Origin of the sequence: Paenibacillus cymbidii (genome assembly GCF_004764705.1) — a bacterium.
Lineage (GTDB): Bacteria > Bacillota > Bacilli > Paenibacillales > NBRC-103111 > Paenibacillus_AN > Paenibacillus_AN cymbidii.
Genome location: NZ_SHLX01000021.1, coordinates 115,343 through 163,852, shown reverse-complemented (window position 1 = coordinate 163,852; position 48,510 = coordinate 115,343). Strand labels below are relative to the sequence as shown.

Genomic DNA, 48,510 nt, shown 5'->3' with positions numbered 1-48,510 from the left:
TGATTACAATCGCACTCGCATCCATTCGTCAATTGGTTACCTCACCCCGCATTTATGCGAAAAAAGGTACTACGAGCAACAGCAGATCGCTTAAATTGTGTGTCTACTTTCTTGACAAAGGTACATTTCGGCGAACGTCGGACGAAATAAGGCTGATTTCAGCCTTACAGCAGATCAGGATAACTACCGTCGCTTAACCTGACAATATGCCCCGGCCTTCCCCATCGCCCCCCGCCACCCCCGCCCTCAGTGCTTCAACAAAAAACGACCGCAATCGCGGCCGTTTTCCTCACATGAAGCGTTATGTATGCCAACCTGCGCTCAGCTCGTCGTTTCGTGGGCGATCGGCAGCAGCACTTCCGCGGTCGTCCCTTGGCCCAGCCTGCTTTCGAAGTGCAATCGCCCCTGATGCGCTTCCATGATTTTGTAGCAGATCATGAGGCCAAGCCCGGTGCCGTTCACCTTGGTCGTCATGAACGGCTCTCCGAGCCGGTTCAATTGCTCCTGCGGAATGCCCTGGCCTTGATCGGCGACGGTAACGGCGATGTAATCCTCGCTCCGACGCGTTACTTTCACATTCAAGCTGCCGCCTTGCGGCATGGCTTCGATGCCGTTTTTAATCAGATTGACGAACACCTGCTTCAGCTGATTTTCGTCGCAATTGACCGGAGCCAGGTCGGGCTCGATGTCGACCGTCATTTCGACGCTGCCGAGCAGCGCCTGCGGTTCGAGCAGCTTCACGATATCGGGAACAAGCTCGCTCATGTCGTGCGGCTGGAAGTTTCTTGGCTGCGGCTTGGCGAGAATCAGAAACTCGTTGACGATTTCTTCGATGCGCACGAATTCGGTGTCCATGATGCGGAAGTAGTCGGCGTAGCTCGGATCGTGGCCGAATCGTTTGCGGAAGAGTTGGAGGAAACCTTTGAGCGACGTCAGCGGGTTGCGGATTTCGTGCGCAAGTCCCGCCGCCAGCTGCCCGACGATGGAAAGCTTCTCGGATTTTTGCAGCAAATCCTGCTGCTCCCGCATTTCGGTGATGTCGGTGCCGATGGCGTATATTTTTTTGTGCTCGGTGAGCGCAGAGGAACTCCAGCGGATCAGCCGGTATTCGCCGCCGGCGGTCAGGTGCCGAAGCTCGAGGTTGACGATTGGCACGCCCTTGCCAAGCAGCAGGGCGGCGGTTTGTCCCGCTTGCACATCGTCAGGATGAACGATTGCAGCAAATTTGCGTTGTGAAAGCTCCTCCAGCGAAAAGCCGAATTTGTTCGTCCAGGCGGGATTAAGCGCGACGACCTTGCCGTCAAAATCGTATACGGCCAGCAAATCGAGCGTCATCGTAAAAAAGCGGTTGTGCTCTTCCTGCGTCGTCCGCTGTTCGGTTACGTCGCGAATCATCAATTGAAGCGCGCGGTTGCGGCTGCCTTCCGAGACGAATCCGCTGAGCTCGGCGATGCGCGGCGTGCCGTCGAAACGGATGATGCTGGTTTCGAAGCCGAGCAGCGGCTCCTTGTCGCCCCGCAGCGCCCGCAAACGGTGTCGCAGCTCCGGATGCTGCATCGGCAGAATGAAGTCGAATAACGAACGGCCGACGATCTGATCGGTTGTTGTTGCCGCGAGCAAACTCGCGCAGGCTGGATTGGCAAAAGAGATGATGTCGTCTTCGACGATGAGCACCGAGTCGGGGAACTGCTCGACCAGCTTCTTGTAGCTGCGTTCGCTGGCGTCGCCTCCGGGTGCGGAACGTTCCGCCAGAGGCGAGGGATGGAACAAAACAAGCAGGCACACGCGGCCGTCGTTTCCTTCCAGCGGTTCGACGGCGATTTCATAGGGTTGCTGGCGGTCTGCGGCCGTGTGGAAGCGTTGCCGAATCGGCTGACGGCGCGTTTGGGCTGCCTGAAGCGATTCCAGAACAAGATCGGCTTGGCCTTTTGGGAACAGTTCGCGGGGACTTCGGCCGATTGCAGTTGACGCGTTCGAGCCGATCATGGCGGCGAACGAGCGATTGGCCCACATGCATAAGAGCGTGGCCGCGGTATCCGGTTGGAATAGCGCGGCCGGAGTCGAAGCGTCATCCAGCAGAGCGGATAGTCCTGTCAAACGAGCTGCGTCCGTCAACGGTTTCACCTACCTTATGCTTATACTTAATATATCGGGCGCACACGCTTCTTTTCTAATATGTCCTTAAAAAATAGAAGCGAGAGGCGCATTTAATAGTAAGCAAAGCAGGAGCGGTTCCATCCTGGTTGTATGTTGTGTTGCGCGGAGGAGTTGCGGCGCTTCATGCCGGATATCCGGCCGCTCAAGGCAGCATGGAGAGAATCTCCGCAATGCCTTGCTGCGGATCGTACCCGCGCGGGCGCCGATTCGTCCGGGACAAATAGCTGATTTCGCCGGTTGCCGGATAATCGTCGACAAGCCCTTGCAGCCTGCCGTTCAACGCCGCAATCGAATCGATCCGTTCGCCGAAGCCGTTCTCGACGAAATAGTGACAGTTCTCTTCCTCCTGCCCGGGAATCGGGTCGTAGAACAGCATCGGGATGCCTTTGGCGATGCCTTCCGTGCACGTCATGCCGCCAGGCTTCGTGAACAGCATGTCGGCCGCGTCCATCAGCTTGTCCACATCCTTCGTAAAGCCGAACAGATGAATGTTGGGGTGGCGGTACCGCTCGTCTTCGGCGAGCTTCTGCCGCGCCTTCTCATTGCTGCCGAGGCAAATCAGCAGTTGCACCTGATCGCGCCAGTTCGTCAGCTCGTCCATGACGGGGCCTTCGCTTAACAGCCCCCAGCCGCCGCCCATCACGAGAAGTGTCGGCATGTCGCGCAAGCCGAAGTGATCGCGCACTTCCTTGCGGTTCTGCTGCACCCAAAATTTCGGATGAACGGGAATGCCGGTAACGGAAATTTGCCCGGCCGGCACGCCGCCTTCGACCATCTTCGATTTGACGTGCGGCGCCGGGACCAAATATTTATCCACCTGCGCGTCGATCCACGTTCCGTGCGCCGCATAATCGGTAATGACGCCGATCAGCGGGATCGCAAGTCCGGCCCGTTTAAGCCGGGAGACGACCGCGCTGGGAAACGGATGCGTGCAAACGATAAGGTCCGGCCGCAATTGACGAATAATATCGAGCGTCCGGGCGTAAAAAATACGATGAAGCGCCATCGAGGTCAGCCGGTTTAGTGTTTTTTCCTCTTGTTGGCGGTACAACATGCCGTATAGTCTGGGCCTCGAGGTTACCGTTTTGCGGTACGCCTTGAAGATCAGCGGCGCCAGCGTCGGATGCTGGAATGCGCCCAGCTCGAGGATGCGCGTTCTGACGCCGTCCGCTTGCCGCAGGCCCTCCGCCAGCGCGCCCGCCGCCTGCGTATGTCCGGAGCCGAAGCCTTCGGAGAACAGCAGGATCCGTTTCTTTTTCAAAGCGTTCACCTTTCTTTGCCGCGTTCTAAGGCTTGTCCTACCGCTTCCGATTCCTGCGCGAAAATCGCGTCAATCAAGCGCCGCGCAAGTCTTCTGACTCATGATAGCACGTTTCGAAAAGGGAGAAAAGCGAACCCCGGAAAGTTGTTGATATATGAATATGTCGGTGTTAGAATATAAAGATATTTATGACGTGAGTCAGGTTTGTTCACATTGCAGTGCACACCTTAGCTTACATCGCAGCAAACAACAGAAGGTGATGGCGTCAAAGTGCGGCAGACGCGCGGGTCAATTACGTTCCCGGCTGCGCCTATCCGCAAAATTTAACCGCTTACAAAATTGAATATTCACACCACGCGGCGGGAGATAACTTTATGGGAGAAAGGTTGGCAGGAATGATTCCTAAGGGTCTACCACAAAAGCAGGGTCTGTATGACCCCCAGTTCGAGCACGACGCATGCGGCATCGGTTTTGTTGCGAATATCAAGGGAAAGCCTTCCCACGAAATCGTACGCCAGGCGCTTACCGTGCTGTGCAATCTCGATCATCGGGGCGGGCAGGGCTGCGAGACTAATACCGGGGACGGCGCCGGTATATTGATGCAAATTCCGCACACCTTCCTGCAATCGGCTTGCGCCAAGCAGTCGATTGTGTTGCCGGATGCGGGCGACTACGGCCTCGGGATGCTTTATTTGCCCCAGGAGGCGTCTGTTCGCCGCGAGTGTGAGCTGATGCTCGAGACGATCGTTCGCGAAGAAGGGCAGACGGTGCTCGGGTGGCGGACGGTGCCGACGAACAACGAGACGCTGGGCGATTCGGCCCGATCTGCCGAACCGTTCGTGCGCCAGCTGTTCATCGGACGCGGCGCGAATACGGCGGCGGAGCTCGGTTTCGAGCGCAAGCTGTACGTCATCCGCAAGCGCGCGGAAGCGGCTGCCCGCGGCATGGAAGCGGCGGCTCCGTTCTATTTCTCCAGCCTGTCGAGCCGTACGATCGTATACAAAGGCATGCTGACGCCGGACCAGGTCGACGCCTACTACGTCGAGCTGCAGGACCCGTCGCTTGAGACGGCGCTGGCGCTCGTGCACTCCCGGTTCAGCACGAACACGTTCCCGAGCTGGGAACGCGCCCACCCGTACCGCTACCTCATTCACAACGGCGAAATCAACACGCTGCGCGGCAACGTCAACTGGATGCACGCCCGCCAGGCAATGTGCGAATCCGACTTGTTCGGGGACGATCTGGCCAAAATTTTGCCGATTATCGATAACGACGGAAGCGACTCGCAAATGTTTGACAACTGCCTCGAGTTTCTGATGCTCGCGGGACGTTCTCTGCCGCATGCGGCAATGATGATGATCCCGGAGCCGTGGTCGAAGCACGAGAGCATGAGCGACGAGAAGAAAGCGTTTTACGAATACCACAGCTGCCTGATGGAGCCGTGGGACGGGCCGGCGGCGATTTCGTTCACCGATGGCAAGCTGATCGGGGCCGTGCTCGACCGCAACGGCTTGCGGCCGGCGCGCTACTACGTGACGAACGACGATCTGATCGTGCTCGCCTCCGAAGTCGGCGTGCTGAACATCGCGCCGGAGCGCATCATCCGCAAGGAGCGCCTGCAGCCGGGACGCATGCTGCTTGTCGACACGACGGAAGGCCGCATCGTGGCCGACGAGGAGATCAAGGATCGCATCGTCAAGGAGCAGCCGTACCGCCAGTGGCTCGACGAGCATCTGGTCAGCCTGGAGGAGCTGCCGGAAGCGCCGGAAGTGCCCGAAGCGGACCACGAGACCGTGCTGCAGCGCCAGATGGCATTCGGCTATTCGTTTGAGGTCATGCGCAAGTTTCTTGAGCCGATGGCAAAACTCGGCGTCGACCCGATCGGTTCGATGGGCAACGATGCGCCGCTCGCCGTGCTGTCGGACCGCCCGCAGCTTTTATACCATTATTTCAAACAATTGTTCGCGCAAGTGACCAACCCGCCGATAGACTCCAACTTCGAAGAAATCATCACCGCACAAGGCACCACCCTTGGCCCGGAGCGCAACCTGATTCGCCCTGAGCCGCAAAGCTGCCGGCAAATCCGGATCAAATCCCCTTTCATCACGAACGAAGAGCTTGCCAAGCTGCGCCATGTGCAGCGCGAAGGCTTCAAGTCGGCGACGCTGCCGATTGTGTTCCCCGCGGCTGCAGGCGTAGCCGGGCTGGAACAGGCGATGGAGCAGCTGTACGCATCTGCGGACCGTCTCGTCGCCGAAGGCGTGAACCTGCTCATTCTTTCCGACCGCGGCATCGACGAGCAACACGCGGCCATTCCGGCGCTGCTCGCCGTATCCGGCTTGCACCATCACCTGATCCGCGTGGGCACGCGGACGCGCACGAGCCTGATTCTCGAGTCCGGCGAGCCGCGCGAGGTGCACCATTTTGCGCTGCTGCTCGGCTTTGGCGCCGGAGCGATCAATCCTTATCTGGCGCTGGAATCGCTCGACGATCTGATCCGCCAGAACGTGCTCAAGAACATCACGCACGACAAAGCGGTTTACAATTATATGAAGGCAGTCACGAAAGGCGTCGTCAAAGTGCTGGCGAAGATGGGCATTTCGACGATTCAAAGCTATCGCGGGGCGCAAATTTTCGAAGCGGTCGGCTTGAACAAGGCCGTCATCGACAAGTATTTTACGTGGACGGCGTCGCGCATCGAAGGCATCGGCCTCGATGTGATCGCGCAGGAAGCGCTCATTCGCCACAATCGTGCGTACTCGCAGCAGGCGGGACGCGATCGTGTGCTCGACGCGGGCGGCGACCTGCAATGGCGCAAGGACGGCGAGGAGCACTTGTACACGCCGGAGACGATCCACGCGCTGCAGACGGCGGTGCGGACGAACAACTACGCCATGTACAAGACGTTCACCAAATTCATTCTCCGTGACTCGGAAAAACAGTTCAATTTGCGCGGGCTGCTCAGCTTCAAGGAAGGGCGCACGCCGGTGCCGCTTGAAGAAGTCGAGTCGGTCGAATCGCTGTTCAAGCGGTTCAAGACGGGCGCGATGTCGTACGGCTCGATCAGCAAGGAGGCGCACGAGACGCTGGCGATCGCGATGAACCGCATCGGCGGCAAAAGCAACACCGGCGAAGGCGGCGAAAGCCCCGACCGGTTCACGCCGGACGCGAACGGCGATTTGCGCCGCAGCGCGATCAAGCAGGTGGCGTCGGGACGGTTCGGCGTCACGAGCAATTATTTGGTCAACGCGGACGAAATTCAGATCAAAATGGCGCAAGGCGCCAAGCCGGGCGAAGGCGGCCAGCTGCCGGGGGGCAAGGTGTACCCGTGGATCGCCGAAGTGCGCGGCTCGACGCCGGGGGTTGGCCTCATTTCGCCGCCGCCGCATCATGACATTTATTCGATCGAAGATTTGGCCGAGCTGATTCACGACCTGAAGAACGCCAACCCGCGAGCGCGGATCAGCGTCAAGCTCGTCTCCGAAATCGGCGTCGGCACGATTGCGGCCGGCGTAGCCAAAGGCAAAGCCGACGTCGTGCTGATCAGCGGCTACGAGGGCGGTACCGGCGCTTCGCCGCAAACGTCGATCCGCCATGCCGGCCTGCCATGGGAGCTGGGCCTGGCCGAAACGCACCAGACGCTTGTGCTGAACAACCTGCGCAGCCGCATCGCCGTTGAAACCGACGGCAAGCTGCTGACCGGCCGCGACGTTGTGATCGCCGCTCTGCTCGGCGCCGAAGAATTCGGTTTCGCCACAACGCCGCTGATCGCGATCGGTTGCATCATGATGCGCGTGTGCCATCTGGACACGTGCCCGGTCGGCGTCGCCACGCAAAATCCGGACCTGCGCAAACGGTTCGCCGGCGATCCGCAGCATGCGGTGAATCTGATGCATTTTATCGCGCAGGATGTGCGCGAATGGATGGCGCAGCTTGGCTTCCGCACGGTCGAAGAGATGGTCGGGCGCACCGACGTGCTCGAGCCGAAGCGGGCGATCGCGCATTGGAAGACAAAAGGCGTCGACCTGTCGGCGTTGCTGCATCGGCCGGATATGCCGGATACGGTCGGTCGTTTCTGCAGCGAGAAGCAGGATCACAAGCTCGATCAGTCGATCGACGTGAAAGAGCTGCTCGCGATTGCGAAGCCGGCGCTGGATAACAAGGAGCATGTGCACGCCATCCTGCCGATTCGCAACACGAACCGCGTCGTCGGCACGATTCTCGGCAGCGAGCTGACGCGCCGTTACGGGCTGGAAGGGCTGCCGCACGATACGATCCGGCTGCATTTTAACGGTTCGGCCGGCCAAAGCTTCGGCGCTTTCGTGCCGAAAGGCATCACGCTTTCGCTTGAGGGCGACTCCAACGACTACGTCGGCAAAGGGCTGTCCGGAGGCAAAATCGTCGTGTTCCCGCCGGCGCGCATTCCGTTCGTGCCGGAGGACAACGTCATCATCGGCAATGTGGCGTTTTACGGCGCGACGGATGGCGAAGCGTACATCCGCGGGCGCGCGGGCGAACGGTTCTGTGTCCGCAACAGCGGCGTGCGCGCCGTCGTCGAAGGTGTCGGCGACCATGGCTGCGAGTACATGACCGGCGGACGCGTCGTCGTCCTCGGCGCTACCGGGCGCAACTTCGCGGCAGGCATGTCGGGCGGCATCGCTTACGTGTACGACCCGGACAATGCGCTGCGCGGCCGCATCAATGCCGAGATGGTGCTGCTTGAGCAGATCGTCGAGCAATACGAGATGAATGAAGTGCTGGGCATGATCCGCAATCATCATAAATTTACCGGCAGCGAGCTGGCGCACCGCATTCTCGAGAACTGGGAAGAAAGCGTGCTGAATTTGGTCAAAATCATTCCGAAGGACTACAAGCGCATGTTCGAATCGATCGAGCGCGGCAAAAAGTCGGGCCTCAGCAACGAACAGGCGATTATGGTCGCTTTTGAAGAAAATACAAAAGACGTTTCGCGTGCCAGCGGAAACTAGAGAGGAGCGATCCGAACCATGGGCAAACCGACAGGTTTTATTGAGTATAAACGCGAAGTCCCGGCTGAAGACGACCCTCTGGTCCGCATCGGCCATTATAACGAGTTTCACCGGCACATGCCGGAAGAGAAGCTGCAGACGCAAGGCGCGCGCTGCATGGATTGCGGCATTCCGTTCTGCCATACCGGCAAGCTGATCAGCGGCATGGCCGCCGGCTGCCCGATTAATAACCTGATTCCCGAGTGGAACGACCTCGTGTACCGGGGGCACTGGCGGGAAGCGCTCGACCGGCTGCACAAGACGAACAATTTCCCCGAATTTACCGGCCGGGTGTGCCCGGCGCCGTGCGAAGGCTCCTGCACCGTCGGCCTGAACGACAAGGCCGTGACGATCAAGACGATCGAGCGCGCCATCGTCGACAAAGGCTTCGACGAAGGCTGGATCGTGCCGCAGCCGCCTTCGAGCCGCACCGGCAAAAAAGTGGCCGTCGTCGGCTCCGGCCCGTCGGGTCTCGCTTGCGCGGCGCAGCTCAACAAGGCGGGCCATCTGGTTACAGTGTTCGAACGCGCCGACCGTGTCGGCGGCCTGCTCATGTACGGCATCCCGAACATGAAGCTGGACAAAAAGGTGGTGCAGCGCCGCGTCGACCTGATGGCGGCGGAAGGCGTCACGTTCCGCACGAATACGGAAGTGGGCGTAAATTATCCGGCGGAGAATTTGCTCAAAGAGTTCGACGCGGTTGTGTTGTGCGGCGGCGCGACGAATGGCCGAGACTTGAAGATCAAAGGCCGCGAGCTGAAGGGCATTCACCTGGCGATGGAGTTTCTGCGCAAGAACACGAAGAGCTTGCTCGACTCCAACCACGAGGACGGCGAATATATTTCTGCGGCCGGCAAGGACGTTGTCGTCATCGGCGGCGGCGACACGGGCACCGACTGCGTCGGCACGTCGATGCGCCACGGCTGCAGCAACGTGACGCAGTTCGAGATTATGCCGAAGCCGCCGGAGTCGCGCGCGGCGAACAACCCTTGGCCGGAATGGCCGAAGGTGTACAAGATGGACTACGGCCAGGAGGAAGCGGCGGCGAAGTTTGGCGGCGATCCGCGGCAATATTTGATCAACACGAAAAAATTCGTCGGCGACGAAAACGGCCACGTGAAAGAGTTGCACACGGTGCTGATCGAGTGGAAGAAGGACGAAAACGGCCGGTTCGGGCCGGTTGAGGTGCCGGGCAGCGAACGCGTTATTCCGGCGCAGCTGGTGCTGCTCGCGATGGGCTTCCTCGGACCGGAGAACGCGGTGCTCGCGGGGCTCGGCGTCGAGCGTGACGAGCGTTCCAACGCGAAGGCGGAATACGGCAAGTTCGCGACGAACGTGCCGGGCGTTTTCACCGCAGGCGACATGCGCCGGGGGCAGAGCCTCGTCGTATGGGCGATCAACGAAGGCCGCGAAGCGGCGCGCGAGTGCGACAAGTTTTTGATGGGAGCATCCAATTTGCCGTAAGGCAAGTTGTGGCTATGGGGCCGCCCGAACGATCGGGCGGCTTTTTGCGCGTTTGCGCGCGGGCGGGGCGCATGGGCACGGACAAGGCAAAGCAGCCGAGAGGCGAGCGTGTAGAAGCACGGGTGAATGCGCGATTCGGCAGCTTAAGATGCCCCGCACCGTCAGCGCCGTCCCGCGCTCCGCTACCGCCACGTTCATGATTCGTTTCCCCGCCGCTGCTGTAAGACTGAAATCAGCCTTATTTCGTCCGCCACTCGCCGAACCGCAGCTGCAAGGCTGAAATCAGCCTTATTTCGCTCGCCGCTCGCCAAAATGCTGCTGTAAGACTGAAATCGGCCTTATTTCGCTCGCCGCTCGCCGAACCGCAGCTGCAAGGCTGAAATCAGCCTTATTTCACTCGCCGCTCGCCAAAACGCTGCTGCAAGGCTGAAATCGGCCTTATTTCGCTCGCCGCTCGCCGAACCGCCGCTGTAAGGCTGAAATCAGCCTTATTTCGTCTGCCCCGCGCTGCGTTAACGTGCGATAAGCTGAGACTCGCGCTCCTCGTCGAGGCGCATTTCCGTGATGGCGAGCAGAACCAGGAAAGACAAATACTGCTTGCGCTCGGGCACCCGGTTTCGCCAACTGGCCCGTGCAGTCAGCAAGCGTTCCCGGCAATTGTGAAGCCGTTCGATTTCCGTCATCTTCATCCTCTCCTCGTTTAGGATGTCATCCTTTCGGTATATTTCCTATTTACCCCAGAAACGACGGCTTTCAATCGCTTGTTGCCGCACAACGGACAATATTGACGGCGCCGGCCGATTCCGCTACGCTCGTAGTACCTAATACCAGACAGGAAAGGGGAGATGGCCGTGCCCGAACTGCACCTTGCGCCCCATCGCGCCGAAGCGGCATCAGCCGCGGCCATGGAGGCCGCTGTTACCGCGTTCGCCGCGGCGAACGAATGCGAACTGCTGCCCGCGGCCGACGGCTTTGTGCTGTTGCCGGAGGTAATGCAGCGCAAACACGGCGTGTTCGTGTTCCCGCTGGCGGGCGGCGGCGTCAAAGTATGCCGGGAGGAAGACGCGACGACGTGGGAGGACTACCTCATGGTGAAGCTGGCGCATGAATTGGCCGCCGAATGGGGCGGTGAGCTGCGCCTGGACGGCGAAGGCGAACCGTTCGACGTATCGCCGGCAAGCTTCGCCACGTTCGACCACTATGTGGAAACGGTGCTGGCATTCGACGACGACCTCGTCAAGCAGATGAAACGAACCTGGATATACGCGCACCGCAAACGGTTCATCCGCTGACGCCGCCCCTTCGAACGCTGTCAGGTCAAGCAGCCAATGATTGGGCCCGGTTCGGACGAAAAAAGCCGGAAAAGTCGGCTTATATCGTACCTACACTGCCCCTTCCCTCCCACATGTTGTCAGGTTAAGGCAAGTTTCAGCCTTACAGCGGCATTTCGGTGAGCGGCGGATGAAATAAGGCTGATTTCAGCCTTAGAGCGGGTGGCCAGGAGCTGCAGCGCATGAAACATGCGCTAAACGCGCCGTGGCGAGCGGCGGACGAAATAAGGCTGATTTCAGGCTTCCAGCAGATCGGGACAGCCATTACAGCTTAACCTGAACAACATTGCCCCCTCCCACCGCGGCATCGCAGGCCCTGCCAAGACAAGATGGCCTTTTTCATACCCGGCAGCCGCCCCGGCAAAAATCGATCATTATATGATTGTTTCCGTCATAGCGGACACCCTCCCCTGTATCTATAATGGGAGGTAAGCAAGCTGAGGAGGGACACAGGTGGGCGAGTGGAAAATGGCGTCATTGGGCGTGCTGGCCGATCGGGCGGCGCTTGAGAAACGTTGGCGATACGGATTGAATGTATTCGGATTGTATGTCGGAGAACTGTTGACCGACGCGGGCATCCCATGGCGGCTGCTGGACGATATTTCGCTCGTGCAAACGAATGAATTTGATATAGTGATTGTCGTCTGCACGGCGGAAGACGAGAAGTCGGCGCGCCACTTGGCGGCGTATGCCGAGCAGGGCGGCATCGTTATCGGCTGCGGCGGGCTGAACGAAATCGCCCGCCGGCTCGGCGCAATCCCCGGACCGGTCTATGCGTCCGGCTATGCGCATCTGCCTGCCGCGCTCGGAGACAGCCGCCCGCTGCGTTTCGCAGCGGCACAGCCGTGGGCAGCGGCGCCGGCGGCTGCCGAAGCGAGCGGCCGGCTTACGCTGGAAGCGCCGGACGGAGCGCCGCTCGGCGCTGCGTTGCAAACGTTTGCGCTCGGCGCCGGCTTTGTGCACCGCTGGGCGGTCGACATCCCGGCGACGATCGTCGCTTTGCAGCAAGGATACGGGCCGGTGCTCGGCGACGGTATTCCGGCGCCTGACGGCAGCGCCGCGATCGATGACGGTTTATTGAAGGCGGACGATCGTATCGCGCTTAGCTGGGAGTACGACCGCGCCTTCACGGAGACGGGGCAGCCGTATTTTGCCCACCCGTACGCGGATTTGTGGCGCGATGCGCTGATCGGGCATTTGCTGCGGACCGCATCGGCGGCCGGTCTAGTGCTGCCGTTCGTCGATCCGTGGCCGGACGGGATCCGGCAAGTGGCGATGATTTCGCACGATTCGGACCTGAATGCCGACGAAGCCGCGGACGCCACGCTGCAGGCGCTGGGGCGGCACGGTATTCAATCGACCTGGTGCATGCTTGAGCCCGGATACAGCCGGCCGGTATACGAGCGCATCCGGGCGGACGGCCATGAGCTGGCGTTTCATTACAATGCCGTGCACATGGAGGACCGGTATTGGGACGAGGCGGATTTCCGCCGACAGCTCGCCTGGTGTCGCGAGGCTACGGGTGCGGAGCGGATCGTTTCGAACAAAAACCACTACACCCGTTTCGAAGGGTGGGGAGAACTGTTTGCCTGGTGCGAAGCCGCCGGCATTCGGAGCGACCAAACGCGCGGTCCGAGCAAACGGGGCAATGTCGGATTTTTGTTCGGCACGTGCCGGCCTTATGTTCCGATGGCGTGGTGGGAGGAACGGAACCGGATGTACGATGTGCTGGAGATCGGCTTTTTGACGCAGGATCTCGGCATCGGCGCCTGGGCCGACACAAGCGTCATCGTGCCGTTTCTCGAGCAGACGGCGGCGGTTCGCGGCGTGGCCCACTTCTTGTGCCACCAGCATTATTTTCATACGCGCCCGGCAGAGCTGGAGGCAGCGCTCGAAATGATCGTGGAGGAAGCGCGCAAACGGAAGTTCGTGTTCTGGACGGGCGCCCGAATCGACGAATGGGTACGCGCCCGGCGCGCGGCAACCATAACGGGCATCGCGGCGGACAGCGGGCAACCGCTTGTCGAGGGCGGCAATACGCCGGAGGGGCTGGTTGTTTGGATCCCGCTGCCAATGGAGCGAGCCAACGCTTCTGCGACCGACGGCAGCGCTCAGCCGATCGAATACCGTTACAACCGTCCTTGCATCCGATATCGAAGGAACCCGGAGGGAACATTATGCGTTGGGATGTAGCGGTGCGACAGAAAACAAACGTACCCATGCCGGCGAAACCGGCCGCGGCCAAAGCTGTCGGCTTGCCGATCACCTCCAATCTGGCGTCGATGCAGTTCGTTGACGTCTGCCTGGAATGCCCCGACAGGGAGAACAGCTTTCGCACGAGTATCGTGATCGAGTGGAAAGGGGAGCGCACCGTCCACCTGCTGCTGCCCTCCGGCAAGGAGCCGGAGCTGACCGACAGAAAACAATTGTGGGAGCATCGATACGCCGTAGCGGGCGCACCTTCGATCGACAAGCTGACGGCGATCGCGCTGGTCGCCGGATATGCGACGTTTCCCGGCACGGTGCTGGAAATCGGGGAGGCCGAATGGCTGGAGCGCATCCCTCCAATCCGGGTGAACGAGGCGGAGGATTTGCTGGAAACGTTCATGAACCCGCGCTTGTGGGACGTATCCGAATGGAAGTATGTCGGCGACGACCAGCCGAAGCCTGCGGAAGCGGGTCTTAACGTCAGTTGGCTGGACGCCCAGATCTGGTACGTGGAGCAAGCGGACGGCATCCGCCGGCTTGCTTTTGAAAAAACCTACGATCAGGACATCGGCGACTACCAGGCGCTGATCGTGTCCATTGCGGCCGATCGCCGCGCATCCTTCCGCATCTTCGTCCAGGTCGACGGAAGAACGGAGACGCCGTTCGGCGACCGGGCCGGCATCGGCGGCGGCGAAGAAGTCCGCATCCCGCTAAGCGGCAAACGGCTCGAACGAATCCGCGTCGAAGTATCGGGGGTGCCGGAGCGGCACGGAACAAGCGTCGGCGAACGCATCGTCACCGTGCTGCGCTGGATCATGCTGGAGCGCCGGGGCGCGGCGCCTGACGCCTGCGACGAACGGCTGTCGCTTGCCCCGATCGCGCCTGCGCCGCAGCGGCCGGAAGACGCCGACATGTTCCCGCTTGCGCTGCTGTTTGGCGCCGAGGAGCGGGACCGGCTAAGGCGGGATGTTGCCGCAAGCCCGGTTTACCAACGGTTTTATCGCGACTTGCTCACCGAAGCGGAAACCAACTTGCGCTATTCGCCGGAAGAACATGTCGGCGCTTATTTGCCCGTGTTCTGGAACAACCTTGGGATCGATCGGGTGTCGAAACAATGGCAGGACACGGCCAAATGGCACAGCACGCTGACGGTCAACGCCATGGCGTTTGCGCTGGGTGGCGACGAGCGTCACGGCGAGGCCGCCAGGCGGGCGCTGCTTGCGATCGTGCGCTGCGGCCATTGGGCACCCGGATTCGTCAACCGGGTGCCGGCAGGCATCCGCGGCTACCGGGCGCCGTTCATCGAAGCGCACACCGCGATGACGGTTGCCGTTTGTTACGATTTGGTTTACGGGCTGCTGGCCGTGCCGGAGCGCCGGGAAGTGGAAGAGGCGATGTATGACAAAGCGATCCCGTGGATCGATTCGTACTTCCATCAGCACGGAGAAGGGTATTTGCTGCGCAGCAACCAAGGGGCGGTGTATGCGCTCGGCATGATTTACGCCTCGCTTGTCGCGTCGCGCCGTTATCCGCATGCGATCGAATATTTCCATAAAACCGTCGTCTGGCTGGGGCGCATGATGGAAGCGTATTTTGCGGCCGACGGCAGCACGAACGAAGGCATCAGCTATCTGGAATATACGCTGCATCACTTGCTTGAGGCGCTGCATGTGGCTGCGCGCCATCTCGGCGTGCCGGCGGCCTCGCTTGCGACCGGCGGCATTGCGCGTACGCCGGCCTATTTGCTGCAGATGCAGTCGCTTGGCGAACGGACGCTGGACTTTCTTCCGATCGGCGACAAAACGGTCGCCGGCGTGCCCAACATGGGCCCGTCGCTGCTGTTCTTCGCCCGCCACTTTCGCGACGGCGACGCCCGCTGGCTGTGGAACCGTTATTTCAACGACGAGCGGATGCCTTACAGCAGCTTCTTCGCGGCTCATCCGTTCGACGGTCCGTTCCAGTCGACAGGTTGTTACGCGACGTCGCCGCTCACAACGATGCTTTGGTACGAAGACGGGGAGGCGGAGAAGCCGGCACTGGCGCCGCAAACGTTTATGGAAAGCTGCGGGCGCACGTTCATCCGCACCGGCACCGAATACGGTGACAAGCTGCTGTTCTTCGAAGGCGGCGCGCAGACGTTCGAGCATACGCATTACGACAAGGGACAATTCATCATGGAAGCGTACGGCGTACCGTTTGCCGCCGATCCGGGCATGATCGCTTACCTCAATCCGGCGCATCTCGAATACAAAGGCAGTTCGTACCATAACGTGGCGACGATCGGCAAACGCAACCAGTCTTATCGCGACCCCGCTCGCGCCGTTGTCATTCGCCGCCGTTCGGGCGATGCCCGGCACGATTACTTGTCGGCCGATCTGAGCGGGGCGTATCGGGAGATGAAGCGGTATGACCGCAAATTGCTGTTCGTGCGGCCCGACTACTTTCTGGTCATGGACGAAATCGTGGCGCTCGAGGACGGCATCGTGTGGAATTTTCATTCCCGGGCGACGTTCGTCGACCGGAGCGCAGACAGCGGAAATTTGCCGCCGTCGCCTACAGGGCGGCTTGTGCTTGACGCGCCGGAAGCCGGCATGGTGATGGCCTACGGCAGCAACTGCGCGCTGAGTGTTTCCTTCGGCGACTATCGCGACCAGGATATCGTTACCTGCCGCAACGCCCGGCTGCAGCCGCCGCCGACCGCCCGGCAATTCGGCTTTGCCGCCGTTATGGTTCCTTACCCCAAGAACGGCCAAGCCGCGATGCCCGAGGTGCAAACGGAGCGGGCCGGCGACACCGTCATATTCGTCGTAAAAGGCGACTGGGGCGTCGATCGGATCGAGTGCGCATTCGCTTTGGTGTCCGAGGCCGGCGATGCGTCTTTCATCCGCGTCGAACGCAACGGCGGCGATGGCAACGGCAACGGCGAAACAACGTTCGAGCTTCGCGGCTAACAGCCCCAAAATGCGGCCACGCCGGTCTTGCCGACCGGCACAGCGTCAAGCAGCATGAAAGGACGACGACATCAAACAAGGGATGGTTCGCATGCGGTTTCCCGGCAACCGGTTCATTTCGATTAAAACCCGGCTGTTTCTGATCATCGTCCTATTCCTGCTGCTGCCCGTCCTCGTCCTCGGCGTCGCCTGGTCGATCGGTTCGAGCCGCACGATCGAACGGACGGCGATCGAATACAATCAAGTGTTGGCCAGTCAAGCCAATTACAACCTCGATTATTATTTCCGCGATTTGGAGCGCGCCACGCTCCCGCTGCTGATCAATCCGGCGATCCGCAGTTTCATGACGATCGATCCAAACGACGAATACGCCCATTTTGCCAATTACGAACAATTGCGAAACGAAGTCTCGCCGGCTTTCACCAGCGGCAGGACGGATATTTATTCGTTTGCGCTGCTTTCGCTGCAGGGCAACTTCTTCAGCAACGAAACGACGATCGGCGCGGAGGAGATGTTCCGCCTGTACGGCCCGATGATGGAGGAGCAGCTCGAAAGAGGCGCGTTCCGCATTATCGGCGTCAATCTCGCCGAGCTGACGCCGGTGATGACGCTGATTCGCGTTTCCTCGTTCCCGGTGTACACCGAGGCGCGCGGCCTTGTCATCGTCAACGTCCGGCTGAACCAGATCATGGATTTCGCGCAGAAGGTGAAGCTGGGCCGCACCGGTTTCCTCAGCATTATCGACGCTAGCGGCAATTACGCCTACCACCCCGATCGGGACAAATGGGGCAAGCCGGTCGACGCCGCCGTATGGCGCGACATTGCGGCAGACCGCGATTTGGGCTATATCGTCAGCGGCAAAGGCAGCGCGAAGCGCATCATGATCCACCACCGTTCGGCATTGACCGGCTGGGTGGTCGTGTCGGAAGTGCCGTATGCGGAAATGGTAAGCGGGCTCAATCCGCTGCGCGTCATGTCCATCTGGATGATGGGCTGCATGGCGGCGCTTGTGCTGGTGTTGCTGGGCGGTTATGCCCTGTACCTGACGCGTTCGCTGCTGCGGCTGCAGCGTTTGATGAAGCGGGCGGAGCAGGGGGACTTGTCCGTCGTCGCTGCGGCCGGCGACAACAGCGAGATCGGGCGGCTGAACGGCAGCTTCAATACGATGGTGGGAGAAATGCGTCGGCTCATTCAGGAAGTGCACGTCATCGAGCTGCGGGAGAAGGAAACGGAAATCAAGCGCCAGGAATCGATGCTCAAGGCGCTGCAGTCGCAAGTGAACCCGCACTTCTTCTACAACGCGCTGGAAATTATCAATTCGTGCGCCATCGTCGGCGAAGGGCACACGATCAGCCGGATCACGTCGTCGCTGTCGCAATTGTTCCGCTATACGAGCAACCACCGCCATCACCTCGTGACGCTGAGCGACGAAATCGGCCACGTCCGCAGCTATCTGGACATTCAGCGGATGCGGTACGACTGCCTGCAGAGCGAGTGCCGGGTGGACGACGACCTGCTCGATGCGGTGTCTTGCATCCGGCTGACGCTGCAGCCGATCGTCGAAAACGCGTTCGTTCACGGATACGAACGGGCCGAACGAATGCCGTCGTACATCGCGGTAACCGGGCATGAGCGGGAGAACGCTTATGTGATCCGGATCGCGGACCGGGGCGGCGGCATGCCGCAGGAGAAAGTCGAGCGGTACAACCGCGCGTTCCGCGACTGCCCGCCTGACGCAAGGGACGAAGACGGTCGCGACGGGGCGTTCGCCGGAATCGGGATGTGGAATGTGCACAAACGGCTGCGGATGACCTACGGCGAAGGGTACGGGCTCGATATCGTCAAGTCGGACGGGACCGGAACCGTCATCGAAATCGCGCTGCCTTACGCAAGACGAAGCGGGGCGGACGGTTTGCCGCAAATGGAGGAGGACGGGCGATGATCCGGGCCATTATCGTGGATGACGAGAGCTACATCAAACGCAGCCTGCGCAAGCTGATCGAAACCGCCAACTGCGGGTACGAGGTAGCGGGCGAGGCGAGCCACGGCGAGGAAGCGCTGGCGCTGATCGACCGCTGCGCGCCGCAGCTGGTCATCACCGATATGCGCATGCCGGTCATGAACGGCATGCGGCTGATCGAAGAAATTCGCCGCCGCCGGCTGCCGGCGGAAATCGTCATCATCTCCGCTTACGAGGAATTCGAATACGCGCAGTCGGGCCTCCGGTTCGGCGCGTTCGATTATTTGCTGAAGCCGGTCGTGCCGGAAGCGCTCTATGCCGTGCTGCACAAGCTGCGCGAGAAGCTGCTGCCGGGCACGGACACCGCCGCCGCCCTGCCGTCGCCTGCCGCTTCCGCCCCGCCTGCGGAAGATCGGGCCGACGGCGACGGCAAACGAAACTGGAGCACCTACCAATTCGTCCGGAAAGCGAAACAAGCGGCCCTGGAGCGTTACGCCGACCCGTCGCTCGACTTGCAGACGGTGGCGGACGGCATCGGCATATCGATCTCGCATTTGAGCCGCTGCTTCAAGGAGGAAACCGGCGTCAGCTTCCTGCGCCATTTGACCGAGCTGCGCATCGAGCGGGCCAAGCTTGCGCTTGCCGATCCCGCGACGAAAATTTACGAGGTTGCGGCGATCGTCGGGTTCGGCGAATACCCGCATTTTTGCCGGATGTTCAAGAAGTACACCGGCCTGTCGCCCAGCGAGTATCGCTCGAAACGATTGTAGCAGAAACGGTCATCATATCGTCGTTTTCGGCATATCAAGCGGCAGGTGTCGTCCCTATAATCAACCTGTAAGCACTTTCAACCGTAGGGAAGGGTGATGGTCAATGGGGGCTAAGCTGGGAAAATCCGCGCTTCTTCTTGGCGCGGCGGCGCTGCTGTCCGGTTTGTTGGCGTCGTGTACGAAGAGCGGGGAGGCGAAGCCGGAAGCGTCGCCGTCTGCGCCGCCGAGCGCGGCGGCTGCATCGGCGACGCCGAAGAAAGAAGAGAAGAAAGAAATCAGCATTTTGCTGTCGCACGCCGGCGCAACGTACGCCCAGGCGGTGACGAATTGGGACGACGATCCCTATGTCAAGGAAATGGAGCGCATTTCCGGGTATGACATCAAGCCGGAGTTTCTCGGCCACAGCGATTTCATCCAGCAACTGACGGTTCGCTTCGCGTCCAACAAACTGGCCGATCTGGTGCGCGTCGACAGCATCTCGTCCGCGGCCGCGCCGGGCGCGCTGGAGCAGGGCGCGTTCACCGAGCTGAGCGGGCTGCTCAAGCAGTACGGGCCAAACCTGCTCAAGAACATACCGCAAACTGCCTGGGACGCCCCGTCGGTATCGCGGAACGGCAAAATTTACGCCATCCCCAACGTCTGGCCGATCCCGAATACGGCCGTGCTGTATATCCGCCAGGATTGGTTGGAGAAGCTGAACATGCAGACGCCGAAGACGGTCGACGATTATGTCAAGTTTTTCGAAGCGGTCAAAAATACGGACATGGACGGCAACGGCAAAAAAGACGAGTTCGGCTTCTCCGTACGCGAAAATTTGGCCGGCAGCGACATCTTCTTCCAGGAGTTTGGCGCCCATCCGTCCGATTGGAAGTTCGTGAACGGGCAATATATCCCGGCAATGATTACACCGGAGATGAAGGAAGCGATCAAGTTCTGGAAGATGCTGTACGACAACGGCTACGTGAACAAAAACCTGTTCACGGCCAAAGCGGAGGAATGGACGGCGAACGTCACGGGCGGCAAAGCCGGCTTCTGGGGCCATTACGTCGACAACTATACGGCCACCTGGGCATCGAAAATGGTGGAAAAAACGGCCAAGATTGCGATGATTGCCCCGCCCGTCGGTCCGAAAGGCGATCAGGGGTACGGCATCAACAGCACCGGCATTTATTTTCCGATGGTCATTCCGTCCTCGGTCAAAGATCCGGAACGCGTGATCAAATTTCTCGACTTCGCCTGGTCCAGCCCGGAGATGCAGAAGTTTTTCGCCTTCGGGATCAAGGACCGCAACTATACCGAAAAGGACGGCAAAGTCCAATGGGACGCCGAAAATCCGAAGAACAAGCAAAACAACGAGTATTTGACGTTCCGCTTGTCGCTCAACGTGACCGCGGCCGGCCTCAACTCGCCGGAAATACTGGCCACCCTGCCTGACGGCCCGATCCTGTCGGAAGCTTACAAAAACGCGGTGAAGCCGGTCAAAACGATTGCGCCGTATTTGCCGAAGCCCAAAGCGTTCGCAACGAACCCCGAGCTTGTCCCCGGACTCGGATCGGGCACGTTGTTCCTCGACATGTTCGCGAAGGTGGTGCTTGGCCGGGAGCCGCTCGACAACGCCTTCGACGCCTTCGTGGCGGAATGGAAGAAGCGGGGCGGCAACGACGCGATCAAGGAAGCGACCGAATGGTATAACAGCTTTACGAAGAAGTGAGACCTGCCCCGGCGCCGGTTCGCGGTGAAGGGACCGGCGCCCGGGGGCGCGCAGCAGGAAGAGGGATCGATATGAAGGGAACGTTCGCGAAGCGGGACAACCTCGCGCTCTGGTGCATCGCCGCTCCGGGAATTGCGCATCTGCTCCTGTTCAAGTACGTGCCGATGGCCGGCAACTGGATCGCGTTTCAGAACTACAATTTGTTTCAAGGCTTGTTCCATAGTCCTTGGGCCGGTCTGGCCCATTTCGAGCGCATGTTCGCTTATGCCGAGTTTTTCCGCATCCTGCGCAATACGCTGGCGCTCAGCCTGTATTCGCTTGCGTTCGGTTTCCCGGCTCCGCTCGTCCTTGCGCTGCTGCTGAACGAGGTGCGCATGCGCGCCTTCAAACGAACGGTGCAGACACTGCTTTATTTGCCGCATTTCCTTTCCTGGATCATCGTCGGCGGCATCTTCATCGGCCTGTTCAACTTTAAAGGCACGCTTAATGCGGCGCTGCTCCATTTCGGGTTGATCAACGAGCCGATCGACTTTTTGACGCTGCCGCATTCGTTCCTCTCCGTCGTCATCGGCTCCGGGATCTGGAAGGAAGTCGGCTGGGGCATGATCATTTATTTGGCGGCGCTGGCCGGCGTCAACCCGAACCTGTACGAAGCGGCGATGGTCGACGGCGCCGGACGGTGGCGGCGGATGTGGCACGTTTCGCTGCCGTCCCTGCTGCCGGCGATCGTCGTGCTGCTGCTGCTGCGCATCGGCAATATGCTGGACGCGAACATCGAACAGCTGCTGATGTTCCTCAATCCGCTCGTCCGCGACGTGGGCGAAGTGATCGATACGTACGTGTACCGCGTCGGACTGCTCGGCGCGCAATTCAGCTATACGACGGCGATCGGGATGTTTAAATCGGTGGTCGGCTTCCTGCTGGTGATCGGCCTGAACCGGCTGAGCAAACGAATCACGGGCGAAAGCATCTATTGACAGACGCGATGCTCGAAAGGAGGCGGCGCATGCCGGAAGCGCGGAATGACCGGCTGTTCCAGGCCGTCAATCATGGATTTCTCACCCTAGTCAGCTTGTCCATGCTGCTGCCGTTCGTCCATCTGGCGGCGGTTTCGTTAAGCTCCCCGATGTACGTGACCGCGAACATGGTGGTCTTCTGGCCGCGCGGCTTTCATCTGGCCGTCTATCGCGATGTGTTCGGGCTTGCGGCGATGTGGCGGTCGATGGCCGTCAGCGCCTATATTACGGTTGCCGGCACCTTGCTGGCGCTGGCGTTCAATTCGTCGCTCGCCTACGCGCTGTCGCGGCCGGCCATGAAAGGACGCAAATACGTGCTGCAAGGCGTGCTGGTGACGTTTATTTTTTCCGTGCCGCTCATCCCGAGCTTTCTCGTCGTTCGCAGCCTTGGCATGTACGATACGCTATGGGCGCTGATCGTGCCGGGCGCGCTGGCCGCGTTCAACGTCATTCTGATGAAGACGTTTTTCCAGAGCTTGTCGTCCGAGCTGTTCGACGCGGCCAAGATCGACGGGTGCGGCGAGTTCGCCGTTTACTGGCGGCTGACGGTGCCGCTCTCCAAGGCGGTGTTTGCCACCATCGCCCTGTTCCATGCGGTGGGGCAATGGAACTCCTACTTCAGCGCAATCATCTTCATCAAAAGCCGCACCCTGCTGCCGCTGCAGGTCGTGCTGCGCGAAATGATCGTCGACGACCAGTTTTCCTCCGCGATGTCAGGCAACATGGAAGTGGCCGCGCTCAGCACGCCGGCGATGATGAAGGCGGGCATTATCGTCGTCGGTACGCTGCCGATCCTGATCGTATACCCGTTTCTCCAGCGTTATTTTGTCCAGGGCGCGATGCTCGGTTCGCTGAAGGAGTAGCGGCGCGCCGGCCTTCAAAGAAACGGCCATCGCCCCGATGGGGGCGACGAGCCGTTTCTTTCGTTTGCGCTTCCGGCTAATGCGAGGTCGGTCGCGGTGCCGCTTACGATTGCCGGTCCGCTTGTTCGTCCTGCATTTCTTCGCGCTGGCCGGCGATGCTTTGTTTGCGCCGTTCGTTTTTCGCTTCGAGCTGGTTTCGTTCCTCGCTGTTTATTTCAGCGCCGAATTCGTTCAAATAGCTTTCGCTTTCTTGAAGGTTTTCCTGCGTATTTTCGATGCTTTCCTGCAGACGCTCTACGTTGTCCGCCCGGTTGTCCGGTTTTGCCATCTGGATATCACCTCCCGAAAGTCAGCATGTCGGACGCCGACTGCCATGCGCCCAACCGCTATTGTGATCGATTTCCATTGCAATTATGCGAAACTTGCTTCAGCGATCCGAGGTAGGCAAAACTAAGGTATCTTAGTTTTACCTACCTTATCTTAGTTTCCCCCTCCTCATTCGGGAGGGGGTTGTTTTATAATAAAAGCAAGCGTTTGCACACCCGGGGAGGCGTCACCATGAAGCAGCGTTCCATCCGCGTCAAAATGGTTTTCGCTTCCATGCTGCTGACGATTGTCCTGTTCTCCGTAACCGCGATCGTGTCGTATTCGCTGTCCGTCGGCAAAATCGAACGGCAGCGCCAGGAGCAGCTGTTCCATGTGCAGAAGCAGGTGGAGGAGCATCTGGAAACGGTGTTCAATCAAGTCGAAAAAATCGTGCTGCTGTTCTCCAAAAACAACGAGCTTCTGCAAAACATCGCCCAATCCCCGGTCGATCTGGTCGATATCATCGGCCGCAAAACCGCCCTCGAAAGCATGTTCACCAACAGCATCAATTACGATCACGATATCGAAAGCATTCTGTTGTCCATGCCTGCGGGCGAAGTATTTCTTGGCTCGACGATCAACCTGGGCTTGTTCCAGTCGGATATTAACAAGCTGAATTATTTCAAGCTGCTGGACATTTACGATATCAATCGTTCGTGGGACGAACAATGGATCGTGCTGCCGGACAAGCCGCGAAGCGACAAGCTGCAGGTGCCGCCCTATTTTGACCGCTATCTCAAGAACCGGTTCGTGTATGTCAAAAAATTCGCCGACAACGCCACGATGATGATCGTGCTGAATCCGGACTTGCTGCTGCAATCGATCGATACCGGCTCCGTGTTCCATTATTCCCTGATCCCGCAGCAGCAGATGAAGCCTCCTGCCGGGGATGCGGCCCCGTCGTCGGCCGCCGGGAGCAACAATGCCGGTTACAAGCTGGTCGTAGAAGGCGACGACCCCGCCTATGCGGCGATGAAATCGCACTACCGCAACCGGCTTGCGCTTACGGTGGCGCTGCTTGCAATTGCGGCGCTGGCGTTCTCCGCCTGGTTCTCGCGGCGCATGCTGCTCCCCTTCGCATTCATGCGGCGCCAGGTGGGCGAAATGGGCGCTATTGAAACGCCCGACGACTTCACCCGCTTGCGCCCGAGCGCGAAGACGCCTGCCGGATTCCGGCTGCGGCTGTTCGTGTTTCTGCTGGCGGAATGCATCGTCGGCATGCTGCTGCTGTTCCTCGTCCATTATTACTTTTCCTACCAGATGCTGAAGATCAATCTGGAAAGCTATTACAAGGAGTTCGTCGCCCAATCCGAAGGTTCGATCGAGAAGAACATCGATTACATCGAAAGCGGCATCAACTACATTGTCCGCGACCCGCTCATCCAGAACTTGCTGCTCGGCGACCACAGCCAGGCGGAGCTGGCCGGCGAATTGAAGAAGCTGTTTTCGTTCCAGCACGTCATCAGCAAAAACATCAATTACCTGAACATTTACAACAAGCAGGGCGAATTCATGTTTTCGACGATCAACAATCTCGTCAATGAAATGAACATCCAGCAGCACGGCATCTTCCCCTTGCTGGAGAAGACGGAAGGCGAGTCGGTGTTCATCAACGAAAACAAGGACGAGTTCGGCGACCATGTCGTTCTTGCGGCCAAAAAAATATACAGCCTGACGGACGCGCGCGTGCTGCTCGGCTACCAGCTGTATTCGATCAACGAACGGCAGCTCGAGGCGCTCAGCGGCAATCTCGGCATCCCGTCGCTGGAGCTTGTCATCCGCGACCCGACCGGCGCTGTCATTTACAGCAAGGAGAACCAGAACGGCGGCACCGCCAGCCTGGTGCTGGGCGAAACGATGCACAAGCTGAACTGGACGATCGCCAGCACGTTCGACCAGACGGACCTGTTCTCGGGCACGAAGGAAATTGCGCTGGTCAACGGCTATTTGCTGCTCGCCGTAATGCTGGCGATTCTGCTCATCACTTATATGCTCGCCCGCCGCATCGCCGAACCGATCGAGAAGCTGGCGCGACAAATCCGGCAGACGGTGGCGTCCGATTTTGCCGACAACCCGATCTCCCGTTTTCGCGGCGCCGACGAAATCGGCGAGTTGTCCGCACATATCAGCGCGATGATCGACCGCATCAAGGTGCTGATGAGCAACATCTATTCCATCGAAGTCATCAACCGGGAAATCCAGCTGGCCTACAAGAAGGCCGAGTTGTCCAACTTGCTGCACCAGATGAACCCGCATTTCCTCTACAATACGCTGGAGACGATCCGCTGGATGGCGATGAAGCTGACGAGGGGGGAAAACGATGTCTCGCGCATTATCGGCGAGCTGTCGATTTACCTTCGTTCCGGCAATTACTCCGACAACAAGATCGTGCGGGTCAAGGAAGAGCTGATTCATGTCAAATCTTATTTGTACATTCAGCAGATTCGTTACGGCAACCGGCTGTCGGTCAAATGGTCGATCGACGCGGAAGCGGAAAACGAGCGGATGGTCCGGTTCGTGCTGCAGCCGCTCGTCGAAAACGCGCTGATCCACGGCATCGACAAAAGCGAGCGCAACGGCATGTTGTTCATCGGCGTGTCGGTTCGCGAAGGCGTCATTCGGCTGTGCGTGGCGGACAACGGCTGCGGGCTTGCGGCGGACCGGCTCGCCGCCGTGCGCGAATCGCTGGCCGACCGGAAGTCGGACGATCACATCGGGCTGCGCAACATCGCGCAGCGGCTGTCGCTCTATCACGGCGACAAAGGCAGGATGACGGTGGCGAGCAAACAGCACCACTGGACGAAAGTGGAGATCGAAGTGCCGATCGCACATGACGAGAACAGCGTATGAGAAAGGGGGCGTGGTTCGATGTTTGCCGTGATGCTGGTGGAGGACGAGCAGGTGCTGCGCGAAGGGATGAGGCAATTTATTCCCTGGGAGGATTACGGCTTCCGCGTCGCGGCGGAGGCGGGCAACGGCCTGGAAGCGCTCGAGCGGCTGGACGCGGAGCCGATCGACCTTATTTTTCTCGATTTGCACATGCCGCGCATGTCGGGGCTCGACTTTATGCAGCGGCTGGCGGAGCGGCGCCACGATGCCCTGGTGGCGGTCATTACCGGCTACAACGAATTCGAATACGCGCGGACGGCGCTCAAGCACAACGTGCTGGATTATTTGCTCAAGCCGCTGCAGATGAACGAAGTGGCCGAGCTGCTGGAGAAAGCCCGCCGCCAGCTGGACGGCAAAGGGACGGCGGAAGCGCAGGCCGAAGCCGAGCTGTTTAAAATCGTCAACCGGCTGCACGCGGAGCGCGCCGGTCAGGAATGGCTGCAGGCGACCATGCAGCGGTATCGCGATTATGCGGTGCAATACGCGCTGCTGGCGACGGGAACCCGCGGCAAGGGAGCGGCGGAGCGCGTCAAGGAAACGGCCCGCGCCGCGCTGAGCGGCGGCGGGAGCGGCAACGGCGGCATCCTGTGGGCGGCGGAGTATCGCGATTTTGGCTATTTGCTTGTGCTGTTGTGGAAAGGAAGCGGCAACGGCGCGGACGAAGCGATGGAGAAGGCGGCCGAGGAGGACGGCGACGTCGAGTGTGTGCTGACGAGCCCGCGAATGCCGATCGCGGCGCTGCCGGCCATGATTCGGCGGCTTCAGGATGCGGAGGCGATGATGGAGGCGGTGTTTTATGCCGACAACAAGGTGATGCGTTCGGACCGCCTGCCCGGCAACCCGCCGGCTCCGGGTACGGCGGGAGCGCTGCCGCCGATCCAGCCCGTGCTGCATGCGCTGGAGCAGCGGGACAAGGGCGGGCTGCAGCGGGAGATGTCCGAGCTGTACTTCCGGCTGCGCACGGGCGGAAGGCAGCCGGCCGATCGGGTGCGGGCGCTGTATGCGGAGCTGGTCGTGCAAGCCCATCTGCTGATGGAGAAGACGGTCGGTCAGGGCAGCCTGACGCTGCAGCGCCAGACGACCGACCGGCAGCTGCAGGCGCATCTGACGCTTCGCGCCGTGCACGATTGCGCCTGCCGGTCGCTGCTCGGCTTGCTCGTCCGGCTGGAGGACGCCCAGCACCAGAAGAAACGCCGCATCATCGTCGAAATCAAGCGGTACGTCGAGGAACATATGGCCGAGCCGATTCTGCTTTCGGCGTTCGCCGAAGCGAATTACGTGACGAGCGAATATTTGTCCTTTCTGTTCAAGAAGGAGGAAGGCGTCAACTTCAATCAATATTTGAAGGAGGTCCGGGTGCGGCAGGCGGCCAAGCTGTTCCGAGAAAACTATACGCTCAAAATATACGAGGCGGCGGGCAAAGTCGGCTACCAGGACGCCAAACATTTCAGCAAAGTGTTCAAAGAAGTGACGGGCTTTACGCCGAAAGAATTTGTCGATCGACTGTCGTCCGACGAGCAAGGACCCGCGAACAGTTAGTTTCACCCTCTATTCATTAGGTTTGTCGCCTGTTGAAGCGTTTTCATGGCGCGTAACATGGAAGGTGCAACAACCACCACTATACCCAAGGGGGAAAGAACATGAAGCGTTTCAAAGCGATGAACGCGATTGTGGCCGCGATGCTGCTGCTCAGCCTTGTGCTGGCGGCATGCTCGAAGGACAAGGGCAACCAGGCGGGCGACAGCAAAGCGTCGCCGAGCGCCAGCGCGGCGGCAAGCAGTCCTTCCGCAGCCGCTTCCGCGAAGCCGAAGGAGAAGGTCAAGCTTGTGTATGCCGGCTGGAACGGCGCGTGGGTCGATTACAACAAACGCGCGGTCGAACGGTTCCACCAGATGTACCCGGACAGCAACATCGAAGTCGAAGTCAAGGAGTTCCCGAGCGGAGCGGACTACAACAAGGCGATGGACGTCGCGTTCGCCTCGAACGAAAACTACGACATTATGCTGTTCAACCCGGGCGACACGTTGGCAAGGGCGGACAAAGGCGTGTTTCTCGATTTGGCGCCGCTGGCCAAGGAAGACAAGTTCGATCTGATCGAAAATTTCGGCGATATCATGAAGCCGTTGGATCTCAAAGGCAAAACGTATTTGATGCCGTATAACGTCATTCTCGACATGTTCTGGTACAACAAGGACATGTTCGACGCCGCCGGCCTGAAATACCCGGACGAAAACACGACCTGGGATCAGGTGTTCGAGATGGCGAAGAAGCTGACGAAGGGCGACGGCGCGAACAAGGTGTACGGCTATTCGCAGAACCATTACTTGCCGAGCATCACGCTCAACCCGATCCAGCACGACGGCTGGTCGATGATGAAGGACGCTTTTTCGCCAAACTACGCAGACCCGCGCGTGAAGCAAATTTTGACTTCCTACAAGGCGCTGTTCGACGGCGGTTACGCGCCGAGCCTGGCGCAATACAAGCTGGAGAAGTTGGATAACCGCATTCTGTTCGCGCAAGGCAAAGCGGCGATGATCGTCAGCAACTGGTGGGCCCCGGTGTACTGGAACCAGCTCAAATACAACAACGGCACGCTTGGCGACGACGCGCTCAAGTTCAAGTACGGGGTTACGTTCCTGCCGAAACTCAGCGCTTCGGCTCCGGCGAAGACGTCCAATGTCACCGCCGGCTACGGCTTCGCCGTCAACGCCAAAACGAAATATCCGAAGGAAGCGTACCAGTTCGTCAAATTCATGACGACCGAAATCTTCGACATTATCGGTTCGATTCCGTCGTATAAAAAAGCCGATCCGGCCAAATTCAACGACATCTACAACAAGTTCATCGATTCGAAGGGCGCGAAGCACGACAACGTGTATCCGCAAGAACTGGTCGACACGATCAAGAAGGTGTTTGTAGAAACGAAGGCGGTTTCGTCGATTTCGCCGCCGCCGGTTGCGGATGCCAGCGCGCAAACGGCGATCGGCGACTTGTTCAACCGCGAAGGCGAGCTTTATTACCTTGGCAAAACGGGCATCGACGATTTCATCAACAAAATGCAGGACGAAGGCACCAAAGAAGGGGCCAAATTCAAGAAATAATCGCGCTTGACGCGGGGCAGGCGGCCGGGGCGCATCAGTTCCGCTCCGGTCCGCTTCATGCCAACGTAGACAGGTTCGCTCTGCGGAAAGGAGCCTCGCCATGAATAAGCTGAAGCTGCGGGAAACGGTAACGGGTTATTTGTTTATTTTGCCCAATTTGATCGGGATCGGCGTGTTTACGATTTTTTCGCTCGGCTTTTCGTTTTATATAAGCTTGACGGACTGGCAGTTGATCGGCTCGATCGGCGGGACATCGTTCGTCGGCATCGACAATTACACCAACGTGCTGCGCGACGATTATTTCTGGACGTCATTGCGGAACAACCTGTGGTTTCTGCTGCAAATTCCGGTGCAGACGTTTCTGGCGCTCATTCTGGCGCTGCTGCTCAACCATTTGCTTGCCACCGGCAAAACGCTGCGGATCATTTACTTCCTGCCTCACATTACGAATATGGTGGCCGTGCTGATGGTATGGAACATGCTGTTCAATCCGTCCAAAGGGCCGGTCAACGCGATCCTGAAAGCGATCGGCATCGACAATCCGCCCATGTGGCATCTGGATACGTTCTGGGCCAAACCGACGCTTGCCCTGTTCGGCGTCTGGGGCGCGCTCGGCTACTATGCGCTCATTTATGCGGCATCGCTTACCGGCATCCCGAAAGACTTGTACGAAGCGGCGGAGATTGACGGAGCGAACGCCAGGCAGAAGTTTTGGCGCATTACGTTCCCGCTGATTTCGCCGACGACATTGTTCATCGTAATGGTGTCGACGATCGGTTCGTTCCAGCAATGGTCGTCGATCCAGGTATTCACCGACGGGGGACCGGGTTCCTCCACCTATGTGCTCGGCTATTTTGTCTACAAGTACGGGTTCTCCTATTTCCGCATGGGGTATGCGTCCGCGGCCGCATGGCTGCTGGCGATTATCATTATCGGGTTCACGATCGTGCAGTGGAAGCTGCAGAAGAAGTGGGTGCATTACGGTTGATCGGGCAGCAACGGGCGACAGGGCATCCGCCGGGCGGCGAGCAGAAGCGAAATACGGGAACGAGGGGGATGCAAAATGATGTCATACAAGCTGACTCGCGCAGTTGGCCAGCTAGCGACCGGGATCGCGCTGTGGAGCGTGGCCGTACTGATGATGCTGCCGCTGATCTGGATGATCTCCGCGTCGTTCAAATACAATATGGAAGTGTTCAAATTTCCCATTGAATGGATTCCGCGCCATCCGACGCTGGACAATTACCGCACGCTGTTCACGGGCAATTACAATTTCAGCCGCTATTACGCGAACACGCTGTACGTCACCTTTATGACTGTCGTCGGCACGATCGTGGTCGGCGGCATGTCGGCTTACGCTTACGCCAAAATCAATTTTGTCGGACGCGACTTTATCTTTATGTTCAAGCTTGCGGCGGTCGCGATCCCGTTCCAGGTGGTAATGATACCGAACTTTATCATTTATAAAAATCTCGGGCTGCTGGACACGCTGACATCGCAATGGCTCGGCGCTTTCCTCGGGCCGACGATGGCGGTGTTCCTGCTTCGGCAATATTTCAAGACGCTGCAGGACGAAATTATCGATTCCGCCAAAATCGACGGGGCCGGCCACATGCGTACGCTCTGGACGATCGCCATGCCGATTGCCAGGCCGGTGCTGTTTACCGTCGTTATCCTGTATTTTGTCGCCGCGTGGAACCAATACGAGTCGGCGCTGCTGTTCCTGCGCTCGAAGGACAATTATGTCGTATCGATTGCGATCAAAATTTTTTCAACGGAGTATGCGAACAACGACAGCGCGATTATGGCCGCGTCCGTCATTTCGGTCATTCCGATGCTGATCGTGCTCGCCTGGGGGCAGCGGCATATGATTGAAGGACTGTCGGTAGGCGCGGTGAAAGGGTAGGAAAAGCCGTGGGCTATTACGATCGTCAATTCGAAACGAGCGATTTTGTTGTTGTGTCGGATGGCCAAACGGTGCCATGCCGGCTGTATGCTCCTCCCGCGGAGAAGCTGGCGCCGCAGCCGCTGCTGTATCTGTCCTGCGCCAATACGATTGAACTGAGTCTGGGCGCTTTCCCGTATATTGTCGCTGTCGACGAAATGCTCGAGCAGGGGCACCGGGTCGTCAGCTTCGACCCGCCCCACCACGGCTCGCGAGCCGGCGAACCGTACGGCTCGGATATTCCCGGGCTGCGCGCCGCCTTTCTCGCCGGCGACGACCCGTTCGCCCGTTTCGTGCGGGATGGACGGGCGGTCATCGACCGCTGCATCGGGATGGGGATTGCGGAAGCGGGACGAATCGTTATCGGCGGCGTGTCGCGTTCCGGCTACATGTCGCTGCGGCTGTACGCCGAAGAGCCGCGCATCGCCGCGCTGGCGGCGTTTTGTCCGGTCACCGACTGGCGGGCGATCGGCTTCACGGAGGAGCGGGAGCGGGAGGAAGTCGCCGCGCTGCGGTTGTCGCTGCTGGCCGACAGGCTGGCCGGCAAGCCGATGTTTATCGTCATTCCGAACCACGACTGGGCGGTCAGCACGAGGCGCTGTCTGCAGTTTTATTTGGATGTGCAGCAGGCGAACGAAGCGGCGGGGTACGGCGAGAAGCTTGTCGACCTGATTGTGACGGACGAGGCGTTTCATAACTGCAGCGGCGTCTGGTATGCGAAGGCAGCCGAGTTTCTGCTGAAGCGGGCGCTTCCGGTGCGGCGGAGCGGATGAGCGGCTTCAAGAAGCGAGAGGGCGATTCAAAGGGGGAAGCGGGATGAAGGAACCGATGCCGGCGCTATGGCGCCGCGATCCGCGGCTTGTGGTGTCAAGCGGCGAAGAGACGATCGTAGCGGAAGGCGGGCTGCAGCCGTTTCTGGCGAAAGGCGGGCCCGGGACGCTGGTTATGCAATGCCAACTGCCGGCGCCGTCGTATCCGTCGCAGCGGATGGTTTCGCACCATCTGCACGGGACGTTCGTTTCCCGCGACGGCGGGGAGCGCTGGGAACGGCAGTTGTACCGGCCGGGTGAAAACGAAGCGCATATGGAAGGCGGCTCGCTGCTTCTGCAGGACGGAACGGCGATCGTGCTGGATACGTATGTGACGCCGGCGCAAGGCGGCGCTGCCGGCTTCGGGGCTGGCCAGATGTGGGAAACGCGGGACGACTGGCGCACATTGCAAGGGCCGTACGACGTCGATTTTGCGCTGCCGGGGATTGATTTCCATGCGAGCAAGGACGATGGCGGCCGGCCGCACGAAGCGGTCCGCCTGCATCGTTCGATCGTCGAGCTGCCGAACGGCGACTGGCTGGCGACGTTATACGGCTGGATGCAAGGGGACGATACGCCGAGCGCGTACATCGCCTCGATGAAGAAAACCCGCTGCATGCTCGTAAGGTCGACGGATCGCGGCAGGCATTGGACGTACCTGTCGACGATTGCCGTCGACCCCGCCGTCGGCACCGAAGGCTTCGACGAGCCGGTGCTTGCGCGGTTGTCGCAGGGACCGCTGCGGGGGCGGCTCATCTGTCACATGCGCACGGGGCGCGAGCTGTACGAGGCGGTGTCCGACGATGACGGCGAAACGTGGAGCGCGCCTGTGCCCGTCGATTGGGGCGGCGTGATCGACATTCGCCGCACGGACTTATGGGCCGGACAGTTCGCCGGAATGACGACGTTCCGCTTCCGCCATATCGACCACGAATATCCGCTGCTGCTGGAAGGAGCGGTCGTTGACCCGGATTTGCTCGAGCTGCGCAGCGGGTTGCTGGTCAGCGCCATTGGCGTGCGCATCCCGGAGAAGGGCTGCTGGGAGAAGCCGGAGCATCCGTGGAACGGCAGTTTTCTGGCGTTCAGCTTCGACCAGGGAGCGAACTGGAGCCACATCGTGCAGATGACGTCTGGCGAACTGACGACCCATTACATTGCCGTCGCCGAAACAGAGCCGGACACATTGGTTGTGCTGTACGACAGAGGCGATTGGAGCGGCGTGCAAGGGCGGCGCATTTGCGGGCGCAAGCTGCGGCTCGAGTATGCGGGACCGCTGTTTGCCGACAGGGGAGGCAGCGCTGATGGCGATATTCGATGAACTGTTAAGTGCGCTGCATACGTCGGCCGAGCTGGGGACGCCTTATGTGGAAGATTCGCTCGCGAGGGGGGCGGTGCGGCCGGTATCGCTGCGCGTGACGACGGCGCTGGCCGCCGATGCCGGCGCTTGCGGGCGCGGCGACGACGGCTGGTTCGTCGCCGCGGGTTTGCCGGACAGCCATACGATTGCCGTGCTGGACGACGCCGTCGTCCCCGGCAACCGTTCGCTGCTGGCGCGGCTGTCGTTTCGCAGCACGCAGACCGGCGTCGCTCCCGGCGAGCACGGGTTGGTCGAGCTGCGGCTGTCGCGCGGCACGACGGAAGCGAACGTGCCGGCTCGCGTCCTCGTCGACAATGGCGCGTTCTGCGTGCTCGACCTGAACACGGGGCAAACGATCGCGGGCAGTCGGAGCGAGCGCGTGTTCGAGATGGTTGCTGGCGTTACGTATACGCTCTCCGTGCTATTGTTTCGCAAAGGGGTGTTCGCCCGGCTGGAGAGCATGGACGGCGGCGGCGTTCCCGGCGGACGGCTCGATCTGACGATTCCGGATCGGGAACGGTTCATCCCCGGCCTGCCCGGCTTCGGCATTCACCCGAACGAACGGGCGGGGGGCGGCGCCTTGATCGTGTCGGACTGGTTCGTGGCGCCGGTCGGCCCGCATCGTTGCAAGCTTGGCGTCATCGGCGATTCGCTGACGGCCGGGCCGGACGGCGAGCCGGAGGAGGAAAGCTACGTGCATGAAGTGACGCGCGGGCTGGGGCAGACGCATGTGCTCAACACGGGCAGCGGCGGCTCGACGACGACGCTGGACGCCGCCCGCTTCGCGTACGAAATCGCTCCGTTCGAGCCGGAGGTCGTCTGGATCGAAGGCGGCACGAACGATATCGGCATGGGCGTCTCCGCCGAGGCGATTTTCGCCCGCATGACGGAGCAAGCGGCGGCGATCGATTGGGGCGGGCAGGCGGTGCTGTCGACGGTGCCGCCCCGTACGCTGCCGACTGAGCGCCACTACGAGCAGTTGCTGCTGCTTAACGAGCTGATTCGCGCGAGCGGGCTGCCGGTCGTCGACCGCCACCGGGTCGTGGTTGATCCCGGCGATCCGCGGCATATCGCTCCCGTATGGAGCGCGCCGGACGGCATTCACATTCTCCGTCCCGGAAACGCGCTCATCGCGAAGGAAGCGCTGGCCGTGATCGGCAAGCTGATCCGGCCGGCGGCAGATGAAGGAGGAAACGGGCATGGTGCGCAGTGAGATGGCGAAGGGGGAAACCGGCGTGGTGCGCAGCAAAGAGATGGCGAAGGAGGAACCCGGCATGGTGCGCAATGAGTGGGTGGAGTTGAAAGGGGATGGAGCGATTGCGGCGTCGGCGGGCGAAGAGCGGCTCGTGCTGGAAGGCGGGCTGCAGCCGTTTATGATGCGCACATCGAGCGGCGCGCTTGTGCTGCAGGCGCAACTGCCGGAGAAGCCGTACCCGTCGGAACGCATGGTGTTTCATAGCAAGATCGCTACGGTCGTCTCCCGTGACGGGGGGATGACCTGGGAGCGGTTCGAGCAGCGTCCGGGCGAAAACGACGTCAACATGGAAGGCGGCACGATTCAACTGGCGGCGGGTTCGATACTGGCGCTCGACACGTATATTACGCCCGTGCCGGGCAAACCGGATGCGGGAGCGGGTCAGTTGTACGTGTCGATTGACGATTGGCGGTCGCTGGAAGGGCCGGTACCGGTCACGTTCCATATGCCCGGCGCCGTGTTCACCGGCAGCACCGACGACGGCGGCGAAGCGCATCAGGCGCAGCGCCTGCACCGCAGCATTGTGACTCTGCCGGGCGGGGATTTGCTGGCATGCGGCTACGGCTGGCTGCAGGGCGACACGGAGCCGGCTCCTTATATGACGACAATGAAGAAGTCGCGGACGATGATGTTCCGCTCGCGCAATATGGGCAAACATTGGGAGCTTGTTTCGACCATCGATCTTTCGCCAAAACCGGGGACGGAAGGGTTGGTCGAGCCGGCGCTCGTCCGGCTGTCCGGCGGCCGTCGCGAGGGGCGGCTGCTGTGTATGATCCGCACGGGACGCGAATTGTACGAGGCGCATTCGGATGACGACGGCGCCACCTGGAGCGCGGCGCGGCCGGTCGATTTTGGCGTCGTCGACATTTACCGCGAGGAACAATGGGCCGACATGTTCGCCGGCATGCTCGACAAGCACGGCCGGCCCGTCGAGCTGACGGGCGCCTTCGTCGATCCCGAGCTGCTGGAGCTGCGCAGCGGCGCGCTCGTCTGCGCCTTCGGCGTGCGCATTCCGGCGCGCGCCTGTTGGCAGAAGCCGGACCATCCGTGGAACGGCAATTATTTGGCGGTCAGCCTCGACCAGGGGGAGACGTGGAGCCACGTTTACCGGCTGACGTCGGGCGTGCTGACGACGCATTACATGGCGATCGCCGAAATCGCAGAAGACGAACTGTTCGTCGCCTACGACTTCGGCGATTGGGAGAACAAGCGCGGGCGCTACACGTACGGGCGTACGGTGAAGTTTGCTATTCGCCGCTGACGGGGGAGGCGCTGCGGAGCGGCGAGTCGCTGGCGGGAGGCGGCAGGCGTCAGGCGGCTGGCGAAATAAGGCCGATTTCGGCCTTGCAGCGGCGTTTCGGCGTGTAGCGAGCGAAATAAGGCTGATTTCAGCCTTACAGCAGCGTTTCGGCGTGTAGCGAGCGAAATAAGGCTGATTTCAGCCTTACAGCGGCGTTTCGGCGTGTAGCGAGCGAAATAAGGCTGATTTCAGCCTTACAGCAGCGTTTCGGCGTGTGGCGAGCGAAATAAGGCTGATTTCAGCCTTACAGCGTCGCTTCGGCGTGCGGTGAGCGGAATAAGCCATTTTTTATGGCCTATTTCCCCCAAAATGAACAGTCACGACGAAATAGCCAATGTTTTCACTGGCTATTTGTGCCGCAATGCTCCTCTGGCGGCCGTTTCGTGCGAATAACCAGTGCTTTCACTGGCTATTTCTGCAGAACCGGGTGAAATGGCACGAATAAGCCATTTTTTGTTGGCTATTTTCGGGGGATGACGCGTTTCGGGCGAGCTGGTTGGCCTGAGCAACAGCCACAGGGCTGCAGTAAGTCCGATTGGTCAACATTTGTGTAGCATTGATGCTGCTTTGCGGCCTATTTTGTGCGATCCGAAGGTTGTGGGACGATGAAGTGCGCGTTTGAGGAAAAGCAGGCGTGCGCGTCCGGAAGCGGCGAAGTAGGCGGCCGTCCCGTTAAGGTGGATTGAACATTGCGGAGAACAAAAGAACAAAATCGCAAGAGAGGTGAAGCGCTGTGACCGTTAACCTGCCCAGGCTGCACTATCACGGCGACGATTGGATGAACGATCCGATCCCGTTTTATTGGAACGGGGAGTACCACCTGTTCTATCAGTATCGCATGCCGGCCAAACATTGGGGACATGCGCGCAGCACCGACCTGTTGCATTGGGAGACACTTCCCGTGGCGATTGCGCCGGACGTCGAAGGCCTGGACGATGACGGCTGCTGGACCGGCTGCTGTCTGTACGCGGAAGGCAAATTTCATCTGTTCTACGCCGGCGTGCAGAAAGGCACCCGGCGGCAAACCATCTGCCACGCGGAAAGCGACGATCTGATCGTCTGGCGCAAAAACCCGTGCAATCCGATTGTCCGGGCCGCCGCTCCTTACGCGGAAGCCGGGGCATGGCGAGACCCGTTCATCTGGCACGAGGAGGGGCGGTGGCATATGCTTCTCAGCGCGGACATGCCTGACCGGCCGCATGCGGCCAAAGGCTGCGTCGCTTACTTGCATGCGCCGAACCTGTTCGACTGGACGCTCGGCGATCCGATCTATGTGCCGGACGGCATGGTGCAATGCGAATGCCCCGACGTGTTCCCGCTTGGCGATACGGGAAAATACGTGCTGCTGATGAGCGGCGGCCATACGTTCGTTCGCTACGGCGACAGCATGCGCGGTCCGTTTCATCGCCCGGCGGAGCGGCCGCTGTTCGACGACGACAAATGTTATGCCGTCAAAACGCTGGAGGACGGCAGCGGCCGCCGGTTGGCGTGGGGATTTCTGGTCGAGCCGTGGGGATGGGCCCACGCCGAACGGCCGGTGGAGCAAAGCTGGAGCAGCAATCTCAGCTTCCCGCGGCTTCTGTCCGCCGATGCGAACGGCGAGCTTGCCGTGTCTTGGCCGGCGGAGCTTGACCGGCTTCGCGCGCAGGAACTGGGCGTCGCTTTGCGCCCGGTGCTCGGGCGCTGGACGAATGCGGAGGGCAAGCGGCAGCAAGGGGCGGAGCTTGCCGGTGGCGGCGGCGCGCCGGATGCGGCAACCGGCGGCTTCGCCGTCGCAGTCGCGAAGGATGCCGAATACGCGTATGCGTCGTTCCCGGCAGAATGGAGTAGCCACCAGTTGGAGCTTCAGGCGACGATTCGGCTGAACGGCGCGACGCGGGCCGGCATCGCGATTCGTTGTACGCACGATTTGCGCGAAATCACGGGCGTATTCATCGATGCCGCAACCCGCTCGATCGTCATCGAGGAGCTGTCGAACGGGTTTGATTCGATCCGGCCGGGCAAACGCAAGGCGCGTTCACGGCTGGCTTTGCCGTCATGGTCGCCGGATGGATGGTGGCATCTGCAGGTCCGCCTGGACGGGCCGATCGTCGAAGTGTGCGTCAATCGCAGCACGATCGTCTCCGGCACGGCGTATGCGGACTCGGAGCTCGCCACCGAAGCGGGGCTGTTTGCGGTGGGCGGCGGGGCCGAGTTTGCGGCGAGGCGGGCATGGCGGCTGGCGCTGCCGCAAGACAGCGGCACCGGCGAGTAAGGCGGGCCGGCCAGCGGGGCTGGTCGCGATCAGCGAAACAGCGAATTAGTGAAATAGCCCATGAAAAATGATTAGCAGGAATTCGCCTGTTGCCGCAGAAATAGCCAGCGAAAACACTGGTTATTTGCCCCGAACCGCCGCCAAAGGGGCAATTCTGCGGTAATAGCCAGTGAAACATTGGCTATTTCGTCGCGACTGTTCATTTTGGGGGAAATAGGCAATAAAAGATGGCTTATTTCGCGGAACACCTTGTCGGAACAGGGCGAACGGGCGAGCGTGCGGACGGGGCGACGAGGAGAACACGGACATCAAGCCGCAACACCGATTGTGCGCGGACCAGTGAAAAGGAGGAAACCGGTGCAGGTCGGGAGTGCGAGCGTTTCGGCGGTTCGTTGGACGGTCCGTTCGATGGTCCTTTTGATGGGGAAATCGGGTGAAGCAGGTTACTTGGCAACGGCGGGGAAAGCGAACAAGGGGAGAGCGCGCGATGAGCGGGACGTATGTGGCGGGAATCGATATTGGCACAACATCGGTCTGCTGTGTGGTGGCCGATGCGGCTGGCGGCGCCGTCGTCCATACGGAGACGAGGGCGAACGATGCCCGGCTGCCGTCTTCGCGCCGCTGGGAAGAGCTGCAGCAGCCCGACCGAATCGCACGGCTGGTGAAAGAGATGATCGCCGCTTGCGGGCAGCTATGGGAGCAAGTCGCGGCGATCGGCATTTCATGCCAAATGCACGGCATGCTGTATGTGGACGGGGCAGGCGAAGCGCTCGGTTCGCTCATGACGTGGCAGGACCGGCGCGGCGACGAGCGGCTTCCGACCGGGGAAACATACGCCGGCTGGCTTGAAGCGCAAACCGGCTATCGCGTCCCGGCCGGTTACGGTTTGACGACGCACCTTTATAATGTGCGCAACGAGGAGGTGCCGGCGGGCGCGGCGGCGTTATGCGCGATCGGCGATTATGTGGCAATGAAGCTGTGCGGCGCGCGGCGGCCGCTGATCGACGCTTCCGTTGCCGCCAGCTTGGGCCTGTTCTCGGCGGATGCGCTGGCATTCGACCGGCAGGCGCTGGCGGCGGCGGGGCTTGATGCGGCGCTTCTGCCGGAGCTGGCCGGCGGGACTCGTCTCGTTGGCCGTACTGCGGACGGCAAAGCCGTCGCCTGCGCGATCGGCGACAACCAGGCCAGCTTCCTCGGGGCTGTGCCGCAACTGGAGCGCACGCTGCTGATTAACGTCGGCACAGGCGCACAAGTGTCGGTATTCGCGGAGCGGCCGGACAACCTCGCGGCGATCGACCCTGCGCTCGACGTGCGGCCGTTTCCCGGAGGCGGTTATCTGCTCGTCGGCGCAACGCTTGGCGGGGGCAAGGCGTATGCACTGCTGGAAGGTTTCTTCCGCGAGACGTGCCGCTTGTTCGCCGGAACCGCGGACGACGTTTCGCTGTATGAACGGATGAACCGTCTGGCGGAGGAGGAGCTCGGCCGGGCCTTGCCTGGCGGTCCGCCGTTGTTGCGGGTGCGGACGCAGTTCTACGGAACTCGAGGCAATCCCGCGGCGACTGGCGCGATCGACAACATCGCATCCGACGGCTTCACGCCGTCCCGGCTGATAGCGGGATTTCTGAACGGGGTTGTCGACGAGTTGGCCGCATTCGTCCCGCTGCTGCCGGAATCGTTGCGCCGGGAGTTGGCCGTTGGATGCGGCGCGGGCAACGGTTTGCGCCGCAATCCGGCGCTGCGCCGGCTGCTGAAGCAGCGGCTGGAGCTGCCTTTTCACCTATCGGCTGTAGAAGAAGAAGCGGCGTTCGGCGCGGCAATTTACGCCGCCGCGGCCGGCGGCCTGTTCCCGGACATTCCGGCCGCGCTTGCCGGCATGCAGGCCGGCTGCCGCTTCGGGTAACCACCGGGCCGGGCAAGGCCGGCAATCAAGGCGACAAACGATCATAACGGAGGCGAACATCAGATGACCGCAAAAAACGGGCAGCATCTTGAACCTGCAGGCACACGCCGTCAGGGACTGGCGGATCGGCACCGCAATTTGTACAATGCGGATACTTGCGTGTACTTTTACAATCCCGAGAAATGGCAGCCGGAAGGCGGCCCCTACACCGCCAAGGCGGTGCACCGCTATGTCGATACGCTGGCCGACAACGGCATCGACACGTTCCTCATCAACGCGAATGCGCAGCGGGCGTGGTACCCGAGCAAAGTGATTCCCGGCATCCTCGACGGTTACGTGCGCGGCGACCGCGACTACTTCCGCGGCCATGCGGTGTGCCAGGGCATCACCGATCCGCAGGAAACGGAAGCGTTCGTCGACCGGATGATTGCGTTTATGAACCTGTATCAGGACCTGCTGGATGCAGGCGTCGACTGGCTGGCGGAAACGCACCAGGCGTGCCGCCGGCGCGGCATTTCGCCGTGGGTATCGATTCGCATGAACGACATGCACGGCTTCAACAACCCCGAGGGCAGCTTCTTCAACCTGCCGCTGTTCAAGGAAGAACGCTTCCGCCTGAAAAATAGCGCCTATTCGCCGACGATGCGCAATCCGGACTATCGCCGGGGGTTGAATTACGAATGTCCGGAAGTGCGCGATCTGATGTTTGCGCAAATTCGCGAGGTGGTGGAAGATTACGACTTCGAGGGGCTGGAGCTCGACTGGCTGCGCAACCCGCTCTGCTGCGAGCCGAACGCGTCCGCGGAGACGGTCGCCATGATGACCGATTGGTTCCGCGGCATTCGCGAGCTGACCCGTCGGCGCGAGGAGGCGACCGGCAAGCCGTTCCCGCTCGGCATGCGCATCCCGTACAACCTGAACACGCTGCTCAGCATCGGCATCGATGTGCGCACGCTGGTGCGGGAAGGCATTGTCGACTTCCTGGCGCCTTCCTTCTTCTGGCGTACGTCGTGGGATATGCCGCATGACGACCTGAAGGCGGAGCTTGGCAACGGCGTGACGATTTACGGCGTGATCGAAGACGGCGCGAACGCGCTGCCGACGTATGCACCGGAGTTGGATCGTACGATGGAGATTCGCTATATTTCGGCCAGCCGTCCGATCCTTGCCGCGAATGCGGCCGGCAAGCTTGTTCTTGGCGCGGAAGGCATCTACTGGTTCAACTTCTATTGCACGGACCAGCCGCGTATCCCGGGGCTTACTTCCCACTACCCCAACTTGCGAAATATTGAGCCGCTGCAGCCGCTGCGAGGCGAACCGAAGCATTACGTATTCGGCAACCAGAGCGGTCTGCTGTCGCATATTCCCTTCGAAACGCCGCCGCAAGTGCCGGCGATTCTCGAACCGGGCTGGCGGCAGGCGTTCCGGATGCCGATGTGCGCCGAACCGGCCGAAGCGGGGCTGGAGCTTGTCGTGCAGCTCGTCGTCCAGGCGGATGAAGAATGCCGCTTCGTTCCCGTCATGTTCAACGGCTGCTGGCCGAAGCTGGAGAACGAGCGCACCGAGCGGCTGTTGTTCCCGTGCGGCCCGCTGACGCATCATGTTCCGGCGCATGCCGGCTTCAATTACACGTTCCCCGTATCGCTCGTTCGGGACGGATGGAACGAAGTGGTGGTCGAGAACGGGGGAGAGCAGCCGTTGCGGCTCGTTTGCATCGAGCTGGCGGTGCGCCGCCGGGAGTAGGCGCCGCCGGAGGGAGGTAGCGGCACGTCCACGCTTTGGCCGCGCGTCGAAGTGCGGAAGTAAGGCCGGAATCGGCCTTACTTCGCCCGGCGCGTGTTAAAGTGGGGCTGTAAGGCCGGAATCGGCCTTACTTCGCCCGGCGCGCGCCAAAGTGGGGCTGTAAGGCCGAAATCAGCCTTACTTCGCCCGGCGCGTGCCAAAGTGAGGCTGTAAGGCCGGAATCAGCCTTATTTGGCGGGCGGCGTAAATAAGGTTAAGGGAAGCAACATTGGCCGGGCGGCGGGACGCGTTCGGAGCAGAAGAGTGGGTGCTGAGTACGAGAGTGAGCGGGATCTCAACGCCTAATCGGCGATTTTGACGGCGATTAAATGCAATTTTAAACTTAAGCTGCTGCATGGTCGCTACCTTGCTAGATCTCACTCATACTCACTCGTACCCATTCATACTCACTCATAATCGCTGACTCACTCACACTCGCCACATTCACTTACACTCACTCTCGCTCACTTCGCCAACACCAACTTCTATCCTAGCGTCCCTGCACCGCTTGCAAAAACAAATTTGCTTTTCTCCTCCGAAGCCGCCTCGACTGTGTCGCCCCGTGCTCGTCCGTTGCCGCCAAACTCATGCCTGCCCATGGCACTCGCAATCATGCTACAGAGAGAGTGTCGCATGTATTCGAAAAATCATACATAATGAGTCGCACCCGCCCCCATTCCAGCGATTATATTCGAAAAATCATACATAATGAGCCACCTCCGCATCCATTCCAGCGATTATATTCGAAAAATCATACATAATGAATCGCACCCGCCCCCAATCCAGCGATTATAGTCGAAAAATCATACATATTGACCCACCTCCGTCCCCAACCCAGCGATTATATTCGAAAGATCATAATAAATAAGCCATTCGGATGTTGGAGTAGGTGAGTTATGTGAGACATCAATCACTTAAGCTGTCATCATGCCCCGCTCCGCTTCACACCACCCTCCCGCCGCTTTCCTGCTGCGAAAAACGAACGAATATGGTATGGTACTTCTAAAGCGTTGGCGCCCTTTTATCGAATGGCGGCCCAGACACGCCGTGCAAAGCGAGGTTTCGAGGATGTCGCTGCGATCCAAGCTGCTGCTGATTATGATCCTGTTTCTGTGCCTGCCGTTTCTGCTCATCCTGTTCATCTGGCTGCGGAATTCGTCCGCGACGATCGAGCGCACCGCATCCGATTACGGGAACGCGCTGATGAAGCAGACGGTCGACTACGTCGATACGTTCTTTCGCGGCCTGGAGAAAGATACGTCGCAGCTGCTCGTCATGCCTTCGATCCAGGAATTCATGGCGTTAACTACCGCAAACGATTACAAGTACTACGAGACCGTCAACAGCATCGCCAGCGAAATGACGCAAAGCGCGATTTACAACCGCAGCGTGGACATCAACCGCATCGATCTCATCTCGGGGAAAAAGCTGGTCTACTCGACGAATTTATTCATCAGCCTGGACAATAACGAGTACGCGAACGCGATCAACAACCGGACGAACAACCGTACCTACGGGATTGGCGGCATCGCGATGACCGCCTACGGTCCCGTGCTGTCCTATTATCGCTACTATAGCGATTATGTATACCGCGACATCAACAGCATGATTATTATTTACCTGAATTTATCGTTCCTGGAGATGGCCAGCCAGAATATGCTGTTGCGCGATGCCGGCTTTCTGTCGATCGTCGGCAGGGACGGCAACTACGTGTACCACCCCGATAAATCGCTGCTGGGGACGAAGGCCGATCGCTCCTTGCTGGACAAGCTGCACGACGGCAGGAACGAGTCGGTCGAAGGCTCCTCCCGCAACAAAAAGCTGCTGATCCGCCAGCAATCGGAGTACACGGGCTGGACGTTCGTCTACGAGGTGCCGTTCCGGGCGCTGAGCGGGCCCTTGCAGCAAATGCAGTACATTACGACATCGATCGTCATCGGATTGATTGCGCTTGTGCTGCTGATCCTCGGCGGATTCGCCTATTATTTGTCCCGCCGCATCGCGCTGCTGCAGAAGATAATGCGTCAGGCGGAAGGCGGCAATCTGAATGTAAAAGCCCCGGAAATCAGCCGCGACGAGCTCGGCGGGCTTTACCGCAGCTTCAATCGCATGCTGGTGCAAATACGCCGGCTGATCGACGAGCGAAACGACGCGAACGCCAAGGAACGGGAGCTGCGCAAACGGCAGGAAGAAATGATGATCGAAGTGATGCAGACGCAGATCAATCCGCATTTTCTTTACAATACGCTGGAGGTCATCAACTCCCATGCGATTCTTGAAGACATCAAGCCGATCAGCACGCTGGCGGTTTCGCTCTCGCGGCTGTTCCGCTACAGTGTGAACAACGACGAGCCGCTCGTCAATCTGCAGCAGGAAATGGATCATATTAGAAATTATTTCCATATTTTGCATGAACGAAACGAGTCCTTGCAAGTCGAGTTCGAATTGGAAGAAGAGCATCTGCGGCATGTCGCTTGCGTGCGGCTGGCGCTGCAGCCTTTGATTGAAAATGCCTGCATGCACGGTTACGAAGCGGCCGGCTTGCCGCCGGATTGCCTTGCGATTCGCGGGGCGAAACAAGGCGACGCCTATGAGCTGACGATCGCCGATAACGGAGTCGGAATGCCGCTTGCGGCCATCCGCGAGTACAACCGCGCGTTTGCTTTGCCGCAGACGGAATGGGACGAAACCAATTTGCAGCTGTACGGCGGCATGTGGAATGTACACCGGCGAATTCGGCTTACGTTCGGGATGCCTTACGGTCTGCAATTGGCGGAGCAAACGGGCGGAGGGTGCGAAATCCGGATCCGGCTGCCGCTGATTGCGGCGGAGAGCGAGTAGTCCGGCGAAGGGAGGCGCTGTAATGTCCTTGCGATTCAAGTTGATGGTCATCGTCATCGTCTTTCTTTGCCTGCCCTTTTTCATCGTGTTGTACTTATGGAAGCAGAGCACGTCCCGAACGATCGAGCAAACCGCCACCGATTACGGCAAGCTGCTGGTCAAACAAACGAGCGACGTCATCGACGCCTACTTTCGCGAATTGGAGCGCGACACGACGCCGCTGCTGCTGCTGCCTTCGATTCAGCAATTCATGCAGCTCGAATACAACAACGGATTTGAATATGTCAATCTCTTCAATAAAATCGATAAAGATTTGTCGCTCAGCTCGCTGTTCAGGCGCGCCGATTACATCGGCATGAGTTTGCGGGCGGACAGAGGGGCAAGCCTGTACAGTGCCATGACAGAGGAGGAGTACCGGAAGGCGCTGCAATTGCGCGTCGAGGATCGCACGTACGGCGTCGGGGGCGTTGTGATGCCCAAAGGGAAACCGCTGCTGGCTTACTACCGGTACTACAGCAATTATGTCCACGATAACGGCAACAGCCTGATCGCGATTTATCTCGACCTGTCCCGCATCGACCTGATCGGCGCCAACGCGCTGCTGCCCGAATCCGGCATCCTCGGCATTATCGATCAGAACGGCAACTACGTCTATCATCCGGACAGCGGGCTGCGCGGCAGCCAGGCGGACGTTTCGCTGCGCAAGCCGCTGCCGGACGGCAGGGACGAAACGATTGCGCTGGAGAAAGACAGCCAAAACATTCTCATCCGGCAGCGATCGGCGTATTCGAACTGGCTGATCGTCTACGAAGTGCCGATTCAGTCGCTGAGCGGGCGGCTGCTGCAAATGCAGCATCTTACGCTCCTCGTCATCGCCGGCATGGCGGCAATCGTGTTGTTTCTGCTCGGCGGGCACGCCCTGCTGCTGACCCGGAGAATCATTCTGCTGCAGAAGCTGATGCGCAAGGCGGAGGAAGGCGATCTGCATGTGGAAGCTCCAAGCGGCAGCAAGGATGAGCTGGGCAGACTGTATGCCGGGTTCAACCGGATGATGGTCGAAATTCGCGGGCTGTTGCAGCAGTTGAAGGTATCCCATGCCAAAGAAAACGAGCTGCAGGTGCGGCAGCGGGAGACCGCCATTCAAGCGATGCAGTCGCAGATCAACCCGCATTTTCTGAACAACACGCTGGAGGCGATCAACGCCTACGCCGTCAGGGAAGGCCTCAAGCCGATCAGCATCATGGCGGTTTCCCTGGCTCGCATGTTCCGGTACAGCGTAAACAACCAGCCGATCGTTTCGCTGGCCGAAGAGATCGAGCACATTCGCTGGTATTGCAATATTTTGCAGGAGCGCAGCGATACGCTGCAGGTGGATTTCGATGTGGACGAGGAGGCGATCGCGCAAGTGGCATGCGTGCGGCTCACCTTGCAGCCGCTGGTCGAAAATGCTTTTCTGTACGGTTCGGAAAATGCGGACGGCGCCGTCATCATTGCCATCAAGGGCGCACGGGTGGAGGGCGGCTACGAAGTCCGCATCAAGGACAACGGAAAAGGAATGGAACCGGAGAAAATCAGGCAATATAATGAACGGTTCGAAACGGCGTCGTTGCATACGAAACAAGAGCGCAAGATGGCCAGAGGAATCGGCATCTGGAACGTGCACCGCCGCCTTCGGTTTACTTTCGCGGAGCCGTACGGGCTGCGGATTGTGGAGCCGGAAGCCGGCGGATTTGAAATTTGCGCCACCTTTCCATGCGGAATGAAAGCGCGATCATGACAAGAAGTATCATTTCGCTGCAATATATATCATGTTCGAGCGTACCCCGAATTCGTATACTTAATGATATCCCCGTTGACGGAAGGCCAGACGCAACCGTTGACGGCGATCTACAATCAGAAGGGGGACATGCAAACAATGGTCGGATCCAAGAAAAGCGCAGTGTCTTTGCTCGCTGCAACCATGGTGCTCGGCGGTTTGCTGGCTGCTTGCAGCAGCAAGAAAGACAACACGCCTGCGGCTTCGTCGACGTCGCCGGGTGCATCCAAATCTTCGGCAGCTCCAACAGCGGCGCCGGAAGGGCCGAAAAAAATCAGCTTTCTGCTGGTAAACCCCACCGTGCCGGATTTCAATTCGGTCAGTCAAACGAAGGACAATGTATACGTCAAGCAGCTGCAGAAGTTAACCGGGTATGAGCTCAGCTACGAGTTCCTTCCGGGCGGCGAGGAGACGAACAAGCAACTGGCGGTTCGTTTCGCTTCCGGCGATTTGCCCGATGTCATCCGCACCGACGGCATCAGCGCTCCGGTCAACGCGGGGGCTGTCGACCAGGGCGCCTTTACGGACTTGACCCCGCTGCTCGACAAATATGCGCCCAACTTGAAGAAAGCGATTCCGGATGCCGTTTGGAAAAGCCCGCTCGTTTCGAAAAACGGCAAAATTTACGGCATACCGTCCATGTGGCCGAATCCGGATACGCGGCTCATTTATTACCGCAAGGATTGGATGAAGGAAGCGGGAATGAACGAGCCGACGACCAACGACGAATGGCTCAAGTTTTTCGAATGGGTGAAGAACAACAAGAAGGATGCCGTCGGCTTCGCTTACCGCGAACAAATGAGCTACAGCGAGCTGTTCTTCGGTTCGTTCGGCGTCCATCCGACGATGTGGGTGATGAAGGACGGTCAATTCGTTCCGTCGATGATTACGCCCGGGATGAAGGATGCGGTCAAGTTCTGGAAAGACATGTACGACAAAGGTTATGTCAACAAGAACATGTTCACCAACAAAGCCGCCGACTGGGACAACATGATTTCCACGGGCAAAGCCGGCGCTTGGCTGCATGACGCGGCCAACTACTCGGGCTGGGCGAAAAAAGTTGCCGGCGACGAGAACAATACAAGCGTGATCGGGCTGGCAGCGGCGCCGAAAGGGCCGGGCGGCGATTTCCTCCGTGGCAAGAAGTCGGGCATTTATTATGTCAGCGTCATTCCGAGCAAAGTGAAAAACCCGGAAATGATTTTGAAATATTTTGATATGGCCTATACGAACCAGCAGCTGCAGGATTTCTTCCACTTCGGCATCGAAGGCACCAACTACAAGAAAACGGACGGCAAAGTGTCGTTCGACGGCCTGGATAAAGCGTATGCGAAGCTGCCAAGCAACGAGAGCCAAATTTTCACCTTGCTGCTCAATCCGCGCGGCGTCGGCTACGAGGATAAAGAAGTGCTTGCGCTTTCGCCGGTAGGATCGGTCATCGCCGACGGCTTCGCCAAGGCGTCGAAGAGCGCGGGCAAGGACGAAAGCCTCGATCTGCCTGCCTTCGATATCATCAAGGAGAAACCGGAATTGGCCGCATCGGCGGCAACCGGCACGTTGTTTGCGGATATGTTCGCCAAAGCGATTACCGGCAAGGAAAGCGTGGATCAGGCATTCGACAGCTTCGTTGCCGAATGGAAAAAACGCGGCGGCGACAGCATGATCAAAATCGCAACCGACTGGCACAAATCGTTCTACGGCAATTAAGCCGCTTATACAAGTGAGGTCACGGGTCGGTCCCTGGTACGGGCCGGCCCGTTCTGATCGGAGAGGATCCCAACATGCGCTTGATGAACAAATGGCTGAGAAGCGATTCCCTGGCGCTCTGGATCATCGTATTGCCGGGATTGATCTATTTTATTACGTTCAAATACGTGCCGATGCTCGGCAACGTAATCGCTTTTAAAAATTACAATGTGTTTGCGGGCATCATCGACAGTCCTTGGGTAGGCTTCAAGTACTTCTCGCGAATGTTCACTTACGAGGAGTTTTACCATATTTTGTCCAATACGGTCGTGCTCAGCTTCCTGTCCATCCTGATCGGTTTCCCGGGACCGCTGATTCTTGCGCTGATGCTGAACGAGCTGCGGGTCATGTGGCTGAAGCGGTCGGTGCAAACGCTGCTGTATTTGCCCCATTTCCTTTCCTGGATTATCGTCGGTTCGATCTTCATCAA

At 59.7% G+C, this 48,510-nt stretch carries 30 protein-coding genes (1 of these 30 running past the window's edge); 26 read left to right on the top strand and 4 right to left on the bottom strand.

The genetic code is table 11. The annotated features are described in order from the left end of the window. Positions 1-321 precede the first annotated feature (321 nt). The gene (locus EXY20_RS25655) at positions 322-2,115 is read right to left on the bottom strand and encodes an ATP-binding protein (protein ID WP_135554976.1); all 1,794 of its coding nucleotides are present in this window, start codon (positions 2,113-2,115) and stop codon (positions 322-324) included. Between the two features lie 184 nt (positions 2,116-2,299). Beyond that, positions 2,300-3,418, bottom strand: coding sequence for an MGDG synthase family glycosyltransferase (locus tag EXY20_RS25650; RefSeq protein ID WP_135554987.1), 1,119 nt, complete (start codon positions 3,416-3,418; stop codon positions 2,300-2,302). Positions 3,419-3,792: 374 nt separating this feature from the next. On the opposite strand from EXY20_RS25650, the gene gltB reads away from it, so the two are divergent. Both gltB and EXY20_RS25640 read left to right on the top strand, forming a co-directional pair. Further along, positions 3,793-8,406, top strand: a complete 4,614-nt coding sequence (gene gltB / locus EXY20_RS25645) for a glutamate synthase large subunit (RefSeq protein ID WP_407944938.1) — start codon at positions 3,793-3,795, stop codon at positions 8,404-8,406. Positions 8,407-8,424: 18 nt separating this feature from the next. Continuing rightward, positions 8,425-9,909: a glutamate synthase subunit beta gene (locus tag EXY20_RS25640; RefSeq protein ID WP_135554975.1), complete on the top strand. Its 1,485-nt coding sequence runs from the start codon at positions 8,425-8,427 to the stop codon at positions 9,907-9,909. A gap of 512 nt (positions 9,910-10,421) precedes the next feature. Here EXY20_RS25640 and EXY20_RS39190 read toward each other — a convergent pair. Continuing rightward, positions 10,422-10,592: a hypothetical protein gene (locus EXY20_RS39190; RefSeq protein WP_167859528.1), complete on the bottom strand. Its 171-nt coding sequence runs from the start codon at positions 10,590-10,592 to the stop codon at positions 10,422-10,424. Between the two features lie 168 nt (positions 10,593-10,760). On the opposite strand from EXY20_RS39190, the gene EXY20_RS25635 reads away from it, so the two are divergent. The 8 genes from EXY20_RS25635 to EXY20_RS25605 all read left to right on the top strand — a co-directional run bounded on the left by EXY20_RS25635 (position 10,761) and on the right by EXY20_RS25605 (position 22,719). Beyond that, positions 10,761-11,201 carry a hypothetical protein gene (locus EXY20_RS25635; RefSeq protein WP_135554974.1) on the top strand — a complete coding sequence of 147 codons (441 nt, stop codon included), beginning with the start codon at positions 10,761-10,763 and terminating at the stop codon, positions 11,199-11,201. Positions 11,202-11,693: 492 nt separating this feature from the next. Continuing rightward, positions 11,694-13,433, top strand: coding sequence for a polysaccharide deacetylase family protein (locus EXY20_RS39185; protein WP_167859527.1), 1,740 nt, complete (start codon positions 11,694-11,696; stop codon positions 13,431-13,433). Then, positions 13,418-16,399: a heparinase II/III domain-containing protein gene (locus EXY20_RS25630; RefSeq protein WP_167859526.1), complete on the top strand. Its 2,982-nt coding sequence runs from the start codon at positions 13,418-13,420 to the stop codon at positions 16,397-16,399. Before EXY20_RS39185 ends, EXY20_RS25630 begins: the two co-directional genes overlap by 16 nt. Before the next feature lie 91 nt (positions 16,400-16,490). Beyond that, a complete protein-coding gene (locus EXY20_RS25625; protein ID WP_167859525.1) occupies positions 16,491-18,341 on the top strand; it encodes a sensor histidine kinase in 1,851 nt (616 codons plus the stop codon). Beyond that, positions 18,338-19,129, top strand: a complete 792-nt coding sequence (locus EXY20_RS25620) for a response regulator transcription factor (protein WP_135554971.1) — start codon at positions 18,338-18,340, stop codon at positions 19,127-19,129. The genes EXY20_RS25625 and EXY20_RS25620 overlap by 4 nt, the downstream gene beginning before the upstream one ends. 103 nt (positions 19,130-19,232) lie before the next feature. Further along, positions 19,233-20,840 (top strand): extracellular solute-binding protein, encoded by a 1,608-nt coding sequence (locus EXY20_RS25615; protein ID WP_135554970.1) that lies wholly within the window; start codon positions 19,233-19,235, stop codon positions 20,838-20,840. A gap of 71 nt (positions 20,841-20,911) precedes the next feature. Beyond that, positions 20,912-21,817 carry an ABC transporter permease gene (locus EXY20_RS25610; protein WP_135554969.1) on the top strand — a complete coding sequence of 302 codons (906 nt, stop codon included), beginning with the start codon at positions 20,912-20,914 and terminating at the stop codon, positions 21,815-21,817. Between the two features lie 29 nt (positions 21,818-21,846). Beyond that, complete coding sequence (locus EXY20_RS25605; RefSeq protein WP_135554968.1) at positions 21,847-22,719, top strand: carbohydrate ABC transporter permease; 873 nt, start codon at positions 21,847-21,849, stop codon at positions 22,717-22,719. A 103-nt stretch (positions 22,720-22,822) separates the two neighbouring features. Here the strand turns inward: EXY20_RS25605 and tlp are convergent, their stop codons facing one another. Continuing rightward, positions 22,823-23,047: a small acid-soluble spore protein Tlp gene (tlp, locus tag EXY20_RS25600; RefSeq protein WP_135554967.1), complete on the bottom strand. Its 225-nt coding sequence runs from the start codon at positions 23,045-23,047 to the stop codon at positions 22,823-22,825. A 230-nt stretch (positions 23,048-23,277) separates the two neighbouring features. Here tlp and EXY20_RS25595 point away from each other — a divergent pair, with 230 nt between their 5' ends. The 16 genes from EXY20_RS25595 to EXY20_RS25520 form a co-directional block, all read left to right on the top strand. Beyond that, positions 23,278-25,935, top strand: coding sequence for a sensor histidine kinase (locus EXY20_RS25595; RefSeq protein ID WP_135554966.1), 2,658 nt, complete (start codon positions 23,278-23,280; stop codon positions 25,933-25,935). Between the two features lie 18 nt (positions 25,936-25,953). Next, a complete protein-coding gene (locus tag EXY20_RS25590) occupies positions 25,954-27,513 on the top strand; it encodes a response regulator (protein ID WP_135554965.1) in 1,560 nt (519 codons plus the stop codon). 101 nt (positions 27,514-27,614) lie between these two features. Next, a complete protein-coding gene (locus EXY20_RS25585) occupies positions 27,615-29,075 on the top strand; it encodes an ABC transporter substrate-binding protein (protein WP_135554964.1) in 1,461 nt (486 codons plus the stop codon). 100 nt (positions 29,076-29,175) lie between these two features. Next, on the top strand, positions 29,176-30,063 hold the full coding sequence (locus EXY20_RS25580) for a carbohydrate ABC transporter permease (protein ID WP_135554963.1): 888 nt from the start codon (positions 29,176-29,178) through the stop codon (positions 30,061-30,063). A 75-nt stretch (positions 30,064-30,138) separates the two neighbouring features. Beyond that, on the top strand, positions 30,139-30,981 hold the full coding sequence (locus tag EXY20_RS25575) for a carbohydrate ABC transporter permease (protein ID WP_135554962.1): 843 nt from the start codon (positions 30,139-30,141) through the stop codon (positions 30,979-30,981). 8 nt (positions 30,982-30,989) lie between these two features. Further along, positions 30,990-31,793 carry an alpha/beta hydrolase family protein gene (locus EXY20_RS25570; protein ID WP_135554961.1) on the top strand — a complete coding sequence of 268 codons (804 nt, stop codon included), beginning with the start codon at positions 30,990-30,992 and terminating at the stop codon, positions 31,791-31,793. A 43-nt stretch (positions 31,794-31,836) separates the two neighbouring features. Then, a complete protein-coding gene (locus tag EXY20_RS25565; protein WP_135554960.1) occupies positions 31,837-33,147 on the top strand; it encodes a sialidase family protein in 1,311 nt (436 codons plus the stop codon). After that, entirely contained in the window at positions 33,131-34,399 is a 1,269-nt protein-coding gene (locus tag EXY20_RS25560) for an SGNH/GDSL hydrolase family protein (protein WP_167859524.1), read from the top strand. Before EXY20_RS25565 ends, EXY20_RS25560 begins: the two co-directional genes overlap by 17 nt. Next, positions 34,386-35,702, top strand: a complete 1,317-nt coding sequence (locus EXY20_RS25555; RefSeq protein WP_167859523.1) for a sialidase family protein — start codon at positions 34,386-34,388, stop codon at positions 35,700-35,702. Before EXY20_RS25560 ends, EXY20_RS25555 begins: the two co-directional genes overlap by 14 nt. Before the next feature lie 772 nt (positions 35,703-36,474). Further along, positions 36,475-37,995 (top strand): glycoside hydrolase family 32 protein, encoded by a 1,521-nt coding sequence (locus EXY20_RS25550; protein ID WP_135554957.1) that lies wholly within the window; start codon positions 36,475-36,477, stop codon positions 37,993-37,995. Between the two features lie 487 nt (positions 37,996-38,482). Next, a complete protein-coding gene (locus EXY20_RS25545; protein WP_135554956.1) occupies positions 38,483-39,895 on the top strand; it encodes a sedoheptulokinase in 1,413 nt (470 codons plus the stop codon). A 63-nt stretch (positions 39,896-39,958) separates the two neighbouring features. Further along, a complete protein-coding gene (locus tag EXY20_RS25540; RefSeq protein ID WP_135554955.1) occupies positions 39,959-41,638 on the top strand; it encodes a hypothetical protein in 1,680 nt (559 codons plus the stop codon). Positions 41,639-42,745: 1,107 nt separating this feature from the next. Then, entirely contained in the window at positions 42,746-44,518 is a 1,773-nt protein-coding gene (locus EXY20_RS25535) for a sensor histidine kinase (protein WP_167859522.1), read from the top strand. Between the two features lie 22 nt (positions 44,519-44,540). Next, positions 44,541-46,295: a sensor histidine kinase gene (locus tag EXY20_RS25530; RefSeq protein WP_135554953.1), complete on the top strand. Its 1,755-nt coding sequence runs from the start codon at positions 44,541-44,543 to the stop codon at positions 46,293-46,295. A 138-nt stretch (positions 46,296-46,433) separates the two neighbouring features. Continuing rightward, positions 46,434-48,041, top strand: coding sequence for an extracellular solute-binding protein (locus EXY20_RS25525; protein WP_167859521.1), 1,608 nt, complete (start codon positions 46,434-46,436; stop codon positions 48,039-48,041). Between the two features lie 74 nt (positions 48,042-48,115). Beyond that, on the top strand, positions 48,116-48,510 hold the start of the coding sequence (locus EXY20_RS25520; protein WP_235886195.1) for an ABC transporter permease. Its footprint extends 514 nt past the window's final position; 395 of the gene's 909 nt are visible here — the first part of the coding sequence; the start codon lies at positions 48,116-48,118; its stop codon lies beyond the right edge, outside the window.

Bases quoted from the DNA above. Each gene is read 5' to 3' on its own strand.
- EXY20_RS25580 (WP_135554963.1), top strand. From the start codon at position 29,176: ATGAATAAGCTGAAGCTGCGGGAAACGGTAACGGGTTATTTGTTTATT.
- EXY20_RS25575 (WP_135554962.1), top strand. From the start codon at position 30,139: ATGATGTCATACAAGCTGACTCGCGCAGTTGGCCAGCTAGCGACCGGG.
- EXY20_RS25560 (WP_167859524.1), top strand. From the start codon at position 33,131: ATGGCGATATTCGATGAACTGTTAAGTGCGCTGCATACGTCGGCCGAG.
- EXY20_RS25620 (WP_135554971.1), top strand. From the start codon at position 18,338: ATGATCCGGGCCATTATCGTGGATGACGAGAGCTACATCAAACGCAGC.
- EXY20_RS25590 (WP_135554965.1), top strand. From the start codon at position 25,954: ATGTTTGCCGTGATGCTGGTGGAGGACGAGCAGGTGCTGCGCGAAGGG.
- EXY20_RS25585 (WP_135554964.1), top strand. From the start codon at position 27,615: ATGAAGCGTTTCAAAGCGATGAACGCGATTGTGGCCGCGATGCTGCTG.
- EXY20_RS25630 (WP_167859526.1), top strand. From the start codon at position 13,418: ATGCGTTGGGATGTAGCGGTGCGACAGAAAACAAACGTACCCATGCCG.
- EXY20_RS25545 (WP_135554956.1), top strand. From the start codon at position 38,483: ATGAGCGGGACGTATGTGGCGGGAATCGATATTGGCACAACATCGGTC.
- EXY20_RS25595 (WP_135554966.1), top strand. From the start codon at position 23,278: ATGAAGCAGCGTTCCATCCGCGTCAAAATGGTTTTCGCTTCCATGCTG.
- EXY20_RS25555 (WP_167859523.1), top strand. From the start codon at position 34,386: ATGGTGCGCAGTGAGATGGCGAAGGGGGAAACCGGCGTGGTGCGCAGC.
- EXY20_RS39190 (WP_167859528.1), bottom strand. From the start codon at position 10,592: ATGACGGAAATCGAACGGCTTCACAATTGCCGGGAACGCTTGCTGACT.
- gltB (WP_407944938.1), top strand. From the start codon at position 3,793: ATGGGAGAAAGGTTGGCAGGAATGATTCCTAAGGGTCTACCACAAAAG.
- EXY20_RS25530 (WP_135554953.1), top strand. From the start codon at position 44,541: ATGTCCTTGCGATTCAAGTTGATGGTCATCGTCATCGTCTTTCTTTGC.
- EXY20_RS25615 (WP_135554970.1), top strand. From the start codon at position 19,233: ATGGGGGCTAAGCTGGGAAAATCCGCGCTTCTTCTTGGCGCGGCGGCG.
- EXY20_RS25565 (WP_135554960.1), top strand. From the start codon at position 31,837: ATGAAGGAACCGATGCCGGCGCTATGGCGCCGCGATCCGCGGCTTGTG.
- EXY20_RS25525 (WP_167859521.1), top strand. From the start codon at position 46,434: ATGGTCGGATCCAAGAAAAGCGCAGTGTCTTTGCTCGCTGCAACCATG.
- EXY20_RS25625 (WP_167859525.1), top strand. From the start codon at position 16,491: ATGCGGTTTCCCGGCAACCGGTTCATTTCGATTAAAACCCGGCTGTTT.
- EXY20_RS25640 (WP_135554975.1), top strand. From the start codon at position 8,425: ATGGGCAAACCGACAGGTTTTATTGAGTATAAACGCGAAGTCCCGGCT.
- tlp (WP_135554967.1), bottom strand. From the start codon at position 23,047: ATGGCAAAACCGGACAACCGGGCGGACAACGTAGAGCGTCTGCAGGAA.
- EXY20_RS25535 (WP_167859522.1), top strand. From the start codon at position 42,746: ATGTCGCTGCGATCCAAGCTGCTGCTGATTATGATCCTGTTTCTGTGC.
- EXY20_RS25610 (WP_135554969.1), top strand. From the start codon at position 20,912: ATGAAGGGAACGTTCGCGAAGCGGGACAACCTCGCGCTCTGGTGCATC.
- EXY20_RS25540 (WP_135554955.1), top strand. From the start codon at position 39,959: ATGACCGCAAAAAACGGGCAGCATCTTGAACCTGCAGGCACACGCCGT.
- EXY20_RS25605 (WP_135554968.1), top strand. From the start codon at position 21,847: ATGCCGGAAGCGCGGAATGACCGGCTGTTCCAGGCCGTCAATCATGGA.